The following is a 57538-nucleotide window of genomic DNA, read 5'->3' as shown; positions in this document are numbered from 1 at the left end:
TAAAAATAGACAATCCGGGAGTTTCTCATGACCTTTGAATGGTGGTTCGCCTACCTGCTGACCTCTATTATTTTGAGCTTGTCTCCGGGCTCTGGCGCAATCAATACCATGACAACCGCCATCAGCTATGGCTATCGTGGCGCCAGCGCCTCTATTGCCGGTTTGCAGACCGGGCTTGCCATTCATATCGTACTGGTTGGCGTTGGGCTGGGGACATTGTTCTCACGTTCAGTCATCGCGTTTGAAGTACTGAAGTGGGCGGGAGCTGCCTATTTGATTTGGTTAGGCATTCAGCAATGGCGGGCAGCGGGCGCTATCGATCTGAACACCATGGCAAACACGCAAACACGCAGCCGCCTGTTCAAAAGGGCGGTTTTCGTTAACCTGACCAACCCAAAGAGCATTGTGTTTCTCGCCGCCCTGTTCCCACAGTTCATCATGCCGCAAGAACCTCAGGTCATGCAGTATGTGGTGCTTGGTATCACCACCATCGTGGTCGATATCATTGTGATGATCGGTTACGCGACGCTGGCCACCCGCATTGCGGGCTGGATTAAGGGGCCAAAGCAAATGAAGGCGCTGAACAAAGTGTTTGGTTCACTGTTTATGCTGATAGGTGCCCTGCTGGCGTCAGCACGGCATGCCTGAGATCAGTGCCGGATGACGCTACCGCTTATCCGGCCTGCAGGTAAATTAACGCGAAATAATCAGGTGAATACCGAAGCCTGCGAACAGCGCACCGGCAAAACCATCGATCCACTTCGCCAGACGCTGATAACCACGACGCATTTTCGGCAGTGCAAACAGGCTGGCGACCACGGTAAACCACGCCAGCGTTTCCACGATAATGAGGGCAAAGATCCCCCAACGTGCGCCCGTTCCTACGTTATCGCCAACGAACAATGAGAACACGGAGCCAAAGTAGATAATGGCTTTAGGGTTCGCCAGATTGGTGAGCAGACCTTTTAAAAAGCTGCGTCCGCTCTGCGCCAGCTCCACCTGCGGAGTGGGAGCTGCAACATCCTGTTTTTTAAACGCGCCGCGCAGCATCTGATAACCCATCCAGCACAGATACAGCCCCCCACCTACCATAATAATGGTGTGCAGCCAGGCCATTTTTTCGATGATCAGGTGTAAACCGAGCAGTGCCACGCCAGCCCATACCATGACGCCACAGGTAATACCCAGCACACCCATCATCGCTTCTTTACGCGAACGGCTCACAGCCGTTTGAGAGACAAAGAAAAAATCGGGACCGGGACTCATCAGTGCAACAATATGCACCAACGCAACGGTGAAAAATAGCGTTAACATAAAAATGACTCGCGGGGGAAATAGTTCAGTGAGTCACCATCCTGGCACTTTTTTGCCCGGCTGACTACTCTTCGTCGTCGCCATCAACGTGTGCACGAATAAGCGCCATAAACTCTTTGCCGAAACGCTCAAGTTTACGCATGCCCACGCCGTTGACGCTTAACATTTCGCTCGGAGAAACCGGCATCTGCTCGGCCATTTCTATCAGCGTCGCATCATTGAAAACCACGTACGGCGGGATATTTTCTTCATCGGCAATCGCTTTACGCAGCTTACGCAATTTGGCGAAGAGCTTGCGGTCGTAGTTGCCGCCGAAGGATTTCTGCATCGCACGCGGTTTCAGCGCCACGATACGCGGCACGGCAAGCTGTAACGCAACATCACCGCGCAACACCGGACGCGCGGCTTCGGTTAACTGTAACGCGGAGTGGTGGGCAATATTCTGCGTCACCAGCCCAAGATGAATAAGCTGGCGAATAACGCTCACCCAATGTTCATGGCTCTGTTCACGACCAATGCCATAGACCGGCAGCTTGTCATGGGCCAGCTCGCGAATACGTTGGTTATTGGCTCCGCGTAAGACTTCCACGACATACCCCATACCAAAACGTTGGTTGACGCGGTAGATTGTCGACAGCGCCTTACGCGCATCCATTAAGCCATCGTACTGTTTTGGCGGATCGAGGCAAATATCGCAGTTGCCGCACGGCTCCTGACGCCCTTCACCAAAATAATTCAACAATACCAGACGACGACAGGTTTGCGCCTCGGCAAACGCTCCCATCGCATTGAGTTTATGCCGTTCAATATCCAGTAACTGCCCGGCTGGTTTTTCTTCCAGGCAACGGCGCAGCCATGCCATATCAGCCGGATCGTAAAACAGCATCGCTTCCGCAGGCAGGCCGTCACGCCCGGCGCGGCCGGTTTCCTGGTAATAGGATTCGATGTTACGCGGGATATCAAAATGCACCACAAAGCGTACGTTAGGTTTGTTGATTCCCATCCCGAACGCTACGGTCGCCACCACGATTTGCAGGTCATCCCGCTGGAATTTCTCCTGCACTTCAGCACGTACACTGTTTTCCAGCCCGGCATGATAGGCCCCCGCGCTGATGCCGCGGCTTTGCAGACGCGCAGCGGTGTCTTCTACTTTAGCGCGGCTGTTGCAATAGATAATGCCGGACTTACCGCGCTGCTCTTGCACGTAGCGCATCAGCTGATCGAGCGGCTTAAACTTCTCCATCAGCATGTAGCGAATATTCGGCCGGTCAAAACTGCTGATCTGAATGAGCGGATCGTTCAACCCCAGCAGACGCACAATATCCAGGCGGGTGGTGTCATCCGCGGTCGCGGTCAGCGCTACGAATGGCAGCGTCGGGAAACGCTGACGCAATTGCCCCAACGCGGCGTATTCAGGGCGGAAATCGTGCCCCCATTGCGAGATGCAGTGCGCTTCATCAACGGCCAGCAACACCGGATTCCAGTGCGCCAGATGTTCGAGGAAGTTATCCAGCATCAAACGTTCGGGCGCAATGTACAGCAAGCGAATTTGCCCGCTGCGACAGCTAGCCATGACCTCAAGCTGCTGTTCACGACTTTGGGTAGAGTTCAGACACGCCGCCGCCACGCCGTTTGCTAATAATTGGTCGACCTGATCTTTCATCAGGGAAATAAGCGGCGAGACAACAACGGTGAGTCCGTTCAGCAATAATGCGGGGATTTGATAGCACAGGGATTTACCACCACCGGTCGGCATGACGACCAGGCAGTCGCGACCAGAAAGCACAGTATCGATAATTTCTTCCTGCCCAGGGCGAAACTGTTGGTAGCCAAAGGTTTCCTGCAAAACCTGTTTAGCGCCCATTTCCAGATTCAACACTTCCGCCTGCGCCACATTAACCCCATTAGCCTTAAAGAAAAACAGGCGCTATTTTCAGCGCCTGAGAGAGAAACTGCAATGATTAAAATGCTATCAAACCTATCAGAAGATATCGTTGAGCATCACACCCACACCCACACGCGTCTGATTGAAATTGTAGTCGATCAGCGATTCGCCGTAGCCGCTATAGACCTGGGTGTAGAAGCGAACATGCTTAGTGATCGGGTAGCTCGCGCCGATTTCAGCACCACCGTAACCGGTATTCCAGTTGTACTGGCCTTTCACGCTGATGACGGCATCACCGAGGTGATAGCCCATTTTCAGCTGGTAGTAGCCCATGTATTTGGTGATGTCGGGGTTATCGTCAGTGCTGCCGATGACGTACCACGGTTTAACCTCCACCAGCCAGTTGCCATTTTCAGCCATCAGACGAGTGTACAGGCGGTTCCAGCTGCGCGAGGTGGGATCGGATCGGCCATTTGAATCATGGTTATAGCCCATTTCGACATCACGTAGCGTCCAGCCAGCAAAGCGATAATCCGTGGCGAAACCCAGAAACAGCTGTGGCTCGTAGTTAGTTTCACGAAACGGTGAAGACTCTTCACTATTAGAAAGCTGCCACCAGGATTTCTGAGTATATGAACCACCGAGCACTGAATTCGGGCCCAAAATCCCGCGCCAAAGCGGAAATGCCAGGCTTAGTTGAAACTTAACCTCATCTTTGCGCGCATTATCCGACCAGTTATAGCTGCTGATCGCCTCTTTGTTCATGTCGCTGGTATTGGTGTAGATGAGATAGTTGGTGTCATAGGGGTACAGCGTGAAAGGATTATCGTGTTCTTGCAGCATATTGGCGATAATACTGCCTCTCACTGCTGGTGCATCATGAATCTCTTTCACTGTCGCTTCCTGCGCATACGCGGTCAACGGCAGCATGACTGCTGGTAGTAACCAACCCAGAATCGCCCGCATCGGTAGTGTTCTCCTGAACCAAAATATTGATGAATTGTATAATTATCTGCCAAGTATTCTACATACTTAGCTAGTTCCTCGTTAGTTATCCCGTCCTAAAGTAGAAAACAACAAATAATAAGCATAATATCAACATTTCATTAACCAATAAGGTATCGGGATCGTATGTCTGCTGTTCTTACTGCTGAGCAAGCCCTTAAATTAGTGGGTGAAATGTTTGTCTATCATATGCCGTTTAATCGGGCATTGGGGCTGGAACTGGAACGTTATGAAAAAGAATTTGCGCAATTAGCGTTTAATAACCAACCGATGATGGTCGGCAACTGGGCACAAAGCATCCTGCACGGCGGGGTGATCGCCTCAGCGCTGGACGTTGCCGCCGGGCTGGTGTGCGTTGGCAGTACGCTAACCCGCCACGAGACCATCAGCGAGGACGAGTTACGCCAGCGCATGTCACGAATGGGCACCATCGATCTGCGCGTTGATTACCTGCGACCAGGCAGAGGGAATCGCTTTACGGCCACCAGCAGTCTGCTGCGAGCAGGCAATAAAGTGGCAGTCGCACGAGTGGAACTGCATAACGAAGAACAGCTTTATATCGCCAGTGCAACTGCCACTTATATGGTGGGGTAAGCGCCTGAAAAAAGGTAAACTACGGTTACTTTTCTGCAATGAGTTCTCCCAATGGATGCTAAACAAACGCGGCAGGGCGTGTTACTCGCTCTTGCTGCCTATTTTATTTGGGGTATCGCTCCCGCCTACTTCAAACTGATTTACTACGTCCCGGCAGATGAGATCCTGACGCACCGCGTCATCTGGTCATTTTTCTTTATGGTGGCGCTGATGAGCGTTAGTCGCCAATGGTCAGGTGTCAAAACGCTGCTGCAAACGCCAAAGAAGATTTTTCTGCTGGCGCTCTCGGCGGTCCTAATCGGCGGAAACTGGCTGCTCTTTATCTGGGCGGTCAATAACCACCATATGCTGGAAGCCAGCCTCGGTTACTTTATTAACCCGCTGGTGAATATCGTGTTGGGGATGATTTTCCTCGGAGAACGCTTCCGTCGTATGCAGTGGCTTGCGGTCTTATTAGCCGCTTGTGGCGTGCTGGTGCAGCTATGGACCTTTGGCTCCCTGCCAATAATTGCGCTGGGGCTGGCATTCAGCTTTGCTTTTTATGGTTTGGTACGCAAGAAAATCGCTGTCGAAGCGCAAACCGGCATGCTAATCGAAACCCTGTGGCTCTTGCCCATTGCAGCCATCTATCTGTTTGGTATCGCAGACAGCCCAACCAGCCATATGGGTCAGAACCCCATGTCGCTTAATCTGCTGCTGATTGCTGCGGGTGTCGTGACCACCATTCCGCTGCTGTGCTTTACCGGTGCGGCAACCCGTCTACGTCTGTCCACGCTGGGCTTTTTCCAGTATATCGGGCCTACGCTGATGTTCCTGCTGGCCGTCACCTTCTACGGTGAAGTCCCGGGAGCAGATAAAATGGTCACGTTTGCGTTTATCTGGGTGGCGCTGGCGATTTTCGTGATGGATGCGATTTATACGCAACGACGGGTTCGTCGGAGCCAGGGGATTGCCGGATAGCGCTTCGCTTATCCGGCCTACAAAAGCACATCGCCGTAGGCCGGATAAAGCACAGTTATTACAGCCAGTTCTTGCGCTTAAAGTACAGATACGGCGCCAGACCCGCGAGCATCATAAAGACAATCGCGCCAGGATAACCGAAGCTCCAGTGCAGCTCTGGCATAAACTCAAAGTTCATCCCGTAGCTGGAAGCGACCAGCGTCGGCGGCAGGAACACGACAGAAACCACCGAGAAGATCTTGATGATGCGGTTCTGCTCGATGTTGATAAAGCCCATCGCCGCCTGCATCAGGAAGTTAACCTTCTGGAACAGTGATTCGTTGTGCGGCAACAGGGACTCGATATCGCGCAGGATCTCACGCGCCTGCTCCAGCTGACTGCCCGGCAGACGCGCTTTACGCACCAGAAAGTTCAGTGCGCGCTGGGTATCCATCAAACACAAGCGTACCTTCCAGCCGATATCTTCCAGCTCCGCAAGCGTCGATAGCGCTTCGTCGTACTCATCACCCTGACGCCCTTCCATAATCACGCGACTGAGTTTTTCCAGATCGCTGTAGATGTTTTCGATCTCATCCGCCAGCTGTTCAATTTTGGTTTCGAACAGGTCGAGCAGCAGCTCGTAGGCGTTGCCATCCACCATCGCCTGATTGCGCGCACGCATGCGGTACAGGCGGAAAGCCGGCAGTTCGCGCTCGCGCAGAGTAAACAAGCGACCTTCGCGAATGGTAAATGCGACGGTTGAGTTGCCCGCGTGATCGTCGGCGTCTTCATAAAAGAAGAAGGAGTGGATGTGCAGACCGTCTTCGTCTTCAAAAAAACGTGCGGATGCTTCGATGTCTTCCAGTTCAGGGCGCGTAGCCAGATTCTGGCCCAAGTCCTTTTGCACACGGTTTCGTTCTTCGTCATCCGGCTCGACTAAATCGACCCAAACCGAACTGGCCAGGTGCTCGATCTCGTCTGCCTCAAGGCGAGTTAAACGATTGTTTTCCAGTTGAAATGCGCTCAGCATGACCGGGACTCCCAATGCAAAAAATTATCGGACAGTTCGGAGGGCACACAGAAACAAATTGGGTTTCAGACCATTAAACAGCCTGACTCAGCGCGACGGGAAAAAACAGAAGGTCGCTGACAACCGCGAAGGCTATCAGCAAAAAGGGATAGCCTTAGGAGTTGATCCTGGATGACAGGATAATGAGCCAGTATCTACTGGGTGTGTCCAAGGCGAATGTCCTCTTAGCGTAATCGTGCGCGCATGTTACGCCAGCAAAATTTTGACGTCAACACGCAACGGATGGCGAAAAAGTAATAATTTCCCCTTATACAGAAAGGTTAGCAGAGGGGAATTATTTATCTATGATTTCAGAATATTAACCGACAGATAGCCGGATAAGGCGCTACAGCGTCGCCATCCGGCAAAGCAGAACCGATCACACCGTTTCCAGTCTGGCGTAGGCCGCCACCAACCATTTAATGCCCTGCCCCTGGAACGCCACCTGCAGGCGACTGTGCTCGCCGCTGCCTTCGAGATTGACGATAGTGCCTTCACCAAACTTGGCGTGGCGCACGCGCTGGCCGAGCTTATAACCGGTGTCGTTCTCTGCCATTGGCGTGCCCATCCGTTGATGGTTGACCGGGCGGCTAACGGTGGCACGCAGGCGAACCTCTTCCACACACGCTTCCGGCAGTTCGCCGATAAAGCGCGATGGGCGATGGTAAACCTCTTTGCCGTACAGACGGCGCGTTTCGGCATAGGTTAGTGTCAGCTTCTGCATAGCACGGGTGACGCCGACATAGGCCAGACGACGTTCTTCTTCCAGACGACCGCCTTCGTCCAGCGACATCTGGCTGGGGAACATGCCCTCTTCCATCCCGACAATAAAGACCTGCGGGAACTCCAGACCTTTCGCCGAGTGCAGCGTCATCAGCTGTACTGCGTCCTGCCAGGTATCCGCCTGCCCTTCGCCTGCTTCCAGCGCGGCGTGAGACAGGAACGCCTGCAGCGGCATTAAGTCTTCGTCTTCTTCGTTGTAGCTGAACTGGCGCGTTGCCGTCACCAGTTCGTCTAAGTTTTCGATACGCGTCTGGCCTTTCTCGCCTTTTTCCTGCTCGTACATCATGCGCAGGCCGGAGTCTTTAATCACCCGGTCAGTCTGCACGTGCAGTGGCATATCGGCTGTCTCCTGCGCCAGTGCCTCAATCAGCTCCATAAAACGCTGTAAGGCGCTGGCAGCGCGACCCGCAAGGGCTTTTTCCTGCAACAGCTCACGACAGGCCTGCCACAGCGTTAGCTGGCGGTCACGGGAGGTCTGGCGCACCACATCCAGCGTACGATCGCCAATCCCGCGCGTCGGTGTATTCACCACGCGTTCAAACGCAGCATCATCGTTGCGGTTAGCGATCAGACGCAGGTAAGAGAGCGCATCTTTGATTTCCTGGCGTTCAAAGAAGCGCATTCCACCGTAGATACGGTACGGCATGCTGGCCTGTAACAGCGCCTCTTCCAGTACGCGCGACTGGGCGTTGCTGCGATACAGAATGGCGCATTGTTCCAGCGCGCCGCCGTTGTCCTGCCAGGTTTTGATGCGGTTAACCACAAAGCGCGCTTCATCGAGTTCGTTGAATGCGCAATACAGAGAGATCGGTTCGCCGTCGACGCCGTCGGTCCACAGCTTTTTACCCAGACGCCCGTTGTTGTTTTCAATCAGGGCGTTGGCCGCGCTGAGGATGTTGTTGGTCGAACGGTAGTTCTGCTCCAGACGAATGGTTTCTGCGCCGGGGAAGTCAGTGAGGAAGCGCTGGATGTTTTCAACCTGCGCGCCGCGCCAGCCGTAAATTGACTGGTCGTCATCACCCACGATCATCACTTTGCCGCTGTCGCCCGCCAGCAGGCGGATCCACGCGTACTGAATGTTGTTGGTATCCTGGAATTCATCCACCAGGATATTGGTAAAGCGTTCGCGGTAGTGCTGCAGGATATGCGGCTTGTTGAGCCACAGTTCATGGGCACGCAGCAGCAGCTCGGCGAAATCCACCAGCCCCGCACGGTCGCACGCTTCCTGGTAGGCCTGATAGACTTTCTGCCAGGTTTGCTCAACTGGATTTCCGTAGCTCTGTAAATGGTGCGGGCGCAGCCCTTCGTCTTTCTGGCTGTTGATGAACCACATCGCCTGACGCGGCGGCCACTGCTTCTCATCCAGATTCATTGCTTTGATCAGGCGCTTAAGCAGACGCAACTGGTCTTCGCTGTCGAGGATCTGGAAATCCTGCGGCAGGTTGGCATCCATATGGTGCGCACGCAGCAGACGGTGCGCCAGACCGTGGAAGGTCCCCACCCACATACCGCCCTGGCTGGTGCCCATGATCTGACCAATACGGTGACGCATTTCCGCCGCCGCTTTGTTGGTAAACGTCACCGCCATAATGGAGTACGGCGAGTTGTTCTCAACCGTCAGTAACCAGGCGATACGGTGCACCAGCACACGCGTTTTACCACTCCCCGCGCCCGCCAGAACCAGCATGTTGCTGCGTGGCGCGGCCACAGCCTGGCGCTGTTCGTCATTGAGGCTATCGAGCAGGTAAGAAACGTCCATTGGCACCGCCGGAATCAACAGGGCCCCACCGGACCCCTGGGAATTTATACAGAGTTGTTGGTGATTATATCAGCGAGGTCAGAGATGCCAACTGTGAAATTTCAATATGCGGAAGTAAACGGCTGTCAGCGGTTTGCATCAGGTCGGCATTTTCCGGTTTGATCCAGCAAGCCTGCATGCCGCAACGAATGGCACCTGCAACGTCTGTCGTCAGGTCATCACCCACATGCAGGATTTCCCCCACAGGTAGATTCAGTTTTTCCGCGGCCAGCGAGTACATGTCGCTGAACGGTTTTGATCGCCCATCCGGGCCCGCACGAAGTACAAACTCAAAATAATCGCCCAGGCCAAATAGCTCTGGTTGCGCATTACCGTTGGTGATCGCCACCAGCGGCCATTTGCGAGCCAGTGCCTTTAACGTGTCATGCGTTGTCTGCGGGACGTCGATACGGCTACGCCATTTGGCGAAATTCATCATCGCTGCATTCGCCCCCATTCTGGCTTCTGCCTCTGACAGCCCCGCCTCCAGCATAGCGCGCTCGACGGCTCGGTGACGCCATTGGGTAACATCGTGGTAGATTTCCGGCTCAGCGTCGCGCACAACCTGGCGTAAGCGCTGGAGGTCACTATTTTGCAACGTGCGCAGCGCGGGATGGTAATTTTGGACAAAAGCGAGCGCTTCCTGCTCGGTGCGTGTGATAACGGGACGGTTATCGTAAAGGGTGTCATCAAGGTCAAAGGTGAGCGCAGAAATGTGCCCCAAAGGCCGGTAAAAACGCATTATTTCCCCCGTTTGGCGCGTGGATGCGCCGCATCGTACACTGAAGCCAGGTGTTGAAAGTCAAGATGGGTATAGATTTGGGTCGTTGAGAGGTTGGCATGCCCCAATAACTCCTGCACACCGCGCAGATCGCCGCTCGACTCCAGCATATGTGTCGCAAAAGAGTGGCGCAATTTGTGGGGATGCACGTGACTGTTAAGCCCCTGTTTAATCCCCCACTCGGCAAAGCGTTTCTGCACGTTACGCGCCGAGATGCGTTTGCCCAGTTTTGACAGGAACAGCGCATCGTCATCGCTGCCAAACAGTCCACGCAGATCCAACCAGTGCTCAATCCACGCCACCGCATTGCGGCCAATCGGCAGACGGCGTTCTTTACTGCCCTTGCCCATCACCCATACTTCGCCAGTATCAAGATCGAGATGTTTAATATCCAGCCCCACCAGTTCAGACAGACGCAGCCCTGCGCCGTACATCACTTCCAACATCGCCCGGTCGCGCACGGCGAGGGGATCGTTGAGATCGATATCCAGCAGGCGATTAACATCATCAACGTCGATATTTTTGGGTAAATGGCGCGGCGCTTTCGGCGCGGAAACACTTTTTGCCGGATTAGCGTTCAGCTCGCCCTGATTAACCATCCAGTCGAAGAAACTGCGCAGTGCAGACAGGCGCAAAGCCAGGCTGGCTGGTCCCAGTCCTTTACGGCGACTACGCACGGCAAAACTACGAACCATCGAAGCGTCACACTGCTGCCAGCTTTGCAGACCGGTTTCTCCGGCTAACGCAATGATGGCATCAAGCTGAAGCTGATAATTTAGCAATGTGATCGGGCTAAGCTGGCGCTCGACGCCCAGATAGCGCAAAAAGCGCGCCACATCCTGAGAAAGGGGTAAATCGGTCATACGCGTTCAATCCAACGCTCCAGCAGTTCCGGCAACATCAGCGAGATTTCCTGCAATAACTGCGTGCCCTGCCCCTGCTGGTAATGATTGGCATCACGGCTACTGAACAACATGACACCAAGAGAGCCATCTGGCCCCAACATCGACATTGCCACCGAACCGATGGCTTTCGCTTCCGGCATCATGACTAACAGCTCCGGGCCGTGGAGTGGTCCAAGGTAGTGCTGTGACTGACCCATACGCTGAATGCGCAGCGGTTCGAAAGCCTGGCGGCTTAATGCCAGATGGGTGAATTTCGAGGGCGCGCCAAGTCGCCAGCGATCCGGAAACAGACGAACCGTCGCTCCCGCCAGCCCTAACTCACGCGCCCAGCGATGAAGTCGCATCAGCATGTCGTCGAGACTGTTCGCGGACACCAGTCGTCCTTGCAGATTTAACAGTCGATAGAACAAGCTTTCGTTGGCATTCGCTTGTTCCATCAACAACGCCATATTCTCTTCCAGCACGTTGATATGATTGCGTGCCCGCGCCATATGCCATTCAACTAAAGAGACCGTGCCCCGCACCGGATGCGGAACGCGCATCGCTTCAACCGCTTGAGCATTACGGATAAAAAACTCAGGATTACGTTGCAGATAATCGACGACCGCCCGGTCGTCCAGTTCCATGAGCGTTTCCTGTAGTTCTTCCCCTGGTTGCTTCATAAGTGAATAAATCCGTCGTAGACATGTGCCGCCGGGCCAGTCATATATAACGGATGACCCGGACCTTTCCAGGCGATATCAAGTCGACCGCCCGGTAATTCCACCCTCACTTCATCTGCCAGCAGGCCCTGCTGAATACCGACAGCGACAGCCGCACACGCCCCGCTGCCACAGGCCTGCGTTTCACCCGCGCCACGCTCATAAACACGCAGTCGGATATGCTCACGCTTGACCACTTGCATAAAGCCGATATTGGCGCGTTCAGGGAAGCGTTCATGGCTTTCCAGAACCGGTCCCAGTGTTTCCACCGTGGCCGTATCAACATCATCAACCTGAATCACGCAATGCGGATTCCCCATTGAAACCACGCCGCACAATACTGTCTGCTCGGCCACTCGCATAATATAGGTCTTCTCTGCTTTATTGGCACGAAAAGGGACCTGCGAGGGTTCAAAGTTGGGTTCGCCCATATTCACCCGCACCAGCTCGTCGTCCGTTACGCTTAATACCATGCGGCCATTCGCGGTACTGACTCGAATATCACGCTTATTCGTCAGCCCTTTCAGGCGCACAAAACGGGCAAAGCAACGAGCGCCATTGCCACACTGCGAGACTTCGCTGCCATCAGCATTAAAAATGCGGTAATGGAAATCCAGCTCCGGATCGTACGGCGGCTCGACGACCAGCAGTTGATCGAACCCAACACCCAGATGCCTGTCAGACAAGCGACGGATCAGCTCGGGTGAAAAAAAGACATTCTGCGTTACCGCGTCGACGACCATAAAATCGTTGCCAAGGCCATGCATTTTAGAGAATTGCATTGTTTACTCCGTTCACGCGGGTACAGAAACTTACCGTCAGTAATTCACCTGAGAAGGCCCATCACTGATTCCACGATCGTTTTTATCCGGCGTCGTAGATTGTGCTGGCGACTGAATGCTCTTCGTCGGAGGCGGCGCGTTTTTGTCTGCTGGCGGGAAATAGAGAGGTCCCTTCAGACCACAGCCCGTCAGGCTGAACAGTGTAAAAAGTACAGCGAGTGCCTGAAACACGTTTTTCATTATGGATTGCCTGTAAGTTCATGCTTTCTGTTTTCTATCATCGCAGGAGAAGGCGTAAAAGCAAGAGTTTGGCTAAAAACTGCAACGTGATTTATTCCGCGTTATACTGCGACCATCACGAAAAACAGGATAAAAAAATGAACGACAGTGAATTTCATCGCCTTGCCGACACCCTGTGGATGACCATTGAAGAGCGTCTGGACGACTGGGACGGCGACAGCGATATCGATTGTGAGATCAACGGTGGCGTACTGACCATCAGCTTCGAAAATGGCAGCAAAATTATCATTAACCGCCAGGAGCCGCTGCACCAGGTATGGTTGGCCACTAAACAGGGCGGTTACCATTTTGACCTGAAAGGCGACGAGTGGATTTGCGACCGCAGCGGTGAAACCTTCTGGGATCTGCTGGAACAGGCGGCAACGCAACAAGCGGGTGAAGAGGTGAGCTTCCGTTAAGTTGTAGTGCCGGATGCGCTTCGCTTATCCGGCCTACTTTGGCCCGGTAAGCGTCGCGAATCCGGGAAAGTTAACTCACGAGAAATACTGCTGCAACAGCGGCGTGTCGTTATCCTGACTGGTTTGCGGGACTGGACTAATCGGCTGAGTGCGGAACGGGATCACCTGCGCGCGCCCGTCAGTTTTCACAATCTGATAAAACTGCGGCAGGTTAAAGTTGATAAAACTGGAGCCGTAAGTGAAGCGATCGTGCGACGATGAATAGAAGCGGCTGACATCCCGCACCAGCTCTTCTTTACTGCCTTCACAGTGGTGATACACCTCGACACGGTTACTCTCGTCCAGAATGTAGATGTTAAAGCCCTGCTCATCACCCGTCTCTTCAAAAAAGAACTGAATGATCCCTTCGCTGGCAAAACCGTCCACCACCGACGGCAATTTCACATGGTTGGTCTCAACCTGAACGGAAAGACCGTGCAATTTGTTGTGCGAAATCGCGCCATAGAATTCAATGGCGTTTTCCAGTTTCTGCACCGAGACGTTCAGACGTTCGAAGAACAGGCCCCACGTCTGGCCGGAAACACGCAGCGCTTTGAAACGTCCGGTTTCCTGGCGCGTACTGGACAGGCGCAGTTCGATGCACTCAGACACCAGTTGCTGGACACGCGTGCGGATCAAACCACGCAAATGCTGGCTGTAACAGAACACGTCAACGCTATCCGGTGGCGCGGCATCCTGATGCATTTTGCCCAGAATCGTTTTTAACGCTTCAATCATCGCCTGCTCGCCGTTGAAGTGCAGGGTTCGCACTTCATTCCACGAGTTGCGATACAGCAGGTCTACGCTACCCACCAGGCAATTTTGCTCTTCGCCAAAGCTGAAGACATCCAGCTTACGGAAATCAAAATGCACGACCTGATTGCGAAACGCCGCCGTCGGGTCATATTCGAGGTTGACGATAATCGCCAGATGGCGAATTTCGCACGGACTGTACAGCGCTTTCGGCGTTGGTGCCGGCAGACGCAGCGGGAAGTGGTGCGAGACATCGGCGACCATCTCCTGCAGCTTCGGCAAGTCGACAATACCGTTACCCTTAATAAACAAATGCGTACGCGATGTCATCAGACCGTTAAACCACGCCCACGCCACCAGCTTATTGAGATAGCGGTTATATTCCAGCGGCTGATGGCTGATGATCGAATCCATGTTAGGCGCGCGGTTGTAGAGATACCAACCCGAACGGTTGGCGCGACCTGGCGGCACGTGGATAAAAGTCAGATTGGGTTCTGAGAGATCCGGTGAGATCTGCGGGTTCACCAGCGTCACTTTGCCGGGCAAGGCTTCAAATGCGGCATACAGCTTACGGGTCAACACGCCAATATCCTGCGGACTGGCGCTGACGCTAAGATTGTTGCGGCGCGCAAAACGGATCAAATTACGATAGCTCTGCATCATTGCGTCGAGCAGTTCGTTGTGCGCTTCGCGTACCTGGTCAATTTTCCAGTTGGCGCGGTTATCCAGCATCGTCAGGCGGGCTTCATCCCAACCCCACTCTTGTACTAACTGACTTAGCACTTCACGACGCCAGCCCACGCAGGCGCGTTCACGGCTCAGTTTCTCACAGACTTTTAAGTAGAAACATCGACGTACTAAATCCAGGCGCGTCGGATCTTCGATCGCCGTGAGGTACTCGGTAACGCGCTCCAGCATCATGCAGTATGGGTCGAGACCAAAAGAGACAATCTCGCCGTCGTGCAGGCGCTGTTTAATGTCTTTCGCCAACAGGCGTGGATTGGGGTATTCCCAGGAATAGGCTTCCAGCAGCAGCGTTTTCAGCACCGCTTTGTACGGGGAATCGATACTCTTGTACAACTGCCAGAGGCTGGCGCCAAAGTACTCTTCGGCGGAAAGCGAACTGAGTCCACCCAGATCCAGCCATTCGTTTGGCGTTAACACCCCCTGCGCGTAGAGCGTCATGACGTAATCGTCGTAATGCTCTTCTTCATCGCCAGGCACCATATTCCACAGAATACGTTTACCTGCGAGGCGCACAGCGGTGCGATAGAATTCATCAAGCAGCAGGATATGCTGCGTCGAGCCACAGTCTTCACCACCCAGACTGCCGCTTTCATTATGGCGGAAACGGTTTTCATCAATCAGGAAGAAACTGACTTCCACGCCCAGCGAGGCGGCCCAACTTTCCAGCAGGCTGCATTTACGTTGCAGCAGCTGCCGCTCTTCGCTATCCAGCCAGGATTGATGGCAGACCCAGATATCGAGGTCTGAGGAACAGCTTTGCCCTACGGAAGAGGTGCTGCCCATTGAGTAAACGCCGGTGATCGGCAGTTCGCCCTTGGGAGGATCCTGCGGCGACATACCGCGGTACAGTTCCAGTTCGTTCAGGTAGTGGCGTTGGGTTTCATCAGGCGTGTAAAAGCATATGCCTTTGGGAACGTTACCATCGAGGTAACCCGGCATTAACGGATGGTGGTAGTGCAATAATGTCGGCAGCAGACTGTATACCTGCTGGAAGGCAGGTCCCATGGCAGCAAGCGCGCGATCCACACGCAGTTGATTTATGGCATCCAGTCTCTGTTTCAGAGTCTCAATATAGAGGTACAAGACGTATCGCCTGATGTTGCTATCCATCATGTTGTCGATTGCTGCGGCGCAAGCGCTCATCAACAATCTTCAGCAATTCGGATAAACCGTATGTCAAAAATAACCGTTACCGTTTTTTCACCCCCATTTTTTTAGGGAGTACAGCCGAAAAAATGGTCTAAAACGTGATCAATTTAACACCTTGCTCATTGACCGTAAAGAAAGATGCGCTACATACAAGTGTAGCACCGTTCGTTACGTGTAAATTCCTTCATACGGTCGGGAGGTTTCTCGTCATTAATCACTGCCAGTGATGATGCAGCGCCTTTTCCTCTCACTTACGTTTGAGCGTAACGCTGACATCCCTTTGATAAGGATGTTAGGATGGTCAATGATTGATAATGACGGTAACAAGCATGTTAGACAATGTTTTGAGAATTGCCACACGCCAAAGCCCCCTTGCACTCTGGCAGGCACATTATGTCAAAGACGCCTTAATGGCAAACCACCCCGGTCTGGTCGTTGAACTGGTTCCCATGGTGACCCGTGGCGACGTGATTCTGGATACCCCACTGGCAAAAGTCGGGGGTAAAGGTTTGTTTGTTAAAGAGCTGGAAGTCGCACTGCTGGAAAAACGCGCAGATATCGCCGTGCATTCCATGAAGGATGTGCCGGTCGAATTTCCTGAGGGTCTTGGGCTGGTTACTATTTGCGAGCGTGAAGATCCGCGTGATGCTTTCGTCTCAAATAAATACAACACGCTGGATGAGCTGCCAGCAGGTAGCATCGTTGGCACGTCCAGCTTACGTCGCCAGTGCCAATTGGCAAAACAGCGCCCGGATCTCATCATCCGCTCGCTGCGCGGCAACGTAGGTACTCGCCTCGGCAAACTGGACAACGGCGACTACGACGCCATTATTCTGGCCGTCGCTGGATTAAAACGCTTAGGGCTGGAGTCGCGAATCCGCGCAGCACTGGCACCAGAAGTGTCTCTGCCTGCGGTCGGACAAGGCGCTGTGGGTATCGAATGTCGACTCGACGATCAGCGCACTCAGGCACTGTTAGCGCCACTCAACCATGAAGAAACCGCCCTGCGCGTAAAAGCAGAACGTGCCATGAACACCCGCCTGGAAGGGGGATGCCAGGTTCCTATCGGCAGCTATGCGGAACTCATCAACGGTGAGATTTGGCTACGCGCGTTAGTCGGTGCGCCAGATGGTTCACAGATGGTATGTGGAGAACGTCGTGGCGCAGCGCAGGATGCGGAAAAAATGGGTATATCTCTGGCAGAAGAGCTGCTGGAAAACGGTGCACGCGCCATTCTGGCGGAAGTTTATAACGGAGATGCCCCCGCATGAGTATTCTGGTCACCCGCCCATCTCCCACTGGGGAAGAGTTAGTGAGCCGTCTGCGCACACTGGGGCAGGTGGCCTGGAGCTTTCCGCTTATTGAGTTCGCGCCGGGCCGGGAACTGCCAACGCTTGCCTCCCGGCTTTCGGCGCTCACCGAAAACGATCTGGTTTTTGCCCTCTCACAGCACGCCGTGACCTTTGCCGATGCTCAACTTCAGCGGCAAGGGGTAAGTTGGTCCACTCTCCCGCACTATTTTGCCATCGGCCGTACAACGGCGCTGGCGTTGCACACCGTGAGCGGGTGCAATATTCACTATCCGTTGGATCGGGAAATTAGCGAAGTCTTGCTACAATTACCTGAATTACAAAATATTGCGGGAAAACGCGCGCTGATATTACGCGGCAACGGTGGCCGCGAGCTGATAGGTGAAACCCTGACTGCACGCGGAGCTGATATCGATTTTTGTGAATGTTATCAACGCAGTGCAAAACATTACGATGGCGCGGAGGAAGCGATGCGCTGGCAATCACGCGGGGTGAAGACGGTGGTTGTCACCAGCGGAGAGATGCTACAGCAGCTCTGGGCGCTTATTCCGCAGTGGTATCGTGAGCACTGGTTACTACGCTGTCGGCTGCTGGTCGTCAGTGAGCGTCTGGCGAACCTCGCCCGGGAACTGGGCTGGCAAGATATTAAGGTCGCTGATAACGCCGACAACGATGCGCTACTACGCGCATTACAATAACTCTCATAATGGGATGCCATAATGACGGAACAAGAAAAAACCTCCGCCGTGGTTGAAGAGACCAGGGAGGCCGTGGACACCACATCACAGCCAGTCAACAACACTGAAAAAAAGAGTAAGAACAGTACCGCACTGATTCTAAGCGCTGTGGCGATTGCTATTGCGCTGGCGGCAGGCGTGGGGCTGTATGGCTGGGGGAAACAGCAGGCCACTACGCAGACTGCAACCAGTGATGCGCTGGCAAACCAGCTCATGGCGCTGCAAAAAGCGCAAGAAACCCAAAAGACCGAGCTGGAAGGCATTATTAAGCAGCAGGCAACACAGCTGGATGAAGCCAATCGCCAGCGGACTGCGCTGGCCAAACAGCTTGATGAGGTTCAGCAAAAAATCGCCACTATCTCCGGAAGCGATGCCAAAACCTGGCTGCTGGCGCAGGCCGATTTTCTGGTGAAACTGGCGGGGCGTAAATTATGGAGCGATCAGGACGTTACCACCGCCGCAGCGTTGCTGAAAAGCGCCGACGCCAGCCTAGCTGACATGAATGACCCCAGTTTAATTGCCGCTCGTCGCGCGATTACCGACGATATCGCCAGCCTCTCTGCGGTAACTCAGGTCGACTATGACGGCATTATCCTCAAGGTAAACCAGCTCGCTAACCAAATTGATAACCTGCGTCTGGCTGATAACGATACCGATGATTCACCGATGGATTCTGACAGCAGCGAGCTTTCCAGCTCCATTAGCGAATGGCGCGTCAATCTACAAAAAAGCTGGCAGAACTTTATGGACAGCTTTATCACCATTCGCCGTCGTGATGAAACCGCCGTCCCGCTACTGGCGCCAAACCAGGATGTTTACCTACGTGAGAACATCCGTTCACGCCTGCTCGTGGCGGCGCAAGCCGTACCTCGCCATCAGGAAGAAACATACCGCCAGGCGCTGGAAAATGTCTCCACGTGGGTTCGCGCCTATTACGACACTGACGATGCGGCGACAAAAGCGTTCCTCGAAGAGGTCGATCAGCTGAGTCAGCAAAGCATCAGCATGGACGTACCGGAAACCCTTCAGAGCCAGGTTATTCTTGAGAAGCTAATGCAGACTCGCGTGCGTAATTTGCTGGCCCAGCCATCCACATCACCGGCTGAAGCCGCACCTGCACCAGTACCTCAGGCAGATGCTCCGGCAACCGCGCCGCAGGGAGAATAATGATGCTAAAAGTATTATTACTCTTTGTACTGTTGATCGCCGGGATCGTCGTTGGTCAGATGATTGCTGGTCATCAAGGTTATGTTCTGATCCAGACGGATAACTACAACATCGAAACCAGCGTGACAGGTCTGGTGATCATTCTGATCGTCGCGATGGTCATTCTTTTTGCTATTGAGTGGCTGCTGCGCCGTATATTCCGTACTGGTGCGCATACTCGCGGCTGGTTTGTGGGGCGTAAACGCCGTCGTGCGCGTAAGCAGACCGAGCAGGCGCTGCTTAAACTGGCAGAAGGCGACTATCAGCAGGTTGAAAAGCTGATGTCAAAAAATGCCGATCACGCAGAACAACCGGTGGTGAATTACCTTCTGGCGGCAGAAGCGGCTCAGCAGCGTGGTGATGAAGCTCGCGCTAATCAACACCTTGAACGCGCAGCCGAACTCGCCGGAAATGATACGATCCCAGTCGAAATCGCCCGCGTTCGTTTGCAGCTGGCCCGTAATGAAAACCATGCCGCACGCCACAGCGTAGACAAACTGCTGGAAGTGACGCCACGCCATCCGGAAGTCTTACGCCTGGCGGAACAGGCTTACATTCGCACCGGTGCGTGGAGTTCTTTGCTGGATATCATTCCATCAATGGCGAAAGCGCATGTGGGTGATGAAGAACACCGTGCGATGCTGGAACAGCAGGCATGGGTGGGTCTGATGGATCAGGTTCGCGCCGATCAGGGCAGCGAGGGATTACGCGCATGGTGGAAAAACCAGAGCCGTAAGACTCGTCATCAGGTTGCCCTGCAGGTGGCAATGGCAGAACATCTGATTGAGTGTGACGATCACGATACGGCACAGCAAATCATCATCGATGGTCTGAAACGTCAGTATGACGACCGCCTGGTGCTGCCAATCCCTCGTCTGAAAACCAACAACCCGGAACAGATTGAAAAAGTACTGCGCCAGCAAATTAAAGTGGTGGGCGACCGCCCACTGCTGTGGAGTACGCTTGGTCAGTCATTGATGAAGCACGGTGAATGGCAGGAAGCTACGCTCGCCTTCCGTGCCGCGCTTAAACAACGCCCGGATGCATACGACTACGCCTGGCTGGCCGACGCGCTGGACAGACTGCATCAGCCGGAAGAGGCTGCAACAATGCGTCGTGATGGCCTGATGTTGACCTTGCAGAACAACAACCCTCCGCAGTAATTCCCCCTTGCCCGGTGGCGCTTCGCCTGCCGGGCCTGCCGCATACACAAAATCATTCCTGACGGATATGCATAAAAAAACGCCTGCTCTTTTGGAGCAGGCGTTAAACAGGTCTGTATGACAACATAAATGGGTGCTTCACTCAACGTTATGTCCATGGTGTTTGATGAAGCTAAAGCGACATCTGTCAGTGGACGATAAGCACCGTAAACGGCTCTGCATCATTCCTGAGTTTATGAGGCCTGATGGCGAACATAAGAGATGGAATGAGCATCTACCCGCATATTATTACACAGCGTATGCGCTGATTGCACTGTAAAAACCAGGGATTGCGGCTTTTTAGGACTTCATGACATTTGGGGGAGAAGAGGTACAAAAGTGAGGAACAGAAAACAAAAAACCCCGCCGAAGCGGGGTTCAAAATTGGTCGGCGAGAGAGGATTCGAACCTCCGACCCACTGGTCCCAAACCAGTTGCGCTACCAAGCTGCGCTACTCGCCGTTTTACTGCTTTTTGAATTTTTAGTTCAATTCTTTAAGTCGTGGTGCGAGGGGGGGGACTCGAACCCCCACATCCTAAGGACACTAACACCTGAAGCTAGCGCGTCTACCAATTCCGCCACCTTCGCATTTCACAACTTTAAATTAATGGGGTGGCTAATGGGATTCGAACCCACGACAACTGGAATCACAATCCAGGGCTCTACCAACTGAGCTATAGCCACCACTGCAAATCTTTTACGCGGTATTAAAACCACCGCAGCTCCGGCACCTAACTTAATGGTGCGCCCGACAGGATTCGAACCTGAGACCTCTGCCTCCGGAGGGCAGCGCTCTATCCAGCTGAGCTACGGGCGCTTAGCGCCGTTGCGGGGCTGGATATTACGGAGGTCTCGGTCTGCTGTCTAGTGCTTTTTTAAAATAAATTATCGTTTGGTCACGCTTTGTGCGTTTTGTCGCTTATTCCTCCAGTTTTTGGGCTACACCATGGCGATTCAGGCCAAAAACCTTATAAATGAGCGTTACTGCCAGCAAGAAACCAATGCCAACAAAAAGCGACATCCGGGTATCTTCATTAAAGTACATCCCAATTAATACGCAAATCAGGAATGCCATCGTCAAATAATTCGCCCACGGGAACAGAATGGAACGGAACGGATGGCTGGCTATCGCTTCCTTATGGGCCTGACGGAAACGCAACTGGCTAATCAGGATAACAAACCACGGCACCATGCCCGGCAGCACGCTGGCGCTATAGACATAAACGAACACCCGCTGCGGATTGGGAATGATGTAGTTCAGGCACGAGCCAATCAGCAAGATGGCGATAGAGATCGCCACACCAGCGACCGGCACGCCGTGACGAGAGACTTTTCCGACGGCGGCAGGCAACTGGCGATTCTTTGCCAGCGCATAGAGCATACGACCACAGCTGTACATCCCGCTGTTACAGCCAGACAGCGCGGCCGTCAGGACCACAAAGTTGATAATCCCAGCGGCTGCCGTAATACCAATCCTGGCAAAAGTGAGAACGAACGGGCTGCCGTTACTGCCAATCTCATTCCACGGGAAGATAGTGACGATAACAAAAATCGCCCCCACGTAGAAAATCAGGATACGCCACAGGACCTTACCTACTGCGCTACGTAGCGTGACCTGCGGGTTTTTAGCTTCACCTGCCGTGATGCCGATCAGCTCCACGCCCTGATAGGAAGCAACCACAATACACAGCGCTGTCAGGAACCCTTTCCAGCCACCCGCGAAGAAGCCGCCATGTTCGGTCAAATTGCCAAAGCCAATCGCCTGACCACCGTTACCAAAGCCGAAGAAAATAACCCCTACGCCAATGACAATCATCACAATGATGGTGGTCACTTTAATCATGGCAAACCAGAATTCGATTTCACCATACAAGCGAACTGCTGCCAGGTTTGCCAGCGCCACCAGGCCCACCGCAATCAACGCGGGTATCCATTGCGCCATTTCCGGGAACCAGAACTGCACGTAGACCCCAATAGCGGTAATCTCCGAGATCCCCACCGCCATCCACATGAACCAATATGACCATGCGGTAAGATAGCCAAAGAAGGGGCTCATATAACGGTGAGCGTAAACGGCGAATGAGCCGGTGACCGGCTCCAGGAACAGCATCTCACCCATAGAGCGCATGATGAAAAAGACAAACAGCCCAGCGACGATATACGCCAGCAAAACCGACGGTCCCGCCCATTTCAGGGTACTGGCAGCCCCCATAAACAGTCCGACACCAATGGTCCCCCCAAGGGCTATCAATTCGATATGACGAGCCTCCAGCCCACGCTGTAGCTCAGATTTATTCTCTGCCATAGATCCTCTTGTCGTGTTTGCATTGTTTCCGGTATTACCGGTTATCGTTATGGGTACATCGTTTTTTTGCCATAACAGGCCATTCAGCACCGACCGCTTTACGGTTGGCGCCAAAAACACCACGGCACTGCAATGATTGTTGCGAATGGTTTCTTAAAATCGCCTAAATGGCAATTAAAGCATTCAAAAAATGAATAGATTGTGCGAGAAAGCAGCGATTATGTTGTGAATAAGTAGCACGTTTAGCATAACGCGCTACTGAACAACGCAGAGGTGATGTCAGAGATTGCCGGTATAGTGCCAGCGGAGATAACGTAATAAACGAAGTTGGCGGGTGATACGACTCGGTTGCAGCAGCAAGCGATACAGCCACTCCAATCCCAGGCTCTGCCAGAATTTGGGCGCGCGCTTTACATGCCCGGTAAACACATCGTAGGTGCCGCCCACGCCCATATACAGCGCATGCGGATGGACCTGGCGGCAATCGCGCATAAAAATTTCTTGTTTCGGCGATCCCATCGCCACGGTGACAAGCTGTGCGCCGCTGGCATGAATACGCTCAAACAGCGCCTGACGCTGATCGGCGGTAAAATAGCCGTCCTGACTGCCAACAATATTGACGTGCCATTGTGCGCGCAGTTTTGCCTCTGTTTGTGTCAGAACATCAGGCTTACCGCCAACCAGGAATACGGGCGTTCCTTCCTTCCCGGCGCGTGCCATCAGCGCTTCCCAGAGATCGGCCCCGGCCACACGTGATACCTGCGCCTGTGGGAATTTTTTGCACACGGAACGCACCACGCTGATCCCATCCGCATATTTAAACTCAGCGGCCTCGATCAACGTCCGAACCTCTGGGTTATCCTCCGCTGTCAGCATTTTCTCGGCGTTAATTGCTACCAGCGTCCCCTGCCTGAGGCGTCCCTCAGCAAACAGGTAATTCAGCGCATGTTGCATATCGCGCCAGCCAATCAGTTCTAATCCGCGCAGTGAATACAGCGGCGCAGTTGTGTTATCTGTCATTACGATCCTTCAACCTGTATCCGGGGCACCGACTTTATTCGTTTATGGATGAGTCCCGCACTATCAAACAGCCAGTACAACAATTTTGCCACCAACAGACAGACGCCGAAAATCACGAGGAAAAAGACCACTCGCGAGACAAACGAATCTAACCCTTCACGTGCCAAAACGATCATATTAAAAATGGCGCCGAAACAGAAACTGTGCAAAATTGCTGACTTATAGCGATTAGTTTCCCGGTTACCTAATTCATACAACCAGTCGAACCATTTAATAATTAGGCCGACCACAATCGCACCTAACGGTATAAACAAGACACCGCCCATCACCACCAGCGAACCAATCAGCGTCGGGGAGATAGCCAGGCCCGAGTGGTTGTTCAGCACTTCCCAAGTAAAATAGTTCGCGGAATTGAGCACAATGCTCGGTCGACCCGGCCACAGCCAGGACGGTATAAAGACGTAGAAATCACGGACGATCGGCGCCAGCCCCTGAAACTCAATATTGTGGTAATTTTGCAGCAATAGCGCCAAATTCTCCCACGGCGAAAAGGTATCGCGCGTGAGGTACAGGAAAGTATAGAACGCCTCATCACCGCTGACGTTCATCCCGTAGCGCTTCAGCGCCAGCCAGAACATCCCGACAATACCCAGTACCCCCGCGGCAGCCAGCATCCACAGCGAAATCCAGCCGCGAATAATGCCGATAAACAGGAAAATGGCAAACGCGATAATAATATTGGCGCGGGTTCCGCCAACAATCATGTACGTCAGCAACCCAAATGCAACGGTACTCACCAGGAAGAACAGCCACGCTTTGCTGTCCTGACGCAGGAAGTAGACCACCAGCATCGCCGGAATGAAGAAGTAGAAGAAGCGTTTCAGAGCCACCCCGGAGACTTCACTGGAGAAAATCTGGCTATAGGATTGCAGCCTGAATAGCAGGAAACCGTTGTGCATAAAGAAAATGCCCACGCTCACCAGCGCAATCGCCATCAGGATAATCCAGGTCAAATGGGCTTCAACGCGATTGATGGTAAACAGCGGTTTGCGCGTTCTCTCCGGGCTCCGTTTCCGCAGACGTGTTTTATAGGTCACATAATACACTGCGTAGAAACAGGCAGCAGACAGCAACGCCTGCAGCAGAATTTCCGGCGGGGCCACCGCCACATCAAAGCGAAAGACCAGCACGCTGGTCAACGGAAAACCAAAGAAAAACGTCAATAAAAACAGCAATGAGAAGAAGACATTGAAGTTAAACCGTACGCGTCGGAATTCAAACCAGGTCAGCGTGGCGATAAACAAAGTAGAGAGTAGCCACACCACCAGCAGACCGCTGAATTGCATCAGACTCATACGGTTTCTCCTGAGGCAATGCGCAGCGCGTTATGCCACGGTTGCAGATAATTCGGACTAAAGAAAGTAATTGCACTTTTATCAACCGATGCCAGCTGGCGCTGCGCCTCGCGTACAATACCTTCATTAAGTACATCTGTCGCAAACAGAACCGGGATATTTTGCTCTGCCATATCCTGCCAGAATGGGTTTTCACGGTTGAGCACGCACGGGATCCCCGCCTGAATCAGCAGACACAATGTGCCAATCCCCTGTTGACGGGCAAAAATAAAGTAACCCAGATCGCACTGACGCAGTAGCGCCAGATAGTCATCAAACTCCAGCTTTTCACTGAGAATTTGCAGATTATCGGCGCTAAATAACGCCAGACCCGCCTGGCGCACTTCATCAATATAGCCTGCATTATTTGCCGGGTAACCCATTGGCACAATCACGTTCACCGTATCACCAAACTGCTGATGAACAGCGCGTAGCGCGGCTAGATGCTCATTACTGCGATCGCCAGAGTTTCCGACCAGGATCGTCATTTTCCCGCGTCGCTGGCGCTCATTGCTCATATTGTTCAGCGACGGATCCATACGGGTTGGGAAATAGAGCAATTCCCCGCGTACACGCGGATGCAGCTCAGCGAAATAGCTCAGATCGCCTCGTGTAGCAAAGACACAACCCACACGGTTTTGCGCCATTCGACGAATCGGGTAAAACAGACGGAATTTCAGCCCACTGGAGACTTCATACAGATCGGCCCCCCAAATATGCCAGTAAAACTGCTCAGGTTTAATCCCCCCGCTCAGCAATGCCAGCCACAGGCTAGTATTGAACTGCCCGTGAAAGAAGAAACGCTGCTGGCGATCCGTCTTAGCTTTGGCGATAACGGCTTCAGCCAGCGCCTTTTTTCCGCCGTAGAAACGCAGTGATAATGCCGGGCAGCTCTCGCTAAATCCCGTATCCTGACCGGCAACCATAAACACGCGCGCGTGCTCGCTTGTCGCAGCCAACGCGTCGTTGAAGAACCGCAGCACAGTTTGATTATGGTGAGGGATATCCGATCCCAGAACGTGAATCAGTACAGTCATACCCGCCTATGCCAGAGTAAAAACACGCCACAACAAAGAGAAAAATAGACGATGTACGTTGCCATATAAGCCTGTGCCGCGCCGAGAGCACCGTGCGCGGGGATCAACCAGTGGGCAAATGCCGTCAACAAAATGAACTGGCTAATTTCGGCCAGAATATAAAACCGCAGCGAGGCCTTCGCGATCACCAGATAGCCAAATACGTAGGCACCCACTTTCAGTACATCCCCCACCAGTTGCCAGGCAAACAAATCACGCATGGCGGTGAATTTAGCGGAGAAAAGCAGCCAGATAGCAAAATCACGTAACAGCCAGACGGTAAAACTCGCGGCGGCAACCGCCGGTAATACAAATTTCAGCGACTTGATAACTTCACGCGTGATGTCGCGCTTTTCAGTCAGGCGCGACAGCGTTGGCAGTAGATACACACTGAATGAAGCGGTAATAAATTGCAGGTATGCATCAGAGATACTGCTCACCCCCTGCCAGATCCCCACGTCATCCCAGCTGTATTGCGCCGCCAATAGGTTTCGCATCATCACATACGCCACGGGCAACGTTACGGAGGTAATCAGCGCCATCAACGTAAACTTGCTTAACTGCCCTGCCAGGCCGTTGTCCCAGGAGGGCTTCAGGTATTGCAGGGGGATCGCCCCGCGCTTAATCAGCATAATAGCGGCAGGGATAACGACCAACGCAGGTACCAGCGCCAGGCCCAGCAAGGCACCTTCGTATCCGCCCAACCGATAGCAGCCGTAGTAGGCCACGACGCCCACCAGGCTACCCACAATCAGCGATAGCGCATTTCCCGCCGCATCGCGAAAGCCCTTCATCAACGCCAGTAACAGGTTTGCCCAGGCAATCCCCATCTGTACCAGCGCAACCAGCCGTACCAGCCCCTGAAAATGCGTATGACCAAACAATCCCTGGCTGATTGGCGCGGCCGCCAGCAAGAAAATCGCCGCCATCAGCGTAGAGAATCCCAGCACCATTGCGGATGATGTCCCCACCACCTGACGCAACCGCGCCGGGTCATCATGGTGCTGCGCAACGTATTTCGTGACGCCGTTGAAAATCCCAGCGCCCGCCAACACGCCAAGCACGGTGACCATCTGACGGAAGTTTCCCGCCAGGCCCACACCCGCAGGGCCGAAAGAGACCGCCAGCAGTTTTACCACCAACAAACCTGCACCAATTTTTACCAGCGTACTGGTAGCCGTCCACAAGGACGCTTTTGCCAGCGACATATCAGGAGAAGTAGTTGAGTAAGGTCGTAATCACTGTGCGCTGGTTAACCGGCGACAGGTTGTAAAACAGCGGCAGACGCAGCAGACGTTCACTCTCTTTGGTGGTGTAACGATCGACTCCGGAAAATACGCCAAATTTATCGCCAGCCGGACAATCATGCAGCGGAATATAATGGAATACCGCCATAATTTCGGCTTCTTTCAGGAAGTTAATCAACGCCGTGCGATCATCAATATCACGCAGCTTGATATAAAACATATGGGCGTTCTGCGCACAACCTTCCGGGATGACGGGTAAATCAATACGCCCGGCGCGCGCCAGCGGTTCGAGGGCATCATAATAATTCTGCCACAGCACCAGGCGCTGATGATTAATACGCTCTGCCGCTTCCAGTTGCGCCCACAGATAGGCAGCCTGGAGATCGGACATCAAATAACTGGAGCCAATATCACGCCAGGTATATTTATCAACCTGACCGCGGAAAAATTGACTGCGATTCGTCCCCTTTTCACGGATGATTTCTGCACGTTCAACTAATTTACGGTCGTTGATCAGCGTCGCCCCGCCTTCACCGCCTGCGGTATAGTTTTTGGTCTCATGGAAGCTAAAGCAGCCAATATGCCCAATGGTTCCCAGCGCACGGCCTTTGTAGGTCGACATGACGCCCTGAGCGGCATCTTCCACCACGAACAGGTTGTACTGTGACGCCAACGCCATAATGGTATCCATTTCACAGGCAACTCCGGCGTAGTGCACCGGCACGATAGCACGGGTTTTCTCGGTGATCGCCGCTTCAATCAGCGTTTCATCAATGTTCATGGTATCCGGGTGGATATCGACAAAGACGATTTTTGCGCCACGCAGCACGAATGCGTTCGCGGTAGATACAAATGTGTAGCTGGGCATGATGACTTCATCGCCGGGCTGGATGTCCAGCAATAATGCCGCCATCTCCAGTGATGCGGTACAGGATGGCGTCAGCAGCACTTTCTCACTACCAAAATGCTGCTCCAGCCATTGCTGGCAACGACGGGTAAAACCACCATCGCCACACAGCTTGCCGCTGCTCATCGCTGACTGCATGTATTCAAGCTCGGTTCCCACCACCGGCGGTGCGTTAAATGGAATCATTGTGTCACCTGTATAACCAGTACGCGGTGCTTTCCACATTTGCACCGCTCTGTATATAACGTTTAAGCGCGGCGGTGTTGCCCATCTGGGTCGCCACCCGCAATGTTGTTTTACCGCGAGCCTGTGCCCAGCAAAGCGCAGCCTGCATGAGTTCGGCACCCGCACCACGACCAGCCAGCAGGCCAATACGTGCATCAGTATCATTAACGTCACGTAGCGAGACATAACCGCGAATCCCACCTGTCTGTGTGCGAAAAATGAGGCACTGATGATCGAACGTGCCCAGCACAGCGTTTTCTATCCACTGTGCATAAAAACGCGCACTGGCCTCCACGGGATACCATGGTGCGCGGAAACGACTTTGGGCGAACGCCACTCCAGCCAGTTGACGCAGCAGCGGAATATCCGCAGCTTGCGCCACCTGTGCACCGGGATTTTCAGGGGCGCACGTAACCGGCAGAACAAAGTCCATCTCACCTTCGACCAGTGAAAAACCCAACTGCTGTAAAGCATCTAATTCATACGTATTTGCAGCAGGAATTTTTGCCTGCACCCGTTCCCAGCGCTGTAAAACGTCTGCTGTCAGGATTGGTGCGTGCGGGTCAAATCGCACGATGGCGCTATTCACGCCAAAGAACGTATTTTCCCAATCCAGAGACTCAATACTGGCGCGGACGGGCACGGAGAAGCTCCAGCAAATATTGGCCGTAGCCTGTTTTAGCCAGAGAGCTGGCGGCACGTCTTACACCTTCATCATCCAGCCAGCCATTGCGCCATGCTATTTCTTCCAGGCAGGCGATTTTAAAGCCCTGACGTTTCTCTACCGTCTGCACAAAAGTGCTCGCTTCAATCAGACTGTCATGCGTACCGGTATCCAGCCAGGCAAAGCCACGGCCAAGCAGTTCAACGGTCAGATTGCCATCGTCAAGGTACATCTGGTTAATGGAGGTAATTTCCAGTTCCCCACGCTCAGAAGGTTTCACGCGCTTTGCGTATTCCACTACCTTACTGTCGTAGAAATAGAGTCCTGTCACCGCCCAGTTTGATTTTGGTTCTTTCGGCTTCTCTTCCAGCGAGACTGCCCGAAAATTGTCATCGAATTCCACCACACCGAAACGCTCAGGATCCATCACCTGATAGCCAAATACCGTCGCACCTTGCGTTCTGGCAGCGACGTGGCGTAGTTTTGGACTAAATCCCTGACCAAAGAAGATATTATCCCCAAGCACCAGACATGACGGTTCGCCGTTAAGGAACGCTTCACCAATAATGAACGCCTGTGCTAAACCATCCGGACTGGGCTGCTCTGCATAGTGCAATTCAATACCGAACTCAGAGCCATCTCCCAGCAAACGCTGGAAATACCCTTTATCTTCCGGTGTGGTAATAATCAGGATCTCGCGAATTCCCGCCAGCATCAGTACCGATAGCGGGTAATAGATCATGGGCTTATCGTAAATAGGCAATAGCTGCTTCGATACGCCGCGCGTAATGGGGTACAGGCGAGTACCTGAGCCACCTGCCAGAATGATACCTTTCATATGATCCCTCCTCCGGGCGCCAAAACCAGGCTGTTAGCCCTTCAGACCCAAACGCTCACCCTGGTAGCTGCCATCCTGCACGGGTTTCCACCAGGCCTCATTTGCCAGATACCATTGCACGGTTTTACGCATCCCACTTTCAAACGTTTCCTGCGGCACCCAGCCAAGTTCACGCGCAATTTTTGACGCATCAATGGCATAGCGCAAATCATGGCCTGGGCGATCTTCAACATAGGTGATCAATTCACGATACCGCATAACACCTTGTGGTTTTTGCGGCGCCAGTTCTTCCAACAAGCTGCAAATCGTTTCGACCACGTCCAGGTTTTTACGCTCGTTATGACCACCAATATTATAGGTCTCGCCAACCGCACCGGTTGTCGCGACGCAATAGAGCGCCCGGGCATGATCTTCCACATACAGCCAGTCACGAATCTGCTGTCCGTTGCCGTACACCGGCAGAGGTTTTCCCGCCAGTGCATTGAGTATCATCAGCGGGATCAATTTTTCCGGGAAATGGTAGGGGCCATAATTGTTGGAGCAGTTAGTTATTAACGTTGGCAGCCCGTAGGTGCGCAACCAGGCACGCACCAGATGATCGCTACTGGCCTTTGACGCGGAATAAGGACTACTCGGTGCATACGGCGTCGTTTCGGTAAAGAAATCATCCGTAGAATGCAGGTCGCCATACACCTCATCGGTTGATATATGGTGGAAACGAAACGCCTGCTTTTTATCATCGGTTAACACATTCCAGTATGCGCGAGCGGCTTCCAGCAACGTGTAGGTCCCGACAATATTGGTTTCAATAAATGCGGCGGGGCCATCGATAGAACGATCGACATGACTTTCTGCCGCCAGGTGCATCACGCAATCCGGCTGATACTGTTGAAACACGTTGTCGAGCGCCAGGCGATCGCAGATATCCACGCGTTCAAAGGCAAAACGGGCATTCTGTGCAACCGGCGCCAGCGACATCAGGTTTCCGGCATAGGTTAGCTTATCAACCACAACCACGGCATCCCGAGTCTCATTAATGATGTGACGCACAACCGCTGAGCCAATAAATCCTGCACCACCGGTAACCAGAATTCGTTTCATTAGCGCCAGACTCCTTTGGTATCAACCACGTATTGCTGGTGCACCGCATCGCCTTTAATCGCTTTAAATTCATTATGGTCAACCAACATCACCAGCACATCGGCACTTGCCAACGCAGCATCCAGTTTCGCCAGTTGGCACAGGCCATCCAGTTTTTTCGGCAGCTGATGGATATTCGGTTCAACCACCAGCGTCTCGCCGCTGTGCCAGCGTGCGATACTTTGCGCCACCCCCATTGCCGGGCTTTCACGTAAATCGTCAATGTTTGGTTTGAACGCCAGACCAAAACAGGCAATTTTTACGTCGCTGGCACGTTTATTGGTCTCCGTCAGACAATCCGCTACAGCGGCTTTTACCCGATCGACAACCCAATGAGGCTTACTGTCATTTACCTCGCGCGCGGTGCGGATCAATCTCGCCTGCTGCGGGTTCTGCGCCACAATAAACCACGGGTCGACCGCGATACAGTGTCCGCCAACGCCAGGTCCAGGCTGCAAAATATTAACCCGCGGGTGACGGTTCGCCAGACGGATCAGTTCCCAGACGTTAATCCCCTGATCGGCGCAAATCAGCGACAGTTCATTAGCAAAGGCAATGTTGACATCGCGGAAGCTGTTTTCGGTCAACTTGCACATTTCTGCGGTGCGGGCGTTAGTCACCACGCATTCACCTTCGAGGAAGATGTTGTACAGTTCGCTGGCACGCGTAGAGCAGACGGGGGTCATTCCGCCAATCACACGGTCATTTTTAATCAGTTCAACCATCACCTGGCCTGGCAGCACGCGCTCCGGACAATAAGCAATGTTCACATCAGCTTGTTCCCCCGCCTGCTGCGGGAAAGTCAGATCAGGGCGCATTTCTGCAAGCCATGCTGCCATCTGTTCCGTTGCCCCGACGGGTGACGTCGATTCAAGGATCACCAACGCCCCTTTTTTCAGCACCGGCGCAAGCGACTTCGCTGCGGCTTCAACGTAGACCATATCGGGTTCATGCTCCCCCTTGAAGGGGGTCGGCACAGCAATCAGATAAGCGTCTGCTTCAACAGGTGTCGTAACCGCACGCAGAAAGCCATTTTCGACTGCTGTTTTCACCACAGCACCCAAATCAGGTTCAACGATGTGGATTTCACCGCGGTTAATGGTATCCACCGCATGTTGATTTACATCTACGCCAATAACATGTTTTTGACGGGAAGCAAAAGCGGCCGCCGTTGGCAGTCCGATATAACCCAGCCCAATGACAGAAATGGTCGTAAAACTCATAGCGATATCCGATTATTTTTTAACGCGTGTAAAATGCGGCCACACGCCTGCCCATCTCCATACGGATTATGGGCGCGGCTCATGGTCTGATATTCATTGTCGTCATGCAGCAAGCGCGTGACTTCTGCAACAATACGCTGAGGGTCAGTCCCAACCAGACGTACTGTGCCTGCGGTAATAGCTTCTGGCCGTTCCGTTGTTTCGCGCATCACCAACACAGGTTTACCCAGAGAAGGCGCTTCCTCCTGAATCCCGCCAGAATCGGTAAGGATAAGCCAGGCATGATTCATCAGCCAGACGAATGGCAGATAGTCCTGCGGTTCAATGAGTATCACGTTCTCAACGTGACCCAGAATACGATTTACCGGCTCGCTAACGTTGGGGTTCAGGTGAACCGGATAGACAATCTGTACATTCTGATTAGCCGCGGCAATTTCCGCCAGTGCATGGCAGATTTGCTCAAAACCGCGACCAAAGCTTTCCCGACGATGACCGGTCACCAGGATCATCTTCTTATCCGCATCCAGGAAAGGATAGCGCTCAGCCAGTTCAGCGCGCAGCGCTTCATTTCCGAGTACACGATCGCGAACCCAGATCAACGCATCAATGACCGTGTTCCCCGTGACAAAAATACGGTCATCCGGAATGGTTTCACGCAACAGGTTTTGCCGTGAATTTTCAGTGGGGGAAAAGTGATACATGGCCAGGCGTCCGGTCAGCGTACGGTTTGCCTCTTCCGGCCAGGGAGAATAGAGATCGCCCGTTCGCAACCCAGCCTCAACATGTCCCACCGGAATACGCTGATAAAACGCGGCCAGACTGGTAGCAAGGGTTGTTGTTGTGTCACCGTGGACTAGCACCACATCAGGTTTGAACTCAGCGAGGATTGGCTTTAATCCTTCCAGAATTCGGCAGGTAATTTCTGTCAGCCCCTGACCTGGCTGCATAATATTGAGATCGTAGTCAGGTACGATGGAAAAGAGGTGCAACACCTGATCGAGCATCTCCCGATGCTGTGCAGTGACGCAAACTTTCGCGTCGAAATCAGGATCTTTAGCCAGCGCATGAACCAGAGGAGCCATCTTAATGGCCTCCGGTCGCGTACCAAATACAGTCAGTACTTTCACATCGATTCTCTTCGGATTGGCAGTGAGAGCCCAGCCCCTCACTGCAACGGTATTGCTAAATCGAACGGCGACGGGTTAATGCAACACCAGCACCGATCAGGGCCCCAACGATGCCCCACATAATCATCAGGAAGGCACGACGTGGGCTATCACGTTTTACCGGTTCTTCCGGCGTCCGCAAATAACGATAGGTCTGAAAACGTGGGTCCAGGGTCGGTCCTACATTCAGCGTATTCAGCATGGCCCTGTTTTGAAAATAGTCCATATCAAAATCTGGGCCAACAGATTGCAGGTTTTCGAGTCGCGCCTGCAGCATAGGGCGTCCGAGTAAAAACAACTCAGAATCAGGCAACTCTTCAGCAGGGACATCAGTAGAAGTACGCGAAATATTATGCTGCTCAGCAATTTTGAGCGCTTGTTCAATGTTATGAACACGGCGAGAGAAAATCGATTTTGCTACCTCTTCCTGCCGTTTGACCTGCGCTTTCATTTGCACCGTCCGCGCGGCCCATGCACCTTTCAGCTCATCGTTCAGATGACGTGCTGCGCGCTGGCTGGCAAAGGCCACGTACTGGCGCAGCAGATTGTTGGCATCAGGTGCCGTTTCCGCAATAAGCTTCACGCTGTCATTGGTGTTCCGCAACGCATCACCAGGCATAAACTGAATGTTATTGATCAGTTCATCCAACAGCGCGGCATCGGCTTTACTGTTTCCGACCATACGCTGCTTGTAATAATCAGTCTGCTGCCAGAATTCACGACGCGTATCCCAGGAAGCAAGCTGCATGATAAATTCTTTATAGGCTTCATCCATCACCGACGGCTGGTCCGTTGACGCGAGACTGGCCTTAATATCCAGGTTGCGCAGGAACTGTTGTTGAGAGTAATAGCCCCCCAACATATTCACCGTAGGCTTGTCTGAAATCGCCGTTGCGCTCCACTCCTGACGGGCGAAAAAAGTATAGGCGAGAGCAACAAGTGCAAATGCGAGCGCCATACCGACAATCCACACCTTCCCTGCCCATAAGGTACGAAACAACCCACGGATATCCAGTTCATTTTCAGCGCTCACGGCGTCTTCCCCCGGTAATGGTTGTGTCATCGCATCCTCAATTCACTTGGTTAAGTTTGGTTTGCCTTCACGAATTCTTCGCAGTCTGCGCTTCACTCGCTTGATAAATCTCGCCACTTTCCAGGCACGCTTGATACAGTATCCGTAGAGGCCAAATGCCATTAAAAACAGCACCAGCATGGCCCATTCCGGAACCAAACGGAAATATTCAGCCAGCACACCGATGGATGCCAGCACGGCCGCAGCCAGCGTAATCAGAACAAATGCCTGGCGGGAAGTAAACCCTGCCCGCATCACCAAATGATGAATGTGCTGGCGATCGGCTGAGAACGGGCTCATGCCCTTACGCAAACGCCGGTACATGATTGCCACCATATCCATCAACGGGATGGCGATAATCCACAGCGCGGTAACTGGGCTTATAGGATGTGTTTTGCCCTGCGTAGTTTCCAGCAGGATCCAGATGATGGTAAAACCAATCAGCGTACTGCCGGCATCACCCATGAAGACTTTATAACGGCGCCCAAGAACGCCCAGGTTCAGCAGAATATAAGGCAGAATGGCGGCGATCATCGCAAAACACCATACGGCCAGACTCGTCTGCCCATCGAACCACAGGATAAACCCCATCGCCGCGAATGAAACGCTGGACAGCCCACCTAACAGGCCGTCAATGCCGTCCACCATATTGAAAGCATTAATTGCCGCCCAGACGGCAAACAGCGTCAGTAAATAGCCAAACGGACCAAGAATCATCTCCCAGGGGCCAAAAATATACCCAAGGCTAAGCAGATAGAGTTTGCCAACCGACATCATGATGATGCCGATCGCGGCCTGGATAGTTGCGCGAATTTTTACACTGATATCAAAACGATCATCCAGCGCGCCAACCAAAACCAGCACGCCGGCACAGGCCAGATAGAGAGATGCATGCGGGATGTAATAATCAGCAATCACAAACGTAAAGCAAATACCTGCGTAAGCCGAAATCCCCCCAACCAGCGGGATCAATCCTTGATGCCGTTTACGAAAGTTGGGTTTATCCACTAAACCAATCTTTTTTGCGACCTTACGCGCAAAGAAAAGAAACAGTGTTGTGAATAAAAAAATACTGATGAGATCAGTGCTTACTGTCAGTAAATTCACAATGCATGCTCTCAGAGAAAATTAATAGCAGAAGTATAACCACGAAGACCTTTATTCAGAAGGGAAACCCGTCTCCATATCCGATGGTTCTGTATAATTATCAACCACAAGATACAAATTACGAATCTTTTTCAACCTGGCGGTATGTCATACCGTATTATTGTTATTGTGTCGTTAAGATTACAGGCATAAAAGCAAAACGCCACGTAAAAACGTGGCGTTTTCGGATGATGCCTGAATTATGAGCGCTTCATCATATCGAAGAAGTCATCATTGGTCTTGGTCATCGCCAGCTTGTTAATGAGGAACTCCATTGCATCAATTTCACCCATCGGATGGATGATTTTGCGCAGTATCCACATTTTCTGCAGCTCTTCCTGGGTGGTAAGCAGCTCTTCTTTACGGGTACCGGAACGATTGTAGTCGATAGCCGGGAAGACGCGTTTTTCAGCAATCTTACGAGAGAGGTGCAGTTCCATGTTGCCGGTACCTTTAAACTCTTCGTAGATAACTTCATCCATTTTAGAGCCGGTATCGATAAGTGCAGTCGCGATGATGGTCAGGCTGCCGCCCTCTTCCACGTTACGTGCCGCACCGAAGAAACGCTTCGGACGGTGCAGGGCGTTAGCGTCCACACCACCGGTCAGGACTTTACCTGAAGCCGGAACCACGGTGTTGTAAGCACGCGCCAGACGCGTGATGGAGTCGAGCAGGATGATAACGTCTTTCTTATGTTCAACCAGACGTTTCGCCTTCTCGATTACCATTTCCGCAACCTGAACGTGGCGAGATGCGGGTTCGTCAAAGGTAGAAGCCACAACTTCACCTTTAACCAGACGCTGCATCTCGGTCACTTCTTCCGGACGTTCGTCAATCAGCAGAACCATCAGCACACAGTCCGGGTGGTTGTAGGCAATGCTCTGCGCAATGTTCTGCAGCAGCATGGTTTTACCCGCTTTCGGCGGTGCCACAATCAGACCACGTTGACCACGACCGATCGGCGATGCCAGATCCAGTACACGCGCCGTTAAGTCCTCGGTAGAACCATTACCACGCTCCATGCGCAGACGGGAGTTTGCGTGCAGCGGCGTTAAGTTTTCGAAGAGGATTTTGTTACGGGCGTTTTCCGGTTTGTCGTAGTTAACTTCGTTAACTTTCAACAGCGCAAAATAGCGTTCACCTTCTTTTGGCGGGCGAATCTTACCAGAAATGGTATCACCAGTGCGGAGGTTGAAACGGCGGATTTGGCTTGGAGAAACGTAGATGTCATCAGGACCGGCGAGGTAGGAGCTGTCTGCAGAGCGGAGGAAACCAAATCCATCCTGCAATATCTCCAGCACACCGTCACCAAAGATATCTTCGCCACTCTTTGCGTGCTGCTTCAGGATGGCAAAAATAATGTCCTGCTTGCGCATACGAGCCAGGTTTTCAAGGCCCATATTTTCGCCGAGAGTGATCAGCTCAGAAACCGGCGTATTCTTTAATTCGGTAAGATTCATAATGGTGTGAGTTCTTAAACTTGGGGTAAATCTCGAACTTAATGTTGTGAATGGTATGGCAGGGTCATCCATGCCTGTTTACGGCCATCGACTCATGTCTGTTCGCTGTCTGGTCACAGGAAAGTACGCAGAACTGAAACGACAAGACGGATTGAGTGACAAGGCCCTGAATCTGTCTACTTCTCGCACGAGAAACAACGGGAAGTATTGGATAAAGCTAGATTCAAACTTAATAAGGTATGTTTAATACGAAGTCAACACTAACTTAGCACGACTCAAGTCGGGCGTCCAGTCATCCGAATCATTTCGAAGTATGGCCGCCCGATCATGATACTTCCTTACGCTAAGTTAGCGTCGAGGAACTCTTTCAACTGACCTTTGGACAGTGCGCCAACTTTAGTCGCCGCAACTTCACCGTTTTTAAACAGCAGAAGGGTCGGGATGCCACGAATACCATACTTCGGCGCGGTGCCTGGGTTTTGGTCAATGTTCAGTTTAGCAACCGTCAATTTGCCCTGATATTCGTCAGCGATTTCATCCAGAATCGGAGCGATCATTTTGCACGGACCGCACCACTCTGCCCAGAAATCAACGAGGATAGCTCCGTCCGCTTTGAGTACATCCGTGTCAAAACTGTCGTCAGTCAGGTGAATAATTTTATCGCTCATAATAACTCCACAGGAATAAGCCTGGTGTGTTGGTGTTTACACATCATCCTTCAAAGCCGCCTTTTTGTTGGCTGTGCGCTGCGTCCTGGTCACGTACTCAATACGCTTCTTTGGACCCATTCACTTGCCATCTCGACGCATCATGAATGAATTGTGTACAGTATTAACCAACTAAAGGTTGACTTTATTTCACCGGATACGCTTTCGTAAAGCAATAGTAAGCTGATATTCTACCACACTATGAGCAAAACACATTTAACAGAACAGAAGTTTTCCGACTTCGCCCTGCACCCAAAGGTGATAGAAGCCCTTGAAAATAAAGGGTTTCATAACTGCACGCCCATTCAGGCTCTCGCGCTGCCGCTTACGCTGGCAGGCCGTGATGTTGCAGGGCAGGCGCAAACCGGTACCGGAAAAACGATGGCGTTCCTTACGTCAACGTTTCATTATCTTCTCTCTCATCCCGCGATTGCCGATCGCAAGGTGAACCAGCCGCGTGCGTTAATTATGGCGCCAACGCGTGAGTTAGCCGTGCAGATCCATGCCGATGCGGAACCGCTGGCGCAAACTACCGGTCTGAAATTAGGCCTGGCTTATGGCGGTGACGGTTACGACAAACAGCTGAAGGTGCTGGAAAGCGGCGTCGATATTCTTATCGGCACGACTGGTCGTCTCATTGACTACGCAAAACAGAACCATATCAACCTGGGCGCGATTCAGGTCGTAGTACTGGACGAAGCCGATCGTATGTACGATCTCGGCTTTATTAAAGACATTCGTTGGCTGTTCCGCCGTATGCCGCCAACCACTCAACGCCTGAACATGCTGTTTTCCGCAACGCTCTCTTACCGCGTTCGTGAACTGGCGTTTGAACAGATGAACAACGCCGAGTACGTTGAAGTCGAGCCGGAACAGAAGACGGGCCACCGTATTAAAGAAGAGCTCTTCTATCCTTCAAACGAAGAGAAAATGCGTTTACTGCAAACGCTGATCGAAGAAGAGTGGCCAGATCGCGCCATTGTTTTTGCTAACACCAAACATCGCTGTGAAGAGATCTGGGGCAGCCTTGCTGCTGACGGACATCGCGTAGGCCTGCTTACCGGTGACGTGGCGCAGAAAAAACGCCTGCGTATCCTAGATGAGTTCACCCGTGGCGATCTCGATATTCTCGTCGCAACCGATGTCGCGGCGCGTGGCCTGCACATCCCAGCCGTAACGCACGTGTTTAACTATGACCTGCCGGATGACTGTGAAGATTACGTCCACCGTATTGGTCGTACAGGTCGTGCTGGCGCAAGTGGTCATTCTATTAGCCTGGCTTGTGAAGAGTACGCGCTGAATTTACCTGCAATCGAGACCTACATTGGCCACTCGATTCCGGTCAGCAAGTACAACCCGGACGCGCTGATGACTGACCTGCCGAAGCCGCTGCGCCTGACGCGCCCACGCCCAGGCAATGGCCCGCGTCGTACCGGTGGTGCTCCGCGTAATCGTCGTCGTTCAGGTTAAGAAAAGTTATGCCATACACAAAATCATTCAGCCTGTATCAAGGCGGCAAGAAAACGAATCCCAATGAGCTTACTTTCGTCAGTGATTCGGGTGAGAGAACGCAGCCAACACAGATACAGGTTGAAGGATGAAGTGTATGAATTCTACTTCGCTGTATGCGGCAATCGATCTCGGCTCTAATAGTTTTCATATGCTGGTCGTACGCGAGGTGGCGGGAAGCATCCAGACGCTCACGCGTATCAAACGCAAGGTGCGTCTGGCTGCCGGCCTGAACAACGACAACATTCTCTCCGCTGAAGCCATGGAGCGCGGTTGGCAATGTCTGCGCCTGTTTGCAGAACGTCTGCAGGATATCCCACAACCGCAAATCCGCGTCGTCGCTACCGCAACACTACGTATTGCCGTAAACGCCAACGCGTTTATCGCTAAAGCGCAAGAGATCCTCGGCTGCCCTGTCCAGGTAATTAGCGGCGAAGAAGAAGCCCGACTGATTTATCAGGGTGTCGCCCATACGACCGGCGGAGCCGATCAGCGCCTGGTCGTTGATATTGGCGGCGCCAGTACGGAACTGGTCACCGGTTCCGGCGCACAAACCACCTCCTTGTTTAGTCTGTCAATGGGCTGCGTTACCTGGCTCGAACGGTACTTCACCGATCGTAATCTGGCGCAGGAAAATTTTGACGAAGCAGAGAAGGCGGCGCGTGAGGTTCTACGCCCGGTAGCAGATAAACTGCGCTTTCATGGCTGGAAAGTTTGTGTGGGTGCCTCTGGTACCGTCCAGGCGCTACAGGAAATCATGATGGCACAGGGCATGGATGAGCGTATTACGTTGGCAAAACTCCAGCAGTTAAAACAGCGCGCCATTCATTGTGGACGCCTGGAAGAGCTGGAAATAGAGGGCCTAACGCTGGAACGCGCACTGGTGTTCCCCAGCGGACTGGCCATTCTGATTGCCATTTTCACCGAGCTGAACATTCAGTGCATGACCCTCGCCGGCGGCGCATTACGCGAAGGTCTGGTCTACGGCATGTTACATCTGGCAGTGGATCAGGATATTCGCAGCCGTACGTTGCGTAATATTCAGCGTCGATTTATGGTCGATACCGATCAAGCGCATCGGGTCGCTAACCTGGCAAGTAAGTTCCTCGATCAGGTAGAGAAAAAGTGGCATCTTGAAGCGATAAGTCGTGAACTACTGATTAGCGCCTGCCAGTTACATGAAATTGGGCTGAGCGTCGATTTTAAGCAGGCACCACAGCATGCGGCGTATCTGGTACGCAACCTCGATCTCCCGGGATTTACCCCCGCGCAAAAAAAACTGTTAGCCACGCTGTTATTAAATCAGACCAACCCGGTCGATCTCTCTTCGCTCCACCAGCAAAATGCCGTACCCCCGCGTATCGCTGAGCATCTTTGTCGCTTGTTACGGCTTGCGATCATCTTCGCAAGCCGCCGCCGTGACGATTTAGTGCCGGAGGTTCATTTGGATGCAAGAGATGAACACCTTACGGTAACGCTACCTGCCGGATGGCTGGCGCATCACCCACTGGGTAAAGAGCTCATCGATCAAGAAAGCCAGTGGCAAAGCTATGTTCACTGGCCTTTAGAAGTGCACTAAACTTCAAGTATTGCCGGATGGCGCTACGCTTATCCGGCCTACAAAAACCTACTTCTCTTTTGCTTTCGCCATCATGGCCCGAATATTCGCAATACTGGCTTGCCCCTTTTGCATCCGCTCCTCAGCGCTCACCACTTTACGCTCCTGTTCCCAGATTACGTCATCCTGTGGCAGCTCCAGCAGGAAGCGGCTCGGCTCCGGGCGCACCAACTCCCCGTATTGACGTCGCTCTTTGCACAACGTGAAGATCAGCTCTTTCTGTGCGCGGGTAATGCCGACGTAGGCCAGACGACGCTCTTCATCAATGTTGTCTTCATCAATGCTGCTCTGATGAGGTAAAAAGCCCTCTTCCATTCCCACCATAAACACATAGGGGAACTCCAGCCCTTTTGAAGCATGTAGCGTCATCAGCTGCACCTGATCCAACTCTTCTTCGCTTTCACCACGCTCCATCATGTCGCGCAGGGTAAAACGGGTAACAACCTGAGTCAGGGTCATCGGCTCTTCCAGATCGCTGCCTTCCAGCATCTCCGTCATCCAACTGAACAGCGTGTTGACGTTCTTCATACGCATTTCCGCCGCTTTCGGACTCGGCGAAGTCTCATACAGCCAGGATTCGTAATCAATGCCATGGATCAGGTCACGCACGGCGGCAATCGGTTCACGCTCCGCGAGGCGCTGGATTTCCCCCAGCCAGTGCGTAAAGCGGGTTAGAGAATCATAACCGCGCCCGGTCAGCGTCTGGCTAAGCCCCATATCAAAACTGGCGGTAAACAGGCTTTTATTACGCGTCATGGCCCACTCTCCCAACTTTTGCAGGGTCGCCGGGCCGATCTCACGCTTCGGTGTATTAACAATACGCAGAAACGCGCTGTCATCATCCGGGTTGCTCAGCACACGCAGGTAGGCGAGCAGATCTTTGATTTCCGGACGCGAGAAAAACGATGTCCCCCCGGAAATTTTGTACGGGATACGGTTCTGCATCAGGAATTTTTCGAACACCCGTGACTGGTGGTTGCCGCGATACAGGATCGCATAGTCCTTATACTGCGTCTTATTCACGAAGTGATGAGCAATCAACTCCCCGGTCACGCGTTCCGCTTCATGCTCTTCGTTGTTGGCACTCAGTACTTTCAACTCAGGTCCGTAGCCCAGCTCAGAGAACAACCGCTTTTCAAATACGTGCGGGTTATTGGCAATGAGGATGTTCGCGGCCTTCAGGATACGTCCGGAAGAACGGTAGTTCTGCTCCAGCTTAACCACCTGTAGCGCCGGAAAATCTTTGCTTAGCAGTACCAGGTTTTGCGGACGCGCACCACGCCACGAGTAAATCGACTGATCGTCATCACCCACGACGGTGAAGCGTGCACGGCTGCCCACCAATAACTTCACCAACTCGTACTGGCTGGTGTTGGTATCCTGATATTCATCCACCAGCAGGTAGCGAATCTTGTTTTGCCAGCGCTCACGTACCTCTTCATTACGTTGAAGCAGAAGCGTCGGGAGTAAGATCAGATCGTCAAAGTCGAGAACGTTACACGCCTTCATATGCGCGTCGTACAGACCATAGCAGTGCGCAAAAATACGATCTCGTTCGCCTTTAGCGCTGGCTGCTGCCTGCGCCGGGGTCATCAGATCGTTTTTCCAGTTGGAGATCGTGGAGATCAGCTGTTGGAGGATCAGTTTATCGTCCTCAATTAACCCTTCGGTCAGCTCCTTAAGCAGAGCGACCTGATCGGTATCGTCAAACAGCGAGAAGTTCGACTTCATCCCCAACGCCGCAAATTCACGCTTGATGATATCCAGCCCCAGGGTGTGAAAGGTGGAGATCATCAGTCCACGCGCCTCTTTACGTCCCAGCGTCTGCGCCACACGCTCTTTCATTTCACGTGCGGCCTTATTGGTAAACGTCACCGCCGCGATATGCCGCGCCTGATAACCGCAAACGCGAATCAGGTGCGCAATTTTATTGGTGATAACACGCGTCTTACCGGAACCCGCTCCCGCCAGCACCAGGCAAGGGCCAGTGACGAATTCGACGGCTTGTTGTTGTCCGGGGTTTAAACGCATAGGGGCATTGCTCAATCTGTAAACACGGGGGTGTGGATTGTAGCAGAAAGTCAGGCTGAGATTTACCCGCCGAATGGTAAAGTGTTGGGTAGCAAATCAACGATAAGAGTGACCTTATGGCAAAGAGCGCGGCAGCCCTGCACATCCTGGTAAAAGAAGAAAAACTGGCGCTGGAGATCCTCAGCAAACTGGGGCGAGGAATCAGCTTCAATCATCTGGCAAAACGCTATTCCCGTTGCCCTTCCGGGCGCAACGGTGGCGATCTTGGCGAATTTAAGCAGGGGATGATGGTGGGGCCATTCGACGCCGCCGTTTTTAGCTGTCCGCTACTTAAGCCTTTCGGGCCGGTCAAAACCAAATTTGGCTATCACATCATCAAGGTGCTGTATCGGCGATAAGCCATGCTAAAATCGCCAGCCTTACAGACTCGCTTATAGAAAGGCTCGATCATGGCAAAAACAGCAGCAGCAGTGCATATCCTGGTGAAAGAAGAGAAACTGGCACTGGATCTTCTGGAACAGATTAAAAACGGTGCCGATTTCGGCAAGCTGGCGAAGAAGCACTCCATCTGCCCATCGGGCAAACGCGGCGGTGACTTAGGTGAATTCCGCCAGGGCCAGATGGTTCCTGCATTCGACAAAGTGGTCTTCTCTTGCCCGGTGCTGGAGCCAACCGGCCCGCTGCACACTCAGTTCGGTTACCACATTATTAAGGTGTTGTACCGTAACTAAGGTGTATCCCCGGCGTCGGCGTTGCCTCGTCCGGGCTACCGGTCGTCCGTAGCCCGGACGAGGCAACGCCGGATTTTTATTTCTGCGATTGCAGCGTCTGCTGGGCGTTATGCTTCATCACGTGGGTGCTAACCGCCGCTTGGAACACCTTAAACATCAGGCCGTTAATCAGCGTGGTGATAGTAATCACGATAAACGCCGTCATCACCCAGTCAATCAGCGCAAACCCGCTGTTCAACAGCGCCGGGCGATATACCGCCATCCCGCCAAATACCACCCAGTGGCTTAAGCAATAGAAGCAGTGGAATAAGTGCCCCATCAGCGCGTTCTTTTCCGTCGTCCATTCGCGAAACGCGGCAAACAGCTCCGTCTGCGTCACCGTCATCGAAATACTGCTCGCCGCCATCGCAATCATCAGGCAGGTGGTTAAATTTTCAATCATGGTCGTGGCCTTTGTCGTTGAAGTAGCTAATAAATTCGCTGCCGATATCCTGTAGCGTCAGGCGTTTAAAACGATCGAGGATCAGCGTCTGCGCATCGGCGAGCGTCTCTGACATCACCCGGTTTACCCCCTGTTCTACCAGGCACTGCGGGTTTTCGCTGCGGTTGCCCAACGCAAACAGCGCCGGTTCGCCGAGCGCCATGTAGATATCGTAAAGCGTGATGTCGCTAACCGGCCGACACAGCCGCCAGCCGCCGTGGTGCCCCTTAGTGGCACAGACAATGTTGTTTTCCCTGAGCCCGGCAAGCAGCTTGCGGATGAATGCCGGATTGCCGTCGATAAAGGCAGCCATCTGTTCGGATGTCAGAGGTTTGTCCATCTGCTCCAGGTGAAGCAGGATGTGCAGCGTTGCTGAGAATGAGTTGTTTGTTTTCATGTAACTTACAATATTACATAAGATAGATATGAGCAATCCCAGAAATGATCATCTGTACAAATAAAAGCTATCTACATGATAAAAAGATGAATTTAGATGATAAGAGCGGAGCGAGCGATCCCGTCAAACGCAGATAAAAAAACGGCCCGGTAGCGAGGCGCTGACCGGGCCGGATGATAACGAGCTTTTATTAGCCTGCTACTGCGATACGCTTCATATCGGTCATGTAGCCGCGCAGTTTCTTACCAACCTGCTCGATAGCGTGGCCGCGAATAGCTTCGTTCACGTCGCGCAGCTGGGCATTGTCTACCGCGCCTTCAGCAATTGCTTTGCCCAGATCGCCAGTCTGCAGGGTAGTCATAAACTCTTTCAGCAGCGGTACGCAAGCGTAAGAGAACAGGTAGTTACCGTATTCTGCGGTGTCGGAGATAACCACGTTCATTTCGTACAGGCGCTTACGGGCGATGGTGTTGGCGATCAGCGGCAGTTCGTGCAGTGATTCGTAGTAAGCAGACTCTTCGATGATGCCGGAATCGACCATGGTTTCGAACGCCAGCTCAACGCCCGCTTTCACCATCGCAATCATCAGAACACCTTTATCGAAGTATTCCTGCTCGCCGATTTTACCTTCAAACTGCGGTGCGGTTTCGAACGCGGTTTTACCGGTCTCTTCACGCCAGGTCAGCAGTTTCTTATCGTCGTTAGCCCAGTCAGCCATCATGCCGGAAGAGAATTCACCGGAGATGATGTCATCCATGTGTTTCTGGAACAGCGGCGCCATGATCGCTTTCAGCTGTTCTGACAGCGCATAAGCACGCAGTTTTGCCGGGTTAGACAAACGGTCCATCATCAGGGTGATGCCGCCCTGCTTCAGCGCTTCGGTGATGGTTTCCCAGCCGAACTGAATCAGTTTTTCTGCGTAAGCCGGGTCGGTACCTTCTTCCACCAGCTTGTCGAAGCACAGCAGAGAGCCCGCCTGCAGCATTCCGCACAGGATAGTCTGCTCGCCCATCAGGTCAGATTTCACTTCTGCCACGAAGGAGGATTCCAGTACGCCAGCACGATGACCGCCGGTTGCCGCAGCCCAGGCTTTAGCGATGGCCATGCCTTCGCCTTTCGGATCGTTTTCCGGGTGAACCGCAATCAGGGTTGGTACGCCGAAACCACGTTTGTACTCTTCACGCACTTCAGTACCCGGGCACTTCGGCGCCACCATCACAACAGTGATGTCTTTACGGATCTGCTCGCCGACTTCGACGATGTTGAAGCCGTGGGAGTAGCCCAGCGCCGCACCGTCTTTCATCAGCGGCTGTACGGAACGTACAACATCGGAGTGCTGTTTGTCTGGCGTCAGGTTAACCACCAGATCCGCCTGCGGGATCAGCTCTTCGTAGGTACCCACTTTGAAGCCGTTTTCGGTCGCTTTACGCCATGAAGCACGTTTCTCAGCAATCGCTTCTTTACGCAGGGCGTAGGAGATATCCAGACCGGAGTCACGCATGTTCAGGCCCTGGTTCAGACCCTGAGCGCCACAGCCGACGATGACCACTTTTTTACCCTGAAGGTAGCTTGCGCCGTCGGCGAATTCTTCGCGGCCCATGAAGCGACATTTGCCCAGCTGAGCCAGCTGCTGACGCAGATTCAGTGTATTAAAGTAGTTAGCCATGATGGTGTACTCCGTGATGTTGTGTGTCTTATTGTTCGGTTCGCGTTTCAGCGAGAATGAACCCACATTACAACAGGAAATTTATTGCGGAAATTGATATATTCACAACGTCACATTGCAATTTATGCAACGTAGAAAACCGGAGACTGGTCTGTGGATTTACGCGATCTGAAAACCTTCCTGCATCTGGCGGAAAGCCGCCACTTTGGCCGCAGCGCACGGGCCATGCACGTCAGTCCTTCTACGCTTTCCCGGCAGATTCAGCGCCTGGAAGAGGATCTTGGTCAGGCGCTATTTGTCCGTGATAACCGCACGGTCACACTCACCGAAGCGGGCGAAGAGCTGCGCGTTTTTGCCCAGCAGACGCTGCTGCAGTATCAGCAATTACGCCATACCATTGATCAGCAAGGGCCGTCGCTGTCAGGTGAGCTGCATATCTTTTGTTCGGTGACCGCCGCATATAGCCATCTGCCGCCAATTCTTGACCGCTTTCGCGCCGAACACCCGTCGGTGGAGATTAAGCTCACCACCGGCGATGCTGCCGATGCAATGGAAAAAGTGGTGACGGGAGAAGCGGATCTGGCTATCGCCGGGAAGCCCGAAACGCTGCCGGGCGCGGTGGCCTTTTCCATGCTGGAGAATCTGGCTGTGGTACTGATCGCCCCGGCACTGCCTTGCCCGGTGCGCAATCAGGTTTCCGTTGATGACCCCGACTGGTCAACGGTACCCTTTATCATGGCTGACCAGGGCCCGGTTCGCCGCCGCATTGAGCTGTGGTTCCGCCGTCATAAAATCAGCAATCCCTCAATTTACGCCACGGTCGGCGGTCATGAAGCGATGGTCTCAATGGTGGCACTGGGCTGCGGTGTGGCGCTGCTGCCGGAAGTGGTGCTGGAAAATAGCCCTGAACCGGTGCGCAACCGCGTGATGATTTTAGAACGTAGCGACGAGAAAACGCCGTTTGAGCTGGGCGTTTGCGCACAAAAAAAGCGGCTGCATGAGCCGCTGATTGATGCGTTCTGGAGCTTGCTACCAGGGCACTAATGCCGGATGGCGGCACAAGCGCCTTCTCCGGCCTACCCTGCCAGAAAAAACCTGAACGCAGGGTTATGACTCTCATCATGGCAGTCGTAGCCCAGCTCATTTAGTCGTGTTTCAAAATCCGGCTCGTGCTCGCCCAATTCAAACGCCGCCAGAACACGGCCGTAGTCAGTTCCATGACTGCGATAGTGGAACAATGAAATATTCCAGTGGGTCCCCAGCGTATGCAGAAACTTCAGCAGCGCCCCCGGCGATTCCGGGAATTCGAAGCTGAACAGCCGCTCCTGCAAGGGTTTTGACGGACGTCCACCGACCATATAGCGCACGTGCAGTTTTGCCATTTCATCGTCGGAAAGGTCCACCACACTGTAGCCCCCCTCGTTGAGCAACTGGAGGATTTCCTTACGCTCTTCCAGACCGCGACTCAGACGTACCCCGACAAAAATACAAGCGTCTTTGGCATCGGCAAAACGATAGTTAAACTCGGTAACCGAGCGCCCACCCAGCAATTGGCAGAATTTCAGGAAGCTGCCCTTCTCTTCCGGGATGGTCACTGCCAGCAATGCTTCACGTTGTTCCCCCAACTCGCAGCGTTCAGAAACGTAGCGCAGGCCGTGGAAATTAACGTTGGCCCCAGAAAGCACATGCGCCAGCCGTTCACCGCGAATATTGTGCTGGGCGATGTATTTTTTCATTCCCGCCAGCGCCAGCGCGCCCGATGGCTCAGCCACGGCTCGCACATCTTCAAACAGGTCTTTCATCGCCGCGCAAATAGCATCGCTATCGACGGTGATAATGTCATCGAGATACTCCTGGCACAGACGGAAGGTTTCATCACCAATGCGTTTGACCGCTACGCCTTCAGCAAAAAGACCGACGCGCGGGAGATCCACCGGATGACCGGCCTCCAGCGCCGCTTTCAGGCAGGCAGAATCTTCAGCTTCCACGGCAATCACTTTGATTTGTGGCATCAGTTGTTTGATCAGCACTGCGACACCGGCGGCCAGACCACCGCCGCCGACCGGTACAAAAACGCGATCAAGATGGGCATCCTGCTGCAGTAACTCCAGCGCCAGCGTACCTTGCCCGGCAATCACCATCGGGTGATCGAACGGCGGGACCCAGGTAAAGCCCTGCTGTTGCGACAGCTCAATTGCTTTGGCTTTGGCTTCATCAAAGTTCGCCCCGTGCAGCAATACTTCGCCACCGAAACCGCGCACGGCATCGACTTTGATATCAGCGGTAGCCGTCGGCATGACAATCAGCGCTTTCACACCTAAACGCGCAGAGGAGAACGCCACGCCCTGGGCATGGTTTCCTGCTGATGCAGTGATTACGCCATGCGCTTTCTGCGCTTCAGTCAGTCCCGCCATCATGGCATAGGCTCCGCGCAGCTTGAAACTGTGCACGGGCTGTCGGTCTTCGCGTTTCACCAGAATGACGTTATCGAGGCGCGAAGAGAGCTTGTCCATTTTTTGTAGCGGTGTGACCTGCGCCGCTTCGTACACCGGCGCACGCAGTACCGCTCTGAGATATTCAGCACCTTCCGGCGTGCCGGACAGGGGTTGTGAATCCGCCATCGTCTTAACCCCCCAGTTTCGATTTATCGCGCACCGCACCTTTGTCGGCGCTGGTTGCCAAGCTGGCATAGGCGCGCAGGGCAAAGGAGACCTGACGCTGACGATCTTTTGGTGTCCAGGCTTTGTCACCGCGTGCTTCCTGCGCTTCACGGCGCGCAGCGATTTCCGCATCACTCAGTTGCAGTTGAATGCCACGACTCGGGATATCTATGGCAATCATGTCACCATCTTCGATAATCGCGATATTACCGCCGCTGGCCGCTTCCGGTGAAACGTGACCGATAGAGAGGCCCGAAGTACCGCCAGAGAAACGGCCATCTGTTATCAGCGCACAGGCCTTGCCCAGACCCATTGATTTCAGAAAGGTGGTTGGGTAAAGCATTTCCTGCATCCCTGGTCCGCCTTTCGGCCCTTCGTAGCGAATAACCACCACGTCGCCGGCAACCACTTTGCCGCCAAGAATAGCCTCAACCGCATCGTCCTGGCTTTCATACACTTTTGCCGGGCCGGTGAATTTCAGGATACTGTCATCCACGCCTGCGGTTTTCACGATGCAGCCGTTTTCCGCGAAGTTACCGTACAACACAGCCAGGCCGCCGTCTTTGCTGTAGGCGTGTTCCAGCGAGCGGATACAACCTTCGGCGCGATCGTCATCCAGCGTATCCCAACGGCAATCCTGCGAGAATGCCTGGGTGGTACGGATACCCGCTGGGCCGGCGCGGAACATCTTTTTCACTGCGTCATCTTTGGTCAGCATCACGTCATACCGATCGAGCGTTTGCGGCAGCGTCAGACCCAGCACGTTTTTCACGTCGCGGTTCAGTAATTCGGCGCGATCCAGTTCACCTAAAATGCCCAGAACGCCGCCTGCGCGGTGTACGTCTTCCATATGGTATTTCTGCGTGCTCGGCGCCACTTTACACAGTTGCGGTACTTTGCGGGACAGCTTGTCGATGTCACTCATCGTGAAGTCGATTTCCGCTTCCTGCGCGGCCGCCAGCAGGTGCAGAACGGTGTTGGTGGAGCCGCCCATCGCAATATCCAGGGTCATGGCGTTTTCAAACGCCGCTTTGTTGGCAATATTGCGCGGCAGCGCGGAAGCGTCATCCTGCTCATAATAGCGTTTGGTCAGCTCGACGATACGCGAACCGGCATTGAGGAACAGCTGCTTACGGTCAGCGTGGGTCGCCAGCAACGAACCATTACCCGGCTGCGACAGGCCCAGCGCTTCGGTCAGACAGTTCATCGAGTTCGCGGTGAACATCCCCGAGCAGGAGCCGCAAGTCGGACAGGCGGAACGCTCAACCTGTTCGCTTTGTGAGTCGGAGACTTTCGGGTCCGCGCCCTGAATCATCGCATCAACCAGGTCGAGCTTGATGATTTGGTCAGAGAGCTTGGTTTTCCCGGCTTCCATCGGACCGCCGGAAACAAAGATCACCGGAATATTCAGGCGCAAAGAGGCCATTAACATCCCGGGGGTGATTTTGTCGCAGTTGGAGATGCAGACCATCGCATCGGCACAGTGGGCGTTAACCATGTACTCGACCGAATCGGCAATCAGCTCGCGCGACGGCAGTGAATACAGCATGCCACCGTGCCCCATGGCGATACCATCATCCACAGCAATGGTGTTGAACTCTTTCGCCACGCCGCCTGAGGCTTCGATTTGTTCGGCAACCAGCTTACCGAGATCGCGCAGGTGGACGTGCCCCGGCACGAACTGGGTAAAGGAGTTCACCACAGCGATAATCGGTTTACCGAAGTCATCATCGGTCATCCCGGTGGCGCGCCACAGTGCGCGGGCACCCGCCATATTGCGGCCGTGGGTGGTGGTAGCAGAACGATACTTAGGCATGCTTGATTAACTCCCGTCTGTCTAATAATTGGGACGGTGCGTGCCGTCCCAAATTTATGTTTATTGATTAACCTGATCCAACCAGCCGTATTTATCTTCCGTTTCACCGGTGAAGAGACCAAAGAAGGCCTGCTGGATGCGTTTGGTGACCGGACCGCAGCGGCCTTCGCCCACCTGGATACCATCGACGCTGCGTACTGGGGTGATTTCGGCCGCAGTACCGGACATGAACACTTCGTCGGCCAGGTACAGCGATTCACGGGAAAGTACCTGCTCACGCACCTCGATATCGAGATCTTTCGCCAGCTTAATGATCGCATCACGGGTGATGCCTGGCAGCGCGGAAGAGGTAAACGGCGGGGTAAACAGAATGCCGTCTTTAACTTCAAACAGGTTTTCACCGGCACCTTCGGAGATGTAGCCATTCACGTCCAGCGCAATACCTTCCTGATAACCATGACGACGCGCTTCGCTACCCACCAGCAGCGAAGACAGATAGTTACCACCCGCTTTAGCCGCGGTAGGGATGGTGTTCGGCGCAACGCGGTTCCAGGAAGAAACCATGGCATCAATCCCTTGCTCCAGCGCTTCTGCACCAAGGTAAGCGCCCCACGGGAACGCGGCGATAATCACGTCAGTGGTGTATCCCGCTGGCGGGTTAACGCCCATACCTACATCGCCAACAAAAACCAGCGGACGGATATAGGCGCTGGTCAGATTGTTTTTGCGGATCACCGCGCGGCACGCTTCCATCAGTTCATCAACGCTCTGAGATACCGGAAAACGATAGATCTTGGCTGAATCACGCAGACGCTGCATGTGCTCGCGATGACGGAACACCACCGGCCCTTTGTGAGAGTCATAGCAACGGATGCCTTCAAATACCGAAGTACCGTAATGCAGCGCGTGGGACATCACGTGAACCTTCGCGTCTTCCCAACGAATCATCTCGCCATTAGACCAAATGTAATCAGCTTTTTTCGTCGTCATTTTTCTTCCTTTTGCGCTCAGGCGCGGATTTGTTGTGATGTGGTTGTGCTCTGGCAGATAGCAACGTGTGCAACATCTACCAGTTTACTTAACTGACTAAACAGTAAGTCGACCGACCGGGGGCTGGCAACGGTCAATTCGATATTTATATTCTGCGCATCGCTGGCGGCTTCCATATTCATGGAACACACCTGAAAACCACGATGGCGTACCACGCGTAAAACACGTTCTAACGTTTCCGGATTGAAACGAGCCTCAACGGCGACCTGATGTTGCATCATGATAATTTCTCCAGCATTTCTGAGTTGCTGGCACCTGGCGGTACCAGAGGCCAGACATTCTCAAGTTCGTCGATTGAGACATGAAGCAGGTATGGCCCCTCACTGTTCAGCATCGTGTCGAGGGCCGCTTCAACCTGGTCTTTACGGGTGATATGTTGACCTGGGATGCCGAATGCGCTGGCCAACATGAGGAAATCGGGGTTATCGGTAAGGGTGGTTTCGCTATAACGTTCCTGAAAAAACAACTGCTGCCATTGTCGCACCATGCCTAACCGTTGGTTGTCGAGTAAGACGATCTTCAACGGCAATTGCTTGCGCTTTACGGTGCCCAGCTCCTGTACATTCATCATGAAGGAACCGTCACCGGAGATACAGATTACCGTATCATTCGGGCGAGCTACCTGCGCGCCAACCGCGGCGGGTAAACCAAAGCCCATCGTTCCCAGCCCGCTGGAGGTGATGAAATTTTCCGGGCGGGTGTAGGTCATATGCTGTGCAGACCACATCTGATGCTGGCCAACATCCGTTGTAACAACGCTATCCGCAGGTTTACGGTCCGACAGTTGTTTTAACAACAACGGCGCATAGATGGCCTCACCCGGATGGTCATAGCGCCAGGTATGCTCTGCGCGCAGTTCTGCACTGTGCTGACGCCAGGCGTCAACGTTCAGGGGTTGTTGTAATGCCGGTAACAGCGTATTTAAATCGCCCTGTAACGCTACGTGCGCCTGACGCAGTTTGTTCATCTCAGCCGGATCGATATCCATGTGGATCACGCTGGCATTCGGAGCGAAGGTGTTCAGCTTGCCAGTCACCCGGTCATCAAAACGTGCCCCGACAGCGATCAGTAAGTCGCATTCCTGCACCGCAAAATTCGCGGCCTTGGTTCCGTGCATCCCCAGCATTCCCAGGTAATACGGATAATCAGCGTCAACTGCGCCCAGACCTTTCAGCGTACAAGCGACCGGTAATTGGGTCAGCGCGATAAATTCACGCAGGGCAGGAACCGCCTGCGCCATACCAACGCCGCCACCTACGTACAGAATCGGTTTTTGCGCCTGCGCCAGCATGTTACGCGCCTGCTCAACGTCAGCATGAGGGAATGCGGCCGCATCTTCTACGGTCGTGAAATACGGTTCCAGCGTACCGCTGGCTAACTGGATATCTTTCGGGATATCAACCAGAACAGGCCCCGGACGGCCGGAGTTCGCCACGTTGAAAGCTTCCGCCATAATGCGCGGCAACTCCTCCAGTGACTGGACCAGGAAGCTATGTTTGGTGCAGGACAGCGACATACCCAGCACGTCCACTTCCTGAAACGCATCGGTTCCGATGAATGGTGCAGCAACCTGGCCGGTGATGGCCACAACAGGAACAGAATCTAACAGCGCATCAGCAAGACCCGTAATCAGGTTGGTAGCACCCGGACCGGAAGTGGCGATGCATACACCGGTTTTACCTGTAGAGCGGGCATAGCCAATAGCCGCCATCGCCGCGCCCTGCTCATGACGGCACAACAGGTGTTCTACGCCGCCGTCATACAACGCATCGTAAACCGGCATAATTGCGCCACCAGGATAACCGAAAACGGTTTTAACCCCTTGTGCACGCAACGCATGTACCACCCACTGAGCCCCATTCATAGTTACATCCCCGCCGTAAATCTTGAGAAACAGAATTTTATGCTACCGTTCACTTTCTGTTCCTCGTGTCTGTTTTTAAGGTCAAAAAAAACCCCCGAACCTTTCGGTGCGGGGGTCTTAGTTCGTTAAGGCTTGTTTTCTAAGCCTTTCCTCGTCCAAGTGCAGCCCCGCACGGTGGGATAATAATCACCACCACGCTAATCACGACCAGGCTAATCACTCGTAGAAGGGCTGTCATTTTTGTATTTTCTTGCATCTTGTTCGAAGGAATACCTAAAGAGTTACCATAGAATTTGCGAATAGCACAAGATATTTTTGTTTTCATTTTTCTGACGCCGTTAACGGTTTAGATAAATACCGTTGTTTTTTATACAAAAAATATAAAATGAAAATATTTCACGTTTCAGCGCATCAGCACAACCTGCGATCCCTTTCCTCGGCACACTCATACGCATTTGCGAGCGAGATTCCAGACATGGCGCAAGCAATTCCTGATTACACAAAAACACAGGAATAAGCATCTAAAAACATCAATTATGCAGAATCTTGCCGATATCTATTGCGACATAATGTTCCCACCTGGAGGGGTTATGTCACTATCGATTGTTCACACACGCGCCGCACTCGGCGTGAATGCACCAGCCATTACCATCGAGGTACATATCAGCAATGGCCTGCCTGGTTTAACCATGGTGGGGTTACCTGAAACGACGGTGAAAGAGGCTCGCGATCGGGTACGCAGCGCAATTATTAATAGCGGGTATAAATTCCCGGCCAGGAAGATAACCATCAACCTGGCTCCGGCTGACCTCCCCAAAGAAGGGGGACGATATGATTTGCCTATCGCTGTTGCGCTTCTGGTCGCTTCTGAGCAGCTTACAACCCATAATCTCGATACCTATGAGCTGGTAGGCGAATTAGCGCTTACAGGCGCTTTACGCGGCGTTCCAGGCGCTATATCAAGCGCAACCGAAGCGATTCGAGCAGGCCGGCGCATCATTGTCGCTAAAGAGAATGCCGCAGAGGTTGGCCTAATACACGGTGAAGGGTGCCTGATTGCCGATCACCTGCAGGCGGTATGCGCATTCCTGGAAGGAAAACATGATTTAGACAAACCGCAATCTGCAGACTTTACCGCCGCACCTTCACCAGAGGATCTCAGTGATGTCATCGGTCAGGAACAGGGTAAACGAGGGCTGGAGATCACCGCCGCTGGTGGTCACAACCTCCTGTTTATCGGCCCACCTGGTACGGGCAAGACCATGCTGGCCAGTCGCCTCAGAGGATTGCTTCCTCCACTTAGCAACGATGAGGCGCTGGAAAGTGCAGCGATCCTCAGTCTGGTCAATTCCGATACGATTCAAAAACAGTGGAAGCAACGCCCTTTTCGTTCTCCCCATCACAGTGCTTCACTAACCGCAATGGTGGGGGGTGGTTCTATTCCCGCCCCGGGAGAGATCTCCCTGGCGCATAACGGTATATTATTTCTGGATGAATTACCTGAGTTTGAGCGACGCACGCTGGATGCACTACGTGAGCCTATTGAGTCCGGACAGATCCATTTGTCCCGCACGCGGGCTAAAATAACCTACCCAGCGCGTTTTCAACTGATTGCTGCTATGAATCCTAGCCCAACGGGCCATTACCAGGGAAACCATAACCGCTGCAGTTCAGAACAGACGCTGCGTTATCTTAATCGACTATCAGGACCTTTTCTTGACCGCTTTGATCTCTCCCTCGAAATCCCCTTGCCACCCCCCGGCATACTCAGCCAGAACGCGGTGAAAGGAGAAGACAGCGCTACGGTAAAACAACGCGTTCTGGCAGCCCGGGAACGTCAGTACCAGCGGCAAAATAAGTTAAATGCGCATCTGGACAGTCAGGATATACATAAATTTTGCATGCTTCGCAGTGATGATGCGCACTGGCTTGAGGACACGTTAGCTCGTCTTGGATTGTCCATCCGCGCCTGGCTACGCCTGATAAAAGTTGCACGTACCATTGCGGATATTGAACAGTGCGACCATATCACCCGCCAGCACTTGCAGGAGGCCGTTGCTTATCGGGCGATAGACAGGTTATTAATTCACCTGCAGAAATTACAGGCATAAAAAAAGGGCTTACGCCCTTTTTTTATTAATCATCAGATTCGGTGTAATCTTCCGCACCTTCTACCTGAGGTTTCCCGCCAGACAGAGTGTGGAAACGTTTCGGACGTTTAATCCGCGTCATGTACTTGGACCACACACGTTCAGCTTCAGTAACCGGTTCGCGTTCACCACGGCACACCGCAACAAACAATTTTTCTTCTTCAGTTACTGGCTCACGTTTGCCCAGATCCAGCTCGTTGAAGGCATAGCCATGACGCTCAAGCAGCTGTGCCTCTTTAATGGTGAAATCACCATGACGGGAGAATCCGCGGGGGTAATATTTATTGTCGAAATATCGATTAGTCGTCGTAAAGCTTTCCGCCATCCTGCACGCTCCTAATTCTTTGGCCGAGCTATTTATGGCGCGGAGTATTAGTTACGCTTGACAGAGCGTCAAACAAAAGATTTAAATCATCACGACAAATAATTTTATGGAGCGCGTTGTGGATACGGAATTGTTAAAAACTTTCCTGGAAGTTAGCCGGACACGCCACTTTGGCAGGGCTGCTGAAGCGCTCTACCTGACCCAGTCGGCGGTGAGTTTTCGGATCAGACAACTGGAAAATCAACTGGGTGTGAACCTGTTCACCCGACACAGAAACAATATTCGTTTGACCGCTGCAGGTGAAAAATTATTGCCTTACGCAGAAACGCTGATGAATACGTGGCAAGCAGCACGTAAGGAGGTCGCGAATACCTCACGGCACAACGAGTTTTCGATCGGTGCCAGTGCATCCCTTTGGGAATGCATGCTCAATGACTGGTTGCGGCGTTTGTACCAATCTCAGGAGCCACAATCCAGCCTGCAGTTTGAAGCGCGAATCGCTCAGCGCCAGTCGCTGGTAAAGCAGCTCCATGAGCGACAGCTGGATCTGTTAATTACGACCGAAACCCCAAAAATGGACGAATTTAGCAGCCAACTGTTGGGATATTTCACGCTGGCGCTTTATTGCAGTACCCCTTCGCAAACCAAAGATGAACTGAATTACCTACGCCTGGAATGGGGACCGGATTTTCAGCAGCATGAAGCGGGATTGATTGCAGGAGATGAAGTGCCGGTACTTACGACCAGTTCTGCAGAACTGGCAAGACAGCAACTTTCTGTAATTAAAGGATTTAGTTGGCTTCCCGTCAGCTGGGCCAGAACCAAAAGCGATCTTCACACGGTTACCGACAGTACGACGCTTTCACGTCCGTTATATGCGGTATGGCTGCAAAATAGCGACAAACACGCACTTATTCGCGAACTGCTGAAAACAAATATTTTGGAAGATTAACGAAAACGCTGGCAAGGATGCCGGGAAACAATGAACTGGAAGATCTCGAACATAATGTTCAGGTAAAAAAAAATCCTTAGCAAAAATGCTAAGGATTGTTTCTGGCAGGGGCGGAGAGACTCGAACTCGCGACACCCGGTTTTGGAGACCGGTGCTCTACCAACTGAGCTACGCCCCTAAATTTTCTTATCATTAAGCCTGCTTAGTAGCAGGCTTAATTTTCTAATAAGTGGCGGAACGGACGGGACTCGAACCCGCGACCCCCTGCGTGACAGGCAGGTATTCTAACCAACTGAACTA

General features: G+C 53.0%; 54 protein-coding genes and 5 tRNA genes. 15 read left to right on the top strand and 44 right to left on the bottom strand.

The features are described 5' to 3' along the window. Positions 1–27 precede the first annotated feature (27 nt). A complete protein-coding gene (rhtB, locus tag RYZ59_RS20300) occupies positions 28–648 on the top strand; it encodes a homoserine/homoserine lactone efflux protein (RefSeq protein WP_318050309.1) in 621 nt (206 codons plus the stop codon). A gap of 45 nt (positions 649–693) precedes the next feature. Here the strand turns inward: rhtB and rhtC are convergent, their stop codons facing one another. The 3 genes from rhtC to pldA all read right to left on the bottom strand — a co-directional run bounded on the left by rhtC (position 694) and on the right by pldA (position 4165). Then, entirely contained in the window at positions 694–1314 is a 621-nt protein-coding gene (rhtC, locus tag RYZ59_RS20295) for a threonine export protein RhtC (RefSeq protein WP_003828942.1), read from the bottom strand. Positions 1315–1378: 64 nt separating this feature from the next. Continuing rightward, positions 1379–3208 (bottom strand): ATP-dependent DNA helicase RecQ, encoded by a 1830-nt coding sequence (gene recQ, locus RYZ59_RS20290; protein WP_318050310.1) that lies wholly within the window; start codon positions 3206–3208, stop codon positions 1379–1381. Between the two features lie 87 nt (positions 3209–3295). Then, positions 3296–4165 (bottom strand): phospholipase A, encoded by an 870-nt coding sequence (gene pldA / locus RYZ59_RS20285; RefSeq protein ID WP_137383162.1) that lies wholly within the window; start codon positions 4163–4165, stop codon positions 3296–3298. Positions 4166–4330: 165 nt separating this feature from the next. On the opposite strand from pldA, the gene yigI reads away from it, so the two are divergent. Both yigI and rarD read left to right on the top strand, forming a co-directional pair. Then, positions 4331–4798 (top strand): acyl-CoA thioesterase YigI, encoded by a 468-nt coding sequence (gene yigI / locus RYZ59_RS20280; protein WP_005133301.1) that lies wholly within the window; start codon positions 4331–4333, stop codon positions 4796–4798. 51 nt (positions 4799–4849) lie between these two features. After that, positions 4850–5758, top strand: a complete 909-nt coding sequence (gene rarD, locus RYZ59_RS20275; protein WP_318050311.1) for an EamA family transporter RarD — start codon at positions 4850–4852, stop codon at positions 5756–5758. 58 nt (positions 5759–5816) lie between these two features. Here the strand turns inward: rarD and corA are convergent, their stop codons facing one another. The 8 genes from corA to lptM form a co-directional block, all read right to left on the bottom strand. After that, positions 5817–6767 carry a magnesium/cobalt transporter CorA gene (corA, locus tag RYZ59_RS20270; RefSeq protein ID WP_003017920.1) on the bottom strand — a complete coding sequence of 317 codons (951 nt, stop codon included), beginning with the start codon at positions 6765–6767 and terminating at the stop codon, positions 5817–5819. 154 nt (positions 6768–6921) lie between these two features. Further along, positions 6922–6978 (bottom strand): YsgD/CorL family protein, encoded by a 57-nt coding sequence (gene ysgD, locus RYZ59_RS20265; protein WP_212723238.1) that lies wholly within the window; start codon positions 6976–6978, stop codon positions 6922–6924. Positions 6979–7185: 207 nt separating this feature from the next. Continuing rightward, entirely contained in the window at positions 7186–9348 is a 2163-nt protein-coding gene (gene uvrD / locus RYZ59_RS20260; protein WP_318050312.1) for a DNA helicase II, read from the bottom strand. Between the two features lie 64 nt (positions 9349–9412). Beyond that, positions 9413–10129, bottom strand: coding sequence for a 5-amino-6-(5-phospho-D-ribitylamino)uracil phosphatase YigB (gene yigB, locus RYZ59_RS20255; protein ID WP_202037308.1), 717 nt, complete (start codon positions 10127–10129; stop codon positions 9413–9415). Continuing rightward, positions 10129–11031, bottom strand: coding sequence for a tyrosine recombinase XerC (gene xerC / locus RYZ59_RS20250; protein WP_318050313.1), 903 nt, complete (start codon positions 11029–11031; stop codon positions 10129–10131). Before xerC ends, yigB begins: the two co-directional genes overlap by 1 nt. Further along, a complete protein-coding gene (locus tag RYZ59_RS20245) occupies positions 11028–11735 on the bottom strand; it encodes a DUF484 domain-containing protein (RefSeq protein ID WP_318050314.1) in 708 nt (235 codons plus the stop codon). The genes xerC and RYZ59_RS20245 overlap by 4 nt, the downstream gene beginning before the upstream one ends. After that, on the bottom strand, positions 11732–12556 hold the full coding sequence (gene dapF / locus RYZ59_RS20240; RefSeq protein ID WP_040230073.1) for a diaminopimelate epimerase: 825 nt from the start codon (positions 12554–12556) through the stop codon (positions 11732–11734). Before dapF ends, RYZ59_RS20245 begins: the two co-directional genes overlap by 4 nt. A 36-nt stretch (positions 12557–12592) precedes the next feature. After that, complete coding sequence (gene lptM, locus RYZ59_RS20235; RefSeq protein WP_005133315.1) at positions 12593–12796, bottom strand: LPS translocon maturation chaperone LptM; 204 nt, start codon at positions 12794–12796, stop codon at positions 12593–12595. A gap of 137 nt (positions 12797–12933) precedes the next feature. Here lptM and cyaY point away from each other — a divergent pair, with 137 nt between their 5' ends. Then, positions 12934–13254 carry an iron donor protein CyaY gene (cyaY, locus tag RYZ59_RS20230; protein ID WP_003828967.1) on the top strand — a complete coding sequence of 107 codons (321 nt, stop codon included), beginning with the start codon at positions 12934–12936 and terminating at the stop codon, positions 13252–13254. Positions 13255–13329: 75 nt separating this feature from the next. Here the strand turns inward: cyaY and cyaA are convergent, their stop codons facing one another. Beyond that, entirely contained in the window at positions 13330–15876 is a 2547-nt protein-coding gene (gene cyaA / locus RYZ59_RS20225) for a class I adenylate cyclase (RefSeq protein WP_318050329.1), read from the bottom strand. Between the two features lie 395 nt (positions 15877–16271). Here cyaA and hemC point away from each other — a divergent pair, with 395 nt between their 5' ends. The 4 genes from hemC to hemY are packed head-to-tail and all read left to right on the top strand — an operon-like array spanning position 16272 to position 20358. Beyond that, on the top strand, positions 16272–17213 hold the full coding sequence (gene hemC / locus RYZ59_RS20220) for a hydroxymethylbilane synthase (RefSeq protein WP_137383169.1): 942 nt from the start codon (positions 16272–16274) through the stop codon (positions 17211–17213). Beyond that, positions 17210–17950: a uroporphyrinogen-III synthase gene (hemD, locus tag RYZ59_RS20215; RefSeq protein ID WP_318050315.1), complete on the top strand. Its 741-nt coding sequence runs from the start codon at positions 17210–17212 to the stop codon at positions 17948–17950. Before hemC ends, hemD begins: the two co-directional genes overlap by 4 nt. A 21-nt stretch (positions 17951–17971) precedes the next feature. Further along, positions 17972–19156 (top strand): uroporphyrinogen-III C-methyltransferase, encoded by a 1185-nt coding sequence (gene hemX, locus RYZ59_RS20210; RefSeq protein WP_202037310.1) that lies wholly within the window; start codon positions 17972–17974, stop codon positions 19154–19156. Positions 19157–19158: 2 nt separating this feature from the next. Then, positions 19159–20358, top strand: coding sequence for a protoheme IX biogenesis protein HemY (gene hemY / locus RYZ59_RS20205; protein WP_318050330.1), 1200 nt, complete (start codon positions 19159–19161; stop codon positions 20356–20358). Between the two features lie 424 nt (positions 20359–20782). On the opposite strand, the gene RYZ59_RS20200 is transcribed toward hemY, so the two are convergent. The 20 genes from RYZ59_RS20200 to trxA form a co-directional block, all read right to left on the bottom strand. Continuing rightward, positions 20783–20859, bottom strand: a tRNA-Pro gene (locus RYZ59_RS20200). 41 nt (positions 20860–20900) lie between these two features. After that, a tRNA-Leu gene (locus RYZ59_RS20195) sits at positions 20901–20986 on the bottom strand. A gap of 20 nt (positions 20987–21006) precedes the next feature. Beyond that, positions 21007–21082: transfer RNA gene (locus RYZ59_RS20190), tRNA-His, on the bottom strand. Positions 21083–21138: 56 nt separating this feature from the next. After that, positions 21139–21215, bottom strand: a tRNA-Arg gene (locus tag RYZ59_RS20185). Positions 21216–21317: 102 nt separating this feature from the next. Beyond that, entirely contained in the window at positions 21318–22703 is a 1386-nt protein-coding gene (gene thrP / locus RYZ59_RS20180) for a bifunctional threonine/serine APC transporter ThrP (RefSeq protein ID WP_137383173.1), read from the bottom strand. A 279-nt stretch (positions 22704–22982) separates the two neighbouring features. Continuing rightward, on the bottom strand, positions 22983–23723 hold the full coding sequence (wecG, locus tag RYZ59_RS20175; RefSeq protein ID WP_005133328.1) for a lipopolysaccharide N-acetylmannosaminouronosyltransferase: 741 nt from the start codon (positions 23721–23723) through the stop codon (positions 22983–22985). Further along, positions 23723–25078, bottom strand: coding sequence for an ECA oligosaccharide polymerase (wzyE, locus tag RYZ59_RS20170; protein ID WP_318050316.1), 1356 nt, complete (start codon positions 25076–25078; stop codon positions 23723–23725). The genes wecG and wzyE overlap by 1 nt, the downstream gene beginning before the upstream one ends. Then, positions 25075–26154: a TDP-N-acetylfucosamine:lipid II N-acetylfucosaminyltransferase gene (locus tag RYZ59_RS20165; RefSeq protein WP_318050317.1), complete on the bottom strand. Its 1080-nt coding sequence runs from the start codon at positions 26152–26154 to the stop codon at positions 25075–25077. Before RYZ59_RS20165 ends, wzyE begins: the two co-directional genes overlap by 4 nt. Next, entirely contained in the window at positions 26151–27401 is a 1251-nt protein-coding gene (gene wzxE, locus RYZ59_RS20160; protein ID WP_318050318.1) for a lipid III flippase WzxE, read from the bottom strand. The genes RYZ59_RS20165 and wzxE overlap by 4 nt, the downstream gene beginning before the upstream one ends. Position 27402: 1 nt before the next feature. Beyond that, complete coding sequence (gene rffA / locus RYZ59_RS20155; RefSeq protein WP_040230067.1) at positions 27403–28533, bottom strand: dTDP-4-amino-4,6-dideoxygalactose transaminase; 1131 nt, start codon at positions 28531–28533, stop codon at positions 27403–27405. A gap of 4 nt (positions 28534–28537) precedes the next feature. After that, a complete protein-coding gene (gene rffC, locus RYZ59_RS20150; protein ID WP_318050319.1) occupies positions 28538–29215 on the bottom strand; it encodes a dTDP-4-amino-4,6-dideoxy-D-galactose acyltransferase in 678 nt (225 codons plus the stop codon). After that, on the bottom strand, positions 29193–30074 hold the full coding sequence (gene rfbA / locus RYZ59_RS20145; protein WP_318050320.1) for a glucose-1-phosphate thymidylyltransferase RfbA: 882 nt from the start codon (positions 30072–30074) through the stop codon (positions 29193–29195). The genes rffC and rfbA overlap by 23 nt, the downstream gene beginning before the upstream one ends. Positions 30075–30107: 33 nt before the next feature. Beyond that, complete coding sequence (rffG, locus tag RYZ59_RS20140; RefSeq protein ID WP_137383180.1) at positions 30108–31175, bottom strand: dTDP-glucose 4,6-dehydratase; 1068 nt, start codon at positions 31173–31175, stop codon at positions 30108–30110. Then, positions 31175–32437, bottom strand: a complete 1263-nt coding sequence (gene wecC / locus RYZ59_RS20135) for a UDP-N-acetyl-D-mannosamine dehydrogenase (RefSeq protein WP_318050321.1) — start codon at positions 32435–32437, stop codon at positions 31175–31177. The genes rffG and wecC overlap by 1 nt, the downstream gene beginning before the upstream one ends. After that, positions 32434–33564, bottom strand: a complete 1131-nt coding sequence (wecB, locus tag RYZ59_RS20130; protein ID WP_318050322.1) for a non-hydrolyzing UDP-N-acetylglucosamine 2-epimerase — start codon at positions 33562–33564, stop codon at positions 32434–32436. The genes wecC and wecB overlap by 4 nt, the downstream gene beginning before the upstream one ends. Positions 33565–33619: 55 nt before the next feature. Beyond that, positions 33620–34666, bottom strand: coding sequence for an ECA polysaccharide chain length modulation protein (wzzE, locus tag RYZ59_RS20125; RefSeq protein ID WP_137383182.1), 1047 nt, complete (start codon positions 34664–34666; stop codon positions 33620–33622). A gap of 12 nt (positions 34667–34678) precedes the next feature. Then, positions 34679–35782, bottom strand: a complete 1104-nt coding sequence (gene wecA, locus RYZ59_RS20120; RefSeq protein ID WP_005133353.1) for a UDP-N-acetylglucosamine--undecaprenyl-phosphate N-acetylglucosaminephosphotransferase — start codon at positions 35780–35782, stop codon at positions 34679–34681. 239 nt (positions 35783–36021) lie between these two features. Then, positions 36022–37281 (bottom strand): transcription termination factor Rho, encoded by a 1260-nt coding sequence (gene rho, locus RYZ59_RS20115; protein WP_002437993.1) that lies wholly within the window; start codon positions 37279–37281, stop codon positions 36022–36024. A 78-nt stretch (positions 37282–37359) separates the two neighbouring features. After that, the gene (locus RYZ59_RS20110) at positions 37360–37443 is read right to left on the bottom strand and encodes a rho operon leader peptide (RefSeq protein WP_101743114.1); all 84 of its coding nucleotides are present in this window, start codon (positions 37441–37443) and stop codon (positions 37360–37362) included. A gap of 176 nt (positions 37444–37619) precedes the next feature. Then, positions 37620–37949 carry a thioredoxin TrxA gene (gene trxA / locus RYZ59_RS20105; RefSeq protein WP_001280776.1) on the bottom strand — a complete coding sequence of 110 codons (330 nt, stop codon included), beginning with the start codon at positions 37947–37949 and terminating at the stop codon, positions 37620–37622. Between the two features lie 240 nt (positions 37950–38189). On the opposite strand from trxA, the gene rhlB reads away from it, so the two are divergent. Both rhlB and gppA read left to right on the top strand, forming a co-directional pair. Beyond that, the gene (gene rhlB, locus RYZ59_RS20100; RefSeq protein ID WP_137383183.1) at positions 38190–39458 is read left to right on the top strand and encodes an ATP-dependent RNA helicase RhlB; all 1269 of its coding nucleotides are present in this window, start codon (positions 38190–38192) and stop codon (positions 39456–39458) included. Between the two features lie 136 nt (positions 39459–39594). After that, positions 39595–41076, top strand: a complete 1482-nt coding sequence (gppA, locus tag RYZ59_RS20095) for a guanosine-5'-triphosphate,3'-diphosphate diphosphatase (protein WP_318050323.1) — start codon at positions 39595–39597, stop codon at positions 41074–41076. A gap of 48 nt (positions 41077–41124) precedes the next feature. On the opposite strand, the gene rep is transcribed toward gppA, so the two are convergent. Next, positions 41125–43146, bottom strand: coding sequence for a DNA helicase Rep (gene rep, locus RYZ59_RS20090; RefSeq protein WP_271449835.1), 2022 nt, complete (start codon positions 43144–43146; stop codon positions 41125–41127). A 116-nt stretch (positions 43147–43262) separates the two neighbouring features. Between rep and ppiC (RYZ59_RS20085) the strand changes: the two genes are divergently transcribed. Both ppiC (RYZ59_RS20085) and ppiC (RYZ59_RS20080) read left to right on the top strand, forming a co-directional pair. Next, positions 43263–43544, top strand: coding sequence for a peptidylprolyl isomerase PpiC (gene ppiC / locus RYZ59_RS20085; protein ID WP_318050324.1), 282 nt, complete (start codon positions 43263–43265; stop codon positions 43542–43544). Positions 43545–43595: 51 nt separating this feature from the next. Further along, positions 43596–43877, top strand: a complete 282-nt coding sequence (ppiC, locus tag RYZ59_RS20080; RefSeq protein ID WP_003017999.1) for a peptidylprolyl isomerase PpiC — start codon at positions 43596–43598, stop codon at positions 43875–43877. Positions 43878–43953: 76 nt separating this feature from the next. Here ppiC (RYZ59_RS20080) and RYZ59_RS20075 read toward each other — a convergent pair whose 3' ends face one another. The 3 genes from RYZ59_RS20075 to ilvC form a co-directional block, all read right to left on the bottom strand. Then, positions 43954–44319, bottom strand: coding sequence for a DUF1360 domain-containing protein (locus RYZ59_RS20075; RefSeq protein WP_137383186.1), 366 nt, complete (start codon positions 44317–44319; stop codon positions 43954–43956). Beyond that, positions 44312–44755: an Rrf2 family transcriptional regulator gene (locus RYZ59_RS20070; protein ID WP_271440993.1), complete on the bottom strand. Its 444-nt coding sequence runs from the start codon at positions 44753–44755 to the stop codon at positions 44312–44314. Before RYZ59_RS20070 ends, RYZ59_RS20075 begins: the two co-directional genes overlap by 8 nt. Positions 44756–44945: 190 nt before the next feature. Further along, positions 44946–46421: a ketol-acid reductoisomerase gene (gene ilvC / locus RYZ59_RS20065; RefSeq protein WP_137383188.1), complete on the bottom strand. Its 1476-nt coding sequence runs from the start codon at positions 46419–46421 to the stop codon at positions 44946–44948. 153 nt (positions 46422–46574) lie between these two features. Between ilvC and ilvY the strand changes: the two genes are divergently transcribed. Beyond that, positions 46575–47465 carry an HTH-type transcriptional activator IlvY gene (gene ilvY, locus RYZ59_RS20060; RefSeq protein ID WP_202037324.1) on the top strand — a complete coding sequence of 297 codons (891 nt, stop codon included), beginning with the start codon at positions 46575–46577 and terminating at the stop codon, positions 47463–47465. Positions 47466–47497: 32 nt separating this feature from the next. Here ilvY and ilvA read toward each other — a convergent pair whose 3' ends face one another. The 6 genes from ilvA to ilvL form a co-directional block, all read right to left on the bottom strand. Further along, positions 47498–49042, bottom strand: coding sequence for a threonine ammonia-lyase, biosynthetic (gene ilvA, locus RYZ59_RS20055; RefSeq protein ID WP_318050325.1), 1545 nt, complete (start codon positions 49040–49042; stop codon positions 47498–47500). Positions 49043–49046: 4 nt separating this feature from the next. Next, positions 49047–50897, bottom strand: coding sequence for a dihydroxy-acid dehydratase (gene ilvD / locus RYZ59_RS20050; RefSeq protein WP_318050326.1), 1851 nt, complete (start codon positions 50895–50897; stop codon positions 49047–49049). A 60-nt stretch (positions 50898–50957) separates the two neighbouring features. Further along, positions 50958–51887: a branched-chain amino acid transaminase gene (locus RYZ59_RS20045; RefSeq protein WP_061066908.1), complete on the bottom strand. Its 930-nt coding sequence runs from the start codon at positions 51885–51887 to the stop codon at positions 50958–50960. A gap of 17 nt (positions 51888–51904) precedes the next feature. After that, positions 51905–52168: an acetolactate synthase 2 small subunit gene (ilvM, locus tag RYZ59_RS20040; protein ID WP_003018017.1), complete on the bottom strand. Its 264-nt coding sequence runs from the start codon at positions 52166–52168 to the stop codon at positions 51905–51907. Then, positions 52165–53811 carry an acetolactate synthase 2 catalytic subunit gene (gene ilvG, locus RYZ59_RS20035; protein ID WP_137383193.1) on the bottom strand — a complete coding sequence of 549 codons (1647 nt, stop codon included), beginning with the start codon at positions 53809–53811 and terminating at the stop codon, positions 52165–52167. The genes ilvM and ilvG overlap by 4 nt, the downstream gene beginning before the upstream one ends. 139 nt (positions 53812–53950) lie before the next feature. Continuing rightward, positions 53951–54049 carry an ilv operon leader peptide gene (gene ilvL, locus RYZ59_RS20030; protein WP_001311244.1) on the bottom strand — a complete coding sequence of 33 codons (99 nt, stop codon included), beginning with the start codon at positions 54047–54049 and terminating at the stop codon, positions 53951–53953. Between the two features lie 352 nt (positions 54050–54401). On the opposite strand from ilvL, the gene RYZ59_RS20025 reads away from it, so the two are divergent. Beyond that, complete coding sequence (locus tag RYZ59_RS20025) at positions 54402–55922, top strand: YifB family Mg chelatase-like AAA ATPase (RefSeq protein WP_318050327.1); 1521 nt, start codon at positions 54402–54404, stop codon at positions 55920–55922. Positions 55923–55947: 25 nt separating this feature from the next. On the opposite strand, the gene maoP is transcribed toward RYZ59_RS20025, so the two are convergent. Then, positions 55948–56286 (bottom strand): macrodomain Ori organization protein MaoP, encoded by a 339-nt coding sequence (maoP, locus tag RYZ59_RS20020; RefSeq protein WP_003018025.1) that lies wholly within the window; start codon positions 56284–56286, stop codon positions 55948–55950. A 106-nt stretch (positions 56287–56392) separates the two neighbouring features. On the opposite strand from maoP, the gene hdfR reads away from it, so the two are divergent. Continuing rightward, entirely contained in the window at positions 56393–57238 is an 846-nt protein-coding gene (gene hdfR, locus RYZ59_RS20015) for an HTH-type transcriptional regulator HdfR (RefSeq protein ID WP_318050328.1), read from the top strand. 102 nt (positions 57239–57340) lie between these two features. Here the strand turns inward: hdfR and RYZ59_RS20010 are convergent. After that, a tRNA-Trp gene (locus tag RYZ59_RS20010) sits at positions 57341–57416 on the bottom strand. Positions 57417–57538 lie beyond the last annotated feature (122 nt).

Source organism: Citrobacter sp. HN-141 (genome assembly GCF_033341895.1).
Classification (GTDB): Bacteria; Pseudomonadota; Gammaproteobacteria; order Enterobacterales; family Enterobacteriaceae; genus Citrobacter.
The sequence above is the reverse complement of the archived record's forward strand: the minus strand, read 5'-3'. Positions and strand labels throughout refer to the sequence as shown.

Coding starts and splice junctions, on each gene's coding strand:
- rhtB (WP_318050309.1), top strand. CDS start 28: ATGACCTTTGAATGGTGGTTCGCCTACCTGCTGACCTCTATTATTTTG.
- rhtC (WP_003828942.1), bottom strand. CDS start 1,314: ATGTTAACGCTATTTTTCACCGTTGCGTTGGTGCATATTGTTGCACTG.
- pldA (WP_137383162.1), bottom strand. CDS start 4,165: ATGCGGGCGATTCTGGGTTGGTTACTACCAGCAGTCATGCTGCCGTTG.
- yigI (WP_005133301.1), top strand. CDS start 4,331: ATGTCTGCTGTTCTTACTGCTGAGCAAGCCCTTAAATTAGTGGGTGAA.
- rarD (WP_318050311.1), top strand. CDS start 4,850: ATGGATGCTAAACAAACGCGGCAGGGCGTGTTACTCGCTCTTGCTGCC.
- corA (WP_003017920.1), bottom strand. CDS start 6,767: ATGCTGAGCGCATTTCAACTGGAAAACAATCGTTTAACTCGCCTTGAG.
- uvrD (WP_318050312.1), bottom strand. CDS start 9,348: ATGGACGTTTCTTACCTGCTCGATAGCCTCAATGACGAACAGCGCCAG.
- yigB (WP_202037308.1), bottom strand. CDS start 10,129: ATGCGTTTTTACCGGCCTTTGGGGCACATTTCTGCGCTCACCTTTGAC.
- xerC (WP_318050313.1), bottom strand. CDS start 11,031: ATGACCGATTTACCCCTTTCTCAGGATGTGGCGCGCTTTTTGCGCTAT.
- RYZ59_RS20245 (WP_318050314.1), bottom strand. CDS start 11,735: ATGAAGCAACCAGGGGAAGAACTACAGGAAACGCTCATGGAACTGGAC.
- dapF (WP_040230073.1), bottom strand. CDS start 12,556: ATGCAATTCTCTAAAATGCATGGCCTTGGCAACGATTTTATGGTCGTC.
- lptM (WP_005133315.1), bottom strand. CDS start 12,796: ATGAAAAACGTGTTTCAGGCACTCGCTGTACTTTTTACACTGTTCAGC.
- cyaY (WP_003828967.1), top strand. CDS start 12,934: ATGAACGACAGTGAATTTCATCGCCTTGCCGACACCCTGTGGATGACC.
- hemC (WP_137383169.1), top strand. CDS start 16,272: ATGTTAGACAATGTTTTGAGAATTGCCACACGCCAAAGCCCCCTTGCA.
- hemD (WP_318050315.1), top strand. CDS start 17,210: ATGAGTATTCTGGTCACCCGCCCATCTCCCACTGGGGAAGAGTTAGTG.
- hemX (WP_202037310.1), top strand. CDS start 17,972: ATGACGGAACAAGAAAAAACCTCCGCCGTGGTTGAAGAGACCAGGGAG.
- hemY (WP_318050330.1), top strand. CDS start 19,159: ATGCTAAAAGTATTATTACTCTTTGTACTGTTGATCGCCGGGATCGTC.
- thrP (WP_137383173.1), bottom strand. CDS start 22,703: ATGGCAGAGAATAAATCTGAGCTACAGCGTGGGCTGGAGGCTCGTCAT.
- wecG (WP_005133328.1), bottom strand. CDS start 23,723: ATGACAGATAACACAACTGCGCCGCTGTATTCACTGCGCGGATTAGAA.
- wzyE (WP_318050316.1), bottom strand. CDS start 25,078: ATGAGTCTGATGCAATTCAGCGGTCTGCTGGTGGTGTGGCTACTCTCT.
- RYZ59_RS20165 (WP_318050317.1), bottom strand. CDS start 26,154: ATGACTGTACTGATTCACGTTCTGGGATCGGATATCCCTCACCATAAT.
- wzxE (WP_318050318.1), bottom strand. CDS start 27,401: ATGTCGCTGGCAAAAGCGTCCTTGTGGACGGCTACCAGTACGCTGGTA.
- rffA (WP_040230067.1), bottom strand. CDS start 28,533: ATGATTCCATTTAACGCACCGCCGGTGGTGGGAACCGAGCTTGAATAC.
- rfbA (WP_318050320.1), bottom strand. CDS start 30,074: ATGAAAGGTATCATTCTGGCAGGTGGCTCAGGTACTCGCCTGTACCCC.
- rffG (WP_137383180.1), bottom strand. CDS start 31,175: ATGAAACGAATTCTGGTTACCGGTGGTGCAGGATTTATTGGCTCAGCG.
- wecC (WP_318050321.1), bottom strand. CDS start 32,437: ATGAGTTTTACGACCATTTCTGTCATTGGGCTGGGTTATATCGGACTG.
- wzzE (WP_137383182.1), bottom strand. CDS start 34,666: ATGACACAACCATTACCGGGGGAAGACGCCGTGAGCGCTGAAAATGAA.
- rho (WP_002437993.1), bottom strand. CDS start 37,281: ATGAATCTTACCGAATTAAAGAATACGCCGGTTTCTGAGCTGATCACT.
- trxA (WP_001280776.1), bottom strand. CDS start 37,949: ATGAGCGATAAAATTATTCACCTGACTGACGACAGTTTTGACACGGAT.
- rhlB (WP_137383183.1), top strand. CDS start 38,190: ATGAGCAAAACACATTTAACAGAACAGAAGTTTTCCGACTTCGCCCTG.
- gppA (WP_318050323.1), top strand. CDS start 39,595: ATGAATTCTACTTCGCTGTATGCGGCAATCGATCTCGGCTCTAATAGT.
- rep (WP_271449835.1), bottom strand. CDS start 43,146: ATGCGTTTAAACCCCGGACAACAACAAGCCGTCGAATTCGTCACTGGC.
- ppiC (WP_318050324.1), top strand. CDS start 43,263: ATGGCAAAGAGCGCGGCAGCCCTGCACATCCTGGTAAAAGAAGAAAAA.
- ppiC (WP_003017999.1), top strand. CDS start 43,596: ATGGCAAAAACAGCAGCAGCAGTGCATATCCTGGTGAAAGAAGAGAAA.
- RYZ59_RS20075 (WP_137383186.1), bottom strand. CDS start 44,319: ATGATTGAAAATTTAACCACCTGCCTGATGATTGCGATGGCGGCGAGC.
- RYZ59_RS20070 (WP_271440993.1), bottom strand. CDS start 44,755: ATGAAAACAAACAACTCATTCTCAGCAACGCTGCACATCCTGCTTCAC.
- ilvC (WP_137383188.1), bottom strand. CDS start 46,421: ATGGCTAACTACTTTAATACACTGAATCTGCGTCAGCAGCTGGCTCAG.
- ilvA (WP_318050325.1), bottom strand. CDS start 49,042: ATGGCGGATTCACAACCCCTGTCCGGCACGCCGGAAGGTGCTGAATAT.
- ilvD (WP_318050326.1), bottom strand. CDS start 50,897: ATGCCTAAGTATCGTTCTGCTACCACCACCCACGGCCGCAATATGGCG.
- RYZ59_RS20045 (WP_061066908.1), bottom strand. CDS start 51,887: ATGACGACGAAAAAAGCTGATTACATTTGGTCTAATGGCGAGATGATT.
- ilvM (WP_003018017.1), bottom strand. CDS start 52,168: ATGATGCAACATCAGGTCGCCGTTGAGGCTCGTTTCAATCCGGAAACG.
- ilvG (WP_137383193.1), bottom strand. CDS start 53,811: ATGAATGGGGCTCAGTGGGTGGTACATGCGTTGCGTGCACAAGGGGTT.
- ilvL (WP_001311244.1), bottom strand. CDS start 54,049: ATGACAGCCCTTCTACGAGTGATTAGCCTGGTCGTGATTAGCGTGGTG.
- RYZ59_RS20025 (WP_318050327.1), top strand. CDS start 54,402: ATGTCACTATCGATTGTTCACACACGCGCCGCACTCGGCGTGAATGCA.
- maoP (WP_003018025.1), bottom strand. CDS start 56,286: ATGGCGGAAAGCTTTACGACGACTAATCGATATTTCGACAATAAATAT.
- hdfR (WP_318050328.1), top strand. CDS start 56,393: ATGGAGCGCGTTGTGGATACGGAATTGTTAAAAACTTTCCTGGAAGTT.